This is a genomic window from Aliiglaciecola litoralis, from assembly GCF_039523355.1.
GTDB classification, from domain to species: Bacteria; Pseudomonadota; Gammaproteobacteria; order Enterobacterales; family Alteromonadaceae; genus Aliiglaciecola; species Aliiglaciecola litoralis.
On record NZ_BAAAFD010000001.1, the window covers coordinates 230686 to 288356 of the forward strand.

The window sequence follows — 57671 nt, forward strand, 5'->3', positions numbered from 1 at the left end:
CTAAACGCTCAACAGTCAAATCGCCTACGCGAATATAACCGTCTACTTCTTCAGATAAGTTAACTGTCACGCCTTTAGCGTCTACAGCGGTAATCTTACCAGTAACGATAGCACCTTTCTTGTTATCTGTCAGATACTTATTGAACGGATCTTCTTCAATCTGCTTAACGCCTAGAGAAATACGCTCACGCTCTGGGTCAACTTGTAGTACAACTGCAGAGATTTCGTCGCCTTTCTTGTATTCACGAACAGCGTCTTCGCCAGTCTTATTCCAAGAAATGTCAGACAAGTGAACTAGTCCGTCAATGCCGCCATCCAAGCCGATGAAGATACCGAAGTCAGTGATAGATTTAATCTTACCGCTAACTTTGTCATTCTTCTCGTGGGTCTTAGCAAACTCTTCCCAAGGATTCGCTTTACACTGCTTAAGACCTAGAGAAATACGACGACGTTCTTCGTCAATTTCAAGTACCATTACTTCAACAACATCACCTAGGTTAACAACCTTAGACGGGTGGATGTTTTTGTTAGTCCAATCCATTTCTGAAACGTGAACCAAACCTTCAACGCCATCTTCGATTTCTACGAAACAACCGTAGTCAGTCAAATTGGTAACCGCACCAGAAAGCTTAGAACCTTCAGGGTAACGCTCTGCAATTTCTTGCCAAGGATCGCTGCCCATTTGCTTCATACCAAGAGATACGCGAGATTTCTCTTTGTCGAACTTCAATACTTTAACGTTGATTTCATCACCAACATTGACAATTTCACTTGGGTGCTTAACGCGTTTCCAAGCCATGTCTGTGATGTGAAGTAGACCGTCTACGCCGCCAAGATCAACGAATGCGCCGTAATCAGTAAGGTTCTTAACGATACCTTTAACTTCATGACCTTCTTCAAGGTTAGCTAAGATTTGATCGCGCTCTGCACTGCTTTCTGCTTCGATAACAGCACGACGTGAAACAACTACGTTGTTACGTTTAGCGTCAAGTTTAATAACCTTGAATTCTAATTCTTTACCTTCCAAGTGCGTTGTGTCGCGTACTGGACGTACGTCAACTAATGAACCAGGCAAGAAAGCACGCACTGTATTCACTTCAACTGTAAAGCCACCTTTCACTTTACCGTTGATCACACCAATAATGGTTTCTTTTTCTTCGTAAGCTTTTTCTAGTTCAACCCAAGCTTCGTGACGCTTAGCTTTCTCTCTAGAAAGGATAGTCTCACCAAAACCGTCTTCTACTGCGTCTAGTGCTACGTCAACCGTATCACCAATTGCCACTTCAAGTACGCCTTCAGCATTCTTGAACTGTTCAACAGGAATTGCGCTTTCAGATTTAAGACCTGCATCAACCAAAACGATGTCTTTGTCGATTGATACAATAGTACCTTTAACGATGGCACCAGGACGTGTTTCGAGTTCTTTTAAACTCTCTTCAAATAGATCAGCAAAATTTTCAATCATAGCTTACTTTAATTAATTCTTTTGTTTGTATCCACGTAAAATCCGGTTAGCGTGGGGTTATTGTTCAAAACCAGAAAGTTCCATTTCCTGGACAGTCTTACAGTGTTGCTAACAAGCCCAAAACAATTAAATTTCGACCTTGCCTTTCATAAATTCTTTAACCTTTTCAACCACTTGATTAATATTTAATTCAGTAGAATCTAGGACTAATGCATCTTCTGCTGGGACTAAAGGAGCCACCGTTCTATTGGCGTCACGCTCATCTCTGGCTTGGATGTCGGTTAAAAGGCGCGCAATGTTAACATCATGGCCCTTCTCTTTCAACTGCTTATAACGCCGCTGCGCGCGTTCTTCAGCACTAGCGGTTAGGAATATTTTGACCTCAGCATTAGGAAAAACGACCGTTCCCATATCTCTGCCGTCGGCAACCAGTCCAGGTGCTTCACGAAAGCCCCTTTGTCTGCGCAATAAGGCTTCTCGGATCCTAGGCAATGAAGCAATTTGAGAAGCGATACTACCGACCTCTTCAGTACGAATTGAATAGGTTACGTCCTCACCTTCAAGGACGATTTTGCTACCTGACTCAGTTGTTTGAAAACTGACATCAAGGTTGCTCGCCAAAGGTAACAGCGCACTTTCATCGTCTGCATCTATCTGGTGATGCATGGAAGCGATTGCGAGTACGCGATAAATTGCGCCACTGTCTAAAAAGTTCCAACCTAGCTCTGTGGCTAACTGAGTGCTTACGGTTCCTTTACCAGCACCGCTCGGTCCGTCTATGGTAATGACCGGAGATGATTGCATGCGCTCTCCTGAGCTTGTCTTGAAAAATCGGCGGGAATTATACTCGTTAAGGCATCAGAAGCAATGCAATCCATCTAATTAGACGTTAGTTATTTGTTTAAGGTAGTAATTTAGGAAGAATTTTTTAGTAAAAAACCAAGGGCTATTGAGTAATAGCCCTGTTCATCGGCAATGTTTAGTTGTTAGAGACACAAATGCTTTTAAAGCGCTGAAAAAAGTCGGGGAAGGTTTTTGCTGTGCAATCGGGATCATTGATAACCACGGCTGTATCACTCAGTGCCACCAACGCAAAACACATTGCTATGCGGTGATCATTATAGGTATCAATTTGAGCTTCTTGTAGCGACTCAGGAGCGGTTACTTCAATAAAATCATGGCCTTCAATTACCCGCGCCCCTAATTTTTTCAACTCTGTTGCCATGGCGGCAAGTCGATCGGTTTCTTTCACGCGCCAATTATATATATTGGTCATTTTAGTGGTGCCTTGGGCAAACAAGGCGGTAGTGGCGATGGTCATGGCCGCATCAGGGATATGGTTCATGTCCATATTAATGGCCGTTAACGGCGCCCCTGTCACTTCGATGAAATCGTTACCCCAAGTGATCTTGGCTCCCATGTTTTCCAGTACGTCAGCAAAGCGGATATCACCTTGAATACTCTCTGATCCAACGCCTGTCACTCTCACTGTGCCACCTTTGATAGCACCAGCCGCTAAAAAGTAGGAAGCGGATGAAGCATCACCTTCGACCAAGAATGTACCGGGAGAGCGGTATGTTTGACGACCTTTTATATTGAAGTGTTGATAATTACCATTCTCTACTGTCACGCCGAAACGTGCCATGGTATCCAAGGTAATATCAATATAAGGTTTAGAAACCAACTCACCAATAATACTAATAGTGCTGTCAGTGGTGAACAAAGGCGCGGCCATCAATATCGCGGTTAAAAACTGGCTGGACACACTGCCATCCACCTCAATTTTACCACCAGATAAGGCGGCACCGTGGATCTTAAGCGGTGGATAATCGGTATTTTTCTGATACTCGATTTGTGCGCCCACTTGGCGAAGCGCATCCACCAAAGCACCGATGGGGCGTTCTTCCATACGCGGCTCACCGGTTAATATAAAATCGCCCTGTGACACCGCTAGAGCAGCGCATAGCGGACGCATTGCCGTGCCAGCGTTACCTAAAAACAAATTCACTGGCTGTGCACAGGAAAAAGCCCCACCATTGCCTTTGACCAGACACTGGGTTTTATCCTCATTCAATTGATATTGAATGCCTAGTTTTTGCAAAGCATCAAGCATGTGACGTATATCATCACTGTCTAATAAGTTGGTTAACAGGGTGTCACCTTCAGCAAGAGCGGCTAACAGCAAGGCTCGATTTGATAGACTTTTGGAACCTGGCACATTAACCGTGCCCTGAACTTTATCGATAGGTTCTAGTCGCAGTTGTTGCATGTTCTAACCGTTCCTTTTAGCAAAATCATTCATAAAATCCACCAATGCAGTCACGCCCTCAATAGGCATGGCATTATAAATACTCGCGCGCATACCGCCGACGATGCGATGACCTTTTAATGCTTTTAATCCGGCGTGTTCCGCTTGTTGCAGAAATAACGAGTCTAAATTCGGATCGGCTAGTTGAAAAGGCACATTCATACGCGAGCGATATTGTGGATCGATACGATTGGCATAAAAATCATTATTGTCGATAGCACGGTATAGCAATTGTGCTTTTTGTTGGTTGCGCTGTTCAATTGCCTCTACACCACCTTGCGCTACCAACCACTCAAAGACTAAACCGGCAAGATACCAAGCAAAGGTAGGTGGCGTATTGTACATTGAGTCGTTCTTAGCAATCAGGTCATATTGCAATATAGACGGTGTTTCTACTCTGGCGCGATTAAGCAATGAGTCATGCACAATAACCACGGATAAGCCGGATGGGCCAATATTCTTTTGCGCGCCGGCGTAAATCACACCGTATTGCCTGACATCAATTTTACGCGACAATATAGTCGATGACATATCGGCCACCACAGGCACGCCCTCTGTTTGCGGCACCCAGTCAATCTCAAAACCATCAACCGTTTCATTCGGACAATAATGGAAATAGGCGGCTTTTGAATTCATTGTCCAAGTATCACGGCTAGGTAAGGTGATAAGCCCATTTTCTTCTATGGTGGTAGCAACTACATCGGCATTAAGGTAGTTATTGGCTTCACTTACCGCACCTTTTGACCATGAACCGGTAACTAAGTGATCGGCGCGATCGTCCTTAACTGAGAGATTGAGCGGCACAGCAGAGAACTGACCTCGCCCTCCACCGTGGGTAAATAGCACATGATAATCATCGGGCACAGCCAACAGGGCTCTCAAGTTCGCTGTCGCTTTTTGCGCAAGTTCGATAAAAGGCTTGCTGCGATGGCTCATTTCCATCACCGAACACCCCTGCCCTTGCCAGTCAATAAACTCGCTTTGAGCTTGTAGCATCACTTCTTTTGGCAGCATTGCAGGACCTGCACTAAAATTGAAGACCTCGTTTTGCATTACTTTCCTTCTCCAAAAAAAAACGAGCGGATAAACCGCTCGTTGCTCACAGAACTTACTGTGTTTTGACGTGCGTCAGTGTTTATTCAGTTGGATCTGAATCCGAATCTGATTGTGTGTCTGAAACACCTTCTTCTGCCGTTTCTACGGTTTCAACCGCAGCTTCAATTGGATTGCCATCTTCATCTAACTCAATCTCGTCAGACTCGATTTCATCAATTCGTTGTAAACCTACGACTCGCTCATCAGCACCGGTGCGTATTAAGCGCACACCTTGGGTATTACGGCCAACGGTGGAAACTTCGTCGACGCGAGTACGAACCAATGTGCCTTGGTCACTGATCAGCATGATCTCTTGACCTTCAACCACTTGCACAGCGCCAACCACAAGACCGTTTCTATCAGACACTTTGATAGAGACAACACCTTGTGTCGCACGACTCTTAGCTGGGTAGTCAGCTAGCGGCGTGCGTTTACCAAAGCCATTTTCTGTGGCCGTTAAAATAGCACCGTCATCTTTAGGTACAATCAGTGACACCACTTTTTGACCGTCTTTCAAACGAATACCACGAACACCGGTTGCGGTACGACCCATCGGTCTCAACGCTAACAGTTCTTCACCTGTTTCTGGGTCAATTTTCACTTCGCCTGTGTCTGCGTCACGTTGTTTTTCATTGAAACGAACCACTTTACCCGCATCTGAGAACAACATGATATCGCTTTGGCCGTCAGTAATATCAACACCAATCAACTCATCACCATCATTCAGATTAACCGCAATGATACCGTTGGCACGTGGACGAGAATATTGCGTTAACGCCGTTTTCTTAACCGTACCGTTGGCCGTCGCCATTAACACATACTTACCTTCTTCAAACTCTTGAATGGGTAATATAGCGGTAATACGTTCGTTCTCTTCCAAAGGTAAAATATTTACGATTGGACGACCACGGGCATTACGGCTGGCAAAAGGTAATTGATAAGTTTTAAGCCAATAGAGTCGACCGCGAGTTGAGAAGCACAATAGATGATCATGTGTGTTGGCAACGAGCAGTTTTTCGATGAAGTCTTCATTTTTCATCTTAGTTGCTGACTTACCTTTACCGCCGCGGCGTTGGGCTTCGTAATCAGACAACTTCTGATACTTAACGTAACCTTCGCGCGACAATGTCACCACTACATCTTCACGTTCGATCAAATCTTCCATATCGATATCATGGGTAGCCGCAGTGATTTCAGTACGTCTTTCATCGCCATACTCATCACGCACTTTTTCAAGCTCTTCGCGGATAACTTCCATCAATCGCGCTGGATTAGCGAGGATGTATAGCAACTCAGCAATAAAGTCTAATAGCTCTTTATATTCCGCTAAGATTTTATCGTGCTCTAAACCGGTTAGTTTATGTAAACGTAAATCAAGGATCGCTTGCGCTTGTTGCTCTGTCAGGAAGTATTCACCACTGTGGATACCAAACTGCGGCTCTAACCAATCTGGACGTGCGGCATCATCACCGGCGCGTGACAACATCTCTGCCACATCACCTAATGCCCAACCACGTGCAACCAAGGACGCTTTAGCATCACTTGGGCTTTGCGACGCTTTAATCAGCTCGATGATTTCATCGATATTAACTAATGCAATCGCCAAGCCTTCTAATATATGCGCTCTATCACGCGCTTTCTTCAACTCGTAAACCGTGCGTCGTGTAACCACTTCGCGGCGATGCAGAATGAAGGCTTCTAGCGCTTGTTTTAAATTGAAAATCTTAGGTTGGTTTTTATCCAACGCCACCATGTTAATACCAAACACGGTTTGCAATTGTGTTTGTGCATAAAGGTGGTTAAGTAAAACTTCACCTGATTCATTACGTTTAACTTCAATAACAATGCGCATACCGTCTTTATCAGACTCGTCACGCAATGCCGAAATGCCTTCTATTTTCTTTTCTTTAACCAACTCGGCGATTTTTTCAATCAATCGCGCTTTGTTCACTTGATATGGAATTTCGTGAACGATAATGGTTTCTTTACCGTTATCTTCGGTTTCAATTTCTGCGCGAGCGCGCATGTATATTTTGCCACGGCCAGTTCGGTAGGCGTCATCGATTCCTTTACGACCACTAATCAGTGCTGCCGTTGGGAAGTCTGGGCCTGGAATATGTTCCATTATCTCTTCAATGGTCATATCTGGATTGTCGATAAGCGCGATACAGCCGTTAACGACTTCCGTTAGGTTATGAGGAGGAATGTTGGTTGCCATCCCCACCGCAATACCAGATGAGCCATTCACTAATAAATTAGGGATTTTGGTCGGCAATACATCAGGAATATGCTCTGTGCCGTCATAGTTAGGTACAAAGTCGACTGTCTCTTTTTCAAGATCGGCCAATAATTCATGCGCAATCTTTGCCATTCTGACTTCGGTATAACGCATTGCAGCAGCTGAATCACCATCAACAGAACCAAAGTTCCCTTGACCATCAACCAGCATGTAACGCAATGAAAATGGCTGAGCCATACGTACAATAGTGTCGTACACAGCCGAGTCGCCGTGTGGATGGTATTTACCAATCACATCACCAACAACACGTGCAGATTTTTTATAAGGTTTATTGAAGTCGTTTTTTAACTCGTTCATCGCGAACAATACGCGGCGATGCACAGGTTTAAGTCCATCACGAACGTCTGGAAGAGCACGTCCAACAATTACACTCATAGCGTAATCGAGATAAGAGTTTTTAAGCTCTTCCTCTATATTGATGGGGAGAATTTCATTGGCATGGTCAGTCATATACAGCCTTGTCCCTAAATTATTATCTGAATCTACTTATTGACTGGCAAAATTGCACGTTCAATAGGGTTCAATTCACTTTTAATGGGTTCTTTAAATCGACTCTGGATTCTATCATCGGGAAAACAAAATGAATAGCCGTGTTCAGCTCATATAGTGTGCAATTAATCATTTTTTTAGCATATGTAGCAAAAAATGTAACAGCAACAGGGTTATAAATGTCTGGTTATCAAAAATCCATTGAGCCTATAATAAATAGAATAGGTATAAAGGAGTACAACGTGGTTGATCAAAACGTAGATAATATTGAAATAGAGAAATTTGCCGCCTTGGCGTCTCGTTGGTGGGATACTGACGGAGAATTCAAACCATTGCACGAGATCAATCCCCTACGTGCCGACTTCATCATGCAACACGCCAATGGCGTTTTTGATAAAACCCTTATTGATATTGGCTGCGGTGGCGGCATTTTAGCAGAGTATATGGCCAGACAAGGTGCCAAAGTGACCGGTATCGACATGGCCGAGGCGTCACTTGAGGTGGCTAAACTGCACGGTTTGGAAACCGGCGTTAAGGTTGACTATCAAAAAATAACCGCAGAAAGTATGGCTAACAAACATCCTCAACAATTTGATATCGTAACCTGCTTAGAGATGCTCGAGCATGTACCGGACCCCGCCGCCATAGTTCGTGCCTGCGCGGCGCTGGTTAAACCTGGTGGACATGTGTTCTTTTCAACCTTAAATCGCAATTTAAAATCCTATTTGATGGCGATTGTAGGTGCTGAGCACGTGCTTAAATTGGTGCCAAAGGGAACACATGAATACAACAAGTTTATTCAACCTTCAGAGCTGTTAAGTTGGGTTGATGACACGCCATTATTGGTAAAACACATGACCGGCTTGCATTTAAACCCGATCAGTCAGCAATATTATTTGTCTGAGCAAAATGTGGATGTGAATTATTTAGTGCACTGCCAAGCACAAGACTAATAAATTAAGGAAGTAGTAATGCTCAATTTTGACGGTGTGTTGTTCGACCTCGATGGCACCTTATTGGATACCGCCCCTGACCTAGGCAATGCCCTAAATCATGTGCTGCGCCAGCACGGGGTGAATGAATGTAGTTACGACTTATACCGACCGGTTGCCTCTAACGGCGCCAAAGGCTTACTTGAGTTGGGGTTTGGTGACCAATTCCAACACATCAACTACGACACAGCAAGGCAGTCTTTACTCGACTACTACCATCTAAATATTTGTACTGACACCCAACCATTTGATGGCGTTGCAGATTACTTAGCAAAACTCAATTCCGCATCGATACCTTGGGGAATAGTGACCAATAAGCCAGGTTGGTTGACTGACAAACTACTCCAACACTTTCCCATAATGAGCAAGTGCCAATGCGTTGTTAGTGGCGATACCTATGAAAATAGTAAGCCTCACCCACAGCCGTTATTGGAGGCAGCTAAAGCACTCAACCTTTCGCCTGAGAATACTTTATACGTGGGTGATGCCAAGCGCGATATCCAAGCCGCGCACGCGGCAAACATGCGCAGCGTTGCGGCATTATATGGCTACCTAACACACCCACAAGAAGCTCAAGATTGGCAGGCAGAATATGCTATCCAGCATATTTCTGAACTGAGTGCTTTAAATAAGTTGTGAGTTGCTTATTTTTGTATTTTCTAAAGGGTCAGAGTACTTGAATTTTCTGCAGGGTCAGCGTGTTTTTTAACCTCTAGGCCAATATCAAAAAGCCGTTTACTAGTTTTTCAATATTTGGTTGACTAAACAAGGTATACTAAATCACTGCCTAGTTAACCTTTTCGCCTTGCTGGAAGCCAATGAAAAAGACGTTTGAACTCACTCACCCCAAAATTAAAATCCCTCGTATGCTTGATGCGATAAAGTTTGAAATCAAAAAATATGTCAAACGAGAGCGCAGAAAAGCGTTGCCAGAAGAAGCGACTCATTGGGACTTTGATTGTCGTTTTGGCGTTACCGAAGATGAAGCTAGTGAGGTTCAGTTATCACAGTTAAATAAAAAAATGGACGAAGCAACCGCAATTGGCTGCACTTCATTTTACGTAGAGATACTCGCCAAACCAGTTACCCGCGATTAATTCGAATATGTCACTCAATACCATTGAGCAAAATAGAACCCGTCAGTCTTTAACCGACTATGACGAGATTTGGTTGTTCGGTTATGGCTCATTAATTTACAAAGTCGACTTTCCCTTTATTGAAAAAGTCTCAGCCAGCATTAAAGGTTGGCAACGTCGCCTGTGGCAAGGCAGCCACGATCATCGTGGCACACCAGATAATCCCGGCAGAGTCGCCACTTTGATTCCCGCTGGAAAAGCTACTTGTGTGGGTATTGCGTTTAGGGTCACCCACGAGGTATTTGATCATCTAGACCATCGAGAAAAAAATGGTTATTTACGTCACGAAGTCGACATATTTTTTAATGGCAGTAGTTTAGTTAAAAAAGGCTTAGTCTATATTGCTTCACAAGACAACAAAGCCTTTTTAGGTCATCTCCATGATAAAGAACTTGCCGAACACATACATCGAAGTTCAGGCCCCAGTGGCGAAAATCGCGACTATGTGTTTCAACTCGCGGATGCGCTTCGCGCCATGAATGTGGTAGACGAGCATGTGTTTGCGATCGAACAACAGCTTAAGAATATGTAGCCCAATACTGGGGAACAATCCTATTGCATATTATCCCCTAAACGCACTACCTCTGCTAATAAGTTGGAGCACGATTCTCGCTAAGCTGAACCATGTGGTGCATAAAAATGGACCATCCAACGGCTAACTGGCCTGCCCTACAGATTGAGATTTATTCCGCTGCGATGACGTCAGCCTGAGGCTGGACTAAACTTTTTTAAATATCAATTTAAGGAGCACACTCATGCCTTATTGTGGAACAGCGATTAAGCTCGAAGCGCCGATAACAGCGCGTGAAATACTTTCGATGTTTGCCAAAGAGCAGTGCAACGCGAATCAAGCGCACCCGTTAGATGAGCGCCAATTTAACATTGATGGTGGCTTGAATGACGTAAGAGCAATCCAGCAAGATGATGCACGAATCTATGGATTCTTTTGCCGCTACGACATTGACGTCTCTCGAACAGAAGCTAAAATTCACGCCTTTGCCAGAGACCATGCTTTTGAGTGCAAATTGGTTGATATTGAAGAGGTTAGAAAGGTCAGTTAAGGGACAAATTACTGCGGATTGGAGCTGGCTGAATTAATTAATTCTTAGGCGTAGCCGCCGAGGGTCATGCCTTCCAGATAAGCAATGACAGCGTCAAAATGCCCCTCATCCACAGCTTGTTTGGCAGTGCAACCCAAAGCACTGATGTGAGTATTTTCGTACCAATCAGTAGCTTGCGCAGTGCAATTTTACGAGTGCCTGTCCACGGTATTGTATTTCTGCTTTGACAGCAAAAAGCCCCGTTGGGGCTTGGGGAGTAAACTTAACTGTGTGTGTTCAAACATCATTTGACTAATGATTCATTATTCAGACTTCCAGTATGGGCCTGTAATCATTATTGTGCTGTCACTAGGTTCAAAAGATTCTTCGGTAAAGGATACTCTCGGATATGAGATAGTTCCTTTTATAATTTGATCGACAATAGATTTTGTTGTTTCAATTTTAGCGTCACAATTTTCGGTATATTGCAAAAAGATGAATTCTCGGTCACTTCCTTGAACTGAAGTGCTTGGCGGCGGCAACTCTGAATCTGCTTCGGATGTATATTGTTTAATAAAATCATCCATAAACGCACTGATAATAGTCGCCTTATCTCTTCCGGACTCATCCCCCCAATGAAACTGAATTCTGGTGATACAATCTGACGCTGTATATTTCTCCGCTGCATTACACCCTGAAAAAGCAATAATAGAAAACAAAATTAATTTATTCATAAATAAACTCACTTACTTTTATCCCGCCATTCCCACAATTATCACATGATGCTGCTGAGCGTTTAGTCTCAATGTTCCATCTAAACTTTTCACCAACCTCACCATATATCTCATATATTACTCCCATCGGTAACATTTTCATTACTGAACCGTGCTTTTTAAATGAGAATGTAGGGATAGGCTTACCGTTTTCATCTAACGCCGTGAAGCTAACAGTAAAATACATACCATTTGTTAACGCAATTCCTTGCTCATCTAAATAATTGATTTTAATTTTGTGAGCGCCAGTGAAATTTCCGGTATTTCCCTTACCGTATATTCGCCCGATTTCCTGCCAATAACCTTTGCTTGCTCTAGGGTGATTCAAGGGCCGGGAGGGTTTTCGTATCTCCTTTTTATCTTCTTTGGGTGACACACCAGTTTTTATCCAAACAGGTGTTCCATCGGACTTATAGTAGTCAGGAGAATTATCGCCAGTTACTCTATGTATTATCAATGTATCATTTTGCTCAGACGAATCATTTTCATTATCTTCAACCGATGCTTCTGTGGGTGTTGTTGAATTTCCATGACTTTGAAGCTCAGTGGTTGGTATATTCTCGTTTGATTTTGAAGTTGAATTTTCAGCCCCATTATCTGATTTAGTTGCCTTTGACTTTTTAGAGTTATCCCAATAACCAAAAGCTTTCCCGCCAAAGGTACTGCCACTAATACCTCTTCCCTTGATTCTGGAGTATCCAGAAGGGTCAGTACCCCACAACGGATTGTTCAGTATATAGCTATATGGATTAATCGACTGAGAGTTCCATGCCTCTTGGATGAAAGGGTCAACCCCCATAAACCGCCCAACGTTATAGTCATACACCCGCCCGTTCATATGAACGGCGTATAGCTATAACTTCGACCTATATGCCTGTCTACGCCGCACAAAAAGGCTCTTCGCACACAATGATAGTAATGCGTATCGGTTAAGCTGATTTGTTCCTATCAGGGGGGATTAAATCAGCCCCTGCTTTCCTTAACTAATAATTCCTTTAGCTAAAAAATAGCCGCGCCCAAAAAAGACCTAATAAGAAAAGTGGGTGTCCTATTTAGTCTTAATGAAGGTCAATCTAGAAGTGTCCGAAGCAAATTACGTCCTAAGTTTTTTCCAGTTTTAGCATAATATAAAAATAAGATTCCAAATCCTACTGACGAGAAAACTTCCAATGTAAAAGTTATCCAATTGTCCAAAAATGCTAGACTTAATATAGGACCAATGAGCAGGAAAGCTAGCCCCAAAAACATTGCCAAGAGTCTCATAAGTTTGTTATTCATCATTTTCTCCCCAACATTCAACCGAACAATATGCTCTTGCACCCCATACATAACCTTTAGCACCGACCCCTGCTACAGCCAAGGCACCAGACGCAAACTTAGCTTGTTTGAGTGTTCGCACCATTCTCAAACCTGGTTTAAATTTTCTAGTTCGACTATTGCCATAGAGATTTCTGTTTGCTTGACCAGACAACTTTTCCTCATAATATTCAAATGACTGCTTAGCGGCAAACCCTGGGAGACCCTGCTCGCCAACGAATTCGGCCAAATAATAAGAATCACCGTAATATCTGTCAATACATGCCATCCGACACTGTTTGGCATTTCTACTTAAAATATTCGTCTGTAATGTCTCAGGTAAATATTGCATCCAAGATGAGTTATCAGCAATTAAACCTTCTCCGCTCTCTACACTAGCTAAATCTTCTAGACGTTCTTTTTCTAAATACTTATTTTCCCTCGCATTCCATTCTGCACTTCCTTCTGAATAACTGCCTTGAACAGATGCGCCATATGAAGTTGACGCAATCTCATTAGACGAATTTATATCAGCTGACATATTAGATATGAAGTTATCAACGCCTTCTAATTTTTTCGCTCCATTTGACAAAGCTCCAGTAACAGCTTTCTTATCCGATGAACTTCCTCCTTTAACATCGAAACTCACATTGCCATCACCGTCGGTACTTGCAGAAATTGTTACATTACGAGTTTTATTTATTCTAGATCCAGTTTTAGCCTTGGATTTTACTTTAACCTTTTTAGTTTCCTCTGCACTGTATCCAGAAGGATCAGTAAAGCTCAATGGATTATTCATAACATATGAATAAGGATTTATTCCCTGACTATTCCCACTCCCCTGAATAAACGGATCCACACTCATAAACCTACCAAGGTTATAATCGTACACCCGCCCGTTCATATGAATTAAAACGCTTTATGTCTTGTAGAACTATTTGTTAAAGAGCGACTGTGCGGTCTAAGTCCTGATATCGTATTAGGCTAAAATTTAATAAGTTCTCAGGTAGTTATTAATTTATTTCTTCTGGCATTGAGTATTTCAGTAAAGTGCCAAATTTTTCAGCGTTTCAGGACTAATCTCTGGAAATTAATCATGCCGAAATTAATCATGCCTGTCCATGTAGTTTCTTGTCCTAAGGGGCTTTGATGTCAAAGGTGGGTATCTATGAATTAAATTGGCAAGCAAGCCTCGTATCTGGATACTTTTCGCGAAGATATTTAATAATCTGCTTTTTAACCTTCAGTTTTTCTTCATCATTAAAAACTCTCTTTTCGCAAATTAGTTCTTCAAAAGACAACCCATCGCTCAGCCCTGATTTAGGAAAAGCACCATTTTCTAGCAGTTGTAAAACCAAATTATATTTTTTGAGTGTAAGTGCAGTGTAAACAGAAGTTCCATAAGCTTCATGAACGATACTATGATCGGCTCCATTGTTAATTAACAAATTTACGATGTCGCCATTCCCGGAAATCACGGCCCTATGCAGTAATGACAATTCTCCTCTGAAGTCATGTGTTTTTGTATCGCCTCCATTTGAAAGTAATGAACGAAGAACTTCAAGGTGTTGATAAGTAACCGCTAAGCTCATTGCGGATGTGCTTTTTGAGTTTTTTAGATTTGGCTCGGCACCTCCATTTAACAACTTATTTACAGCTACGACATCGCCATTTTTGGAAGCATGCATTAATGGTGTCAATTCATCGCTTGACTCACTTTTGCTTTCATTGGCATATAACTCGTTCTGTTTTTCGCAACCTAATAAGACAATTAATAGTAAATATATACAAATCTTTAGCTTTATCAATTGTTACCTCGATTTTCCAGAGCTGATTTTACATCTCCAATGCCGTGCATTCCCATCCTTGAAGAGGCATTCATTCCTGTAACAATAGCATAACCTGCTGCCCCAAAATAATAAGGCACATTTCGGATCGTTCTTGTACTTGGCAATTCAATTAAATTTCCGACTTTGGCCGAGAATCGACCAAATGTTGGTTCGGTTTGCATTGTATGTAGCCATTCGCCTTTAACATAGTATGCGTTAACCTTAGAAGCATTGCGCATACCACCATGTTTTTTGATGGTGTTTTTATGCAATCCAGCAGCATTAAACGTATTACTTTTTACTCCAGTAACCAGTGTTGCAAGACTCGTCAGCCCTCCTCCAAGAGAGTGGCCTGTCAGGGAAAGGTTTCCTGCTCCAACTTTCGAAATTATCGTTTCGGTGTTAAGGACGGCTAAGTCATGTTGAAAGCTGAACCGTCCAATCCCCTCTTCAGCATTGGTTGCCAAATCGCCAGTTAAATTCTTAGGGTCAGTTCCAGCAAAAGCGTAAATGTAACTTCCTGCATTCTCGTCAATATAGTGCGCAGATTTGAATCCACTACCAGAATCTTCAAATTCAACACCATTCAATTTGAGTTCGGATAATTCTTCTGGAGTAACTAATCTTACGCCTTCTGGCAACTCTCCTCCTTTACCGTATACGTGCTCACTAATAGCTGCATCACGTTTAGCTTTTTCTTCCTCACTCATTATATCAGAAGTTTTTTCACGTCCCGATTGGCCTCCCTGTGCACCATTATTTTTGTTGTCTGATGTTACAGCCTGATGTTTAGAACCAAAACCAAAGGCACTTCCGCAATACTTGGTAATCCGCATGCAAAATGAAACGATTTCTTACTTAGCTTGAACCTTGTCTTATTTAACTTGAAAGTTTCCTATTTAAACTGAAAAAACCATGCCTAGAAATTCAATGGGGAAATGTTCTCAATTTCGTTGGAAAGGAAAAAAAATGATTCAATTAATAAGCCCCGCTAGGGGGCTTTGAGGTCGTAGTGTGTTGAATTAGAGGTGCCTGTCCATGTTAGTTCCCAAGAAGTCGTTAACCTTTTCTAAATTCCCTGCGTTCAAATTTCGTTGAGGTATTCTCCATTCGATTATCTCAACAAAAAGTGTCGGATCTTTATCTTGATTATGACGACGCTCTTCGCAGCCAACACTAGATGCAACTAGTGAAAGTACAAAAGCTATTCTTAAAAACATAATTTATACTTCTGAAATTAATATCTGCAGGGTAAGAGCACTTTATTTTGAATCAAGTGCTCTATCTATCCTCACTTCACTAACCTTACAACATAAGTAATAACCCAGTCGTCGTTTAGCAATTTATAATTGCAATAACCATTTTGTGGGGGTTCATCACAAGTGCTAACTGTTTTAATATGCATATCTGTATTTGCTCTAGTTAGAAAAATTGTAAATCGTTTGGCAGCGCTTTCATTTAAAGGAACAATTTTCGAGGTCAATCGAAATACGACAAAATTGTTATTTTTGGAAATTGTCGCTGCCTCCACGCCTAAATCATATAGATTTTGGAATTCTTGATAATTACTCAAATAGTGGTCAGGATTACTTTCAAACACCATTTGGTCGAAAAAAATATTGTTATTTCCCAATATTATTTTTTCTACTTTCACAAACGCATCTATATTACTGAGAGTTTTTTTAGATATCTCGTCTACGCTAGCTGCAATATTGTTAATGTCTTCTTGGTCTACTTTAGCATTTTGAACATCACAACCCGATATAAAAATAAAACCAATTAATAAAAGAATAAATTTATTCATTAAACTCTCCTACTGGGTTCCAACGCATGGGACAAGCTCTTTTTCAAAACGGTAAACATTGCTACTTCTGCCGTTTGAGTGAAACCTGCAGAGTCTGAGCATTTGATTTTCTATCATGCAATTCATAGCGAAAATATTCATTGAAAAAATTTGAATTACCCGCTTAAGGTTTTTAACGCGTAGTGCGGATCTGCATCTAAAATTTTTAATAGGGCTTTGGCTGGCCCAGTTGGATGACGACGGCCTTGCTCCCAATTCTCTAAAGTTCGTTTACTGACTCCAATAACATTGGCGAAACGAACTTGACTTAAGCCTGTTTTGGCTCTGATCGCCTTAACTTCTGGTTCAGCGAACGTCTTTGTTCGAGAAGCTTTTAATTTTCCCTGAATAATACCATCCGCTTGTTTGACACTTTCTAGTAACGAATCAAATATTTCGTCATTCACTGTAACCACCTCTTAACAATTTGACTCAATGCTTTGGTCTGCGCATCGGTTAAATTCTCTTGTATATTTTTAGGATAGGCAAACAGCATAAAAAGCTGCTCATCTTGCGACATCCAATAATAAATAATCCTTATTCCTGCACTTTTACCTCGCCCACCTAATGCCCATCGAACCTTTCGCAAGCCACCAGTATTTTTGATCAACATTCCCATATCGGGTTTTATAACCAAAGCTTCTTGCAAATCTTTATATTCATCATCACTCATTAATCGAATAATATGCTTGGTAAAAATTGGGGTTTCAATGATAACCATGTGCAAAGCCATTATACGCCAATGGCGTAGTGCGTCTATTCTTTTTGAAGCCTGCGCAATCTATACTTAAAACTAAGTAATGTCTTTCTATAGAGGAAAGTGAGTATTGAGCGAAGAAATACACAATCTGGCAACACAATAAAGTGTTTACATTGATTTGATGTTTCAGGGATATTCTCATATATAACCATCCATTGGTTTTGAATCCTAAATCAAAGCTAATTGCTAGGAACGTTTTTATGGACTTACTTGTTCATACATTTAGTTTAACGTTTTACCAGGCTACACAAGTCCAGTTCTGTCGCTTTGTTGCTTAGACTTAGCGATCCACAGTTTACAATTGCTGCGTTTACTTTACCTTTGCCTTAGTGTTGTGATAAGCATAAAAGATACCAGATATAGTGCCGTGTTAAAAAATAGACACTATATATCGTGATATTCTAAAAACCTCTATCATCCAATTAAAATATTTTAACCACGTAAATATATTAAAAATTAACTTGCATTCACTCTAACTCAATGAGGAATAACCATAAAAAGTTAGCTAACACTAACCTACCATTTGGTCTAGGTCTAAGTGAACATTTAACCACCAGATATTGGGTTGCAATGATAGATAAACACCTCTATCTTGTGTCTGTCTCACGAAAACAAACTATAAAAAGAAAAACTGGTAGAAAAAACGAAAAAGCGTTTGTAAAGCCAGCAAGTGAGCGAGTTTTCAGGTTTTAAAAACTAATTATAAAAACGAATGTGTTCAACTAAGTTCTGCTTAGTCTGAGCCTTGGCGCTAATTATCTAAACGGCTAATAAAATGAATAATAATCTTTTGGTCACCAAACGCGACGGTGTGCGCGAAGTCCTTGATCTCGACAAAATCCACAAAGTGATAACTTGGGCAGCTAAGGGGCTTAAAAATGTCTCTGTGTCTCAAGTAGAAATTAAGGCTCATATTCAGTTTTATGATGGTATTAAAACCGAAGACATTCATGAAACATTAATTAAGTCTGCCGCTGATCTTATCTCTACTGATTCTCCAGATTATCAATATTTGGCTGCACGATTAGCCGTTTTCCATCTGCGCAAAAAGGCCTATGGACAATTTGAGCCGCCGGCCTTGGTCGATCATGTTAAAGCACTGATCGCCAAAGGTAAGTACGACAAGCACATCATGGAAGATTATAGCGAAGATGAACTTAACGAATTGGATAGCTACCTAGATCACTGGCGTGATATGGACTTCAGTTATGCCGCGGTTAAGCAATTGGAAGGTAAGTACCTGGTGCAAAATCGCGTTACAGGTGAAATCTATGAGAGTGCACAATTCTTGTATATTTTGGTCGCCGCTTGTTTGTTTGCTAATTACCCTAAAGAAACGCGATTAAATTACATCAAGCGTTTTTATGATGCGGTTTCTAAGTTCAAAATATCGTTGCCCACACCTATTATGTCGGGAGTGCGTACCCCTACTCGTCAATTTAGCTCTTGTGTGTTGATCGAAACTGGCGACAGCTTAGACTCAATTAATGCCACCGCCAGTGCCATTGTAAAATATGTCAGCCAGCGCGCTGGGATCGGTGTTAACGCGGGTCGTATTCGTGCATTAGGAAGTGAAATCCGTGGTGGTGAGGCGTATCACACAGGCTGTATTCCGTTTTATAAGTACTTCCAAACTGCTGTTAAAAGCTGCTCTCAAGGCGGTGTACGTGGCGGTGCTGCCACCCTATTTTATCCGGTTTGGCATTTAGAAGTAGAATCGTTACTAGTGCTTAAAAACAACCGCGGTGTTGAAGAAAACCGTGTAAGACACCTTGATTATGGCGTGCAATTTAACAAATTGATGTACACCCGCATGATCAAAGACCAGCACATCACGTTATTCAGTCCATCTGATGTTCCTGGGCTTTATGACGCATTTTTCGCTGATCAGGAAAAATTCGAAGCGCTTTATGTCAAATACGAGCAAGACGACAATATTCGTAAGAAGAAAATCAAAGCTGTCGAATTGTTTAGTTTATTCATGCAAGAGCGTGCCAGTACTGGTCGTATTTACTTGCAGAATGTCGATCACTGTAATACTCACAGTCCGTTTGATCCTAAAGTGGCACCGGTTAGACAAAGCAACCTGTGTCTTGAGATTGCCTTGCCTACTAAACCACTAGAGCATGTGAACGACGAAAATGGTGAGATCGCACTGTGTACATTATCGGCATTTAACCTAGGTGCGATTGAAAGTCTCGATGATTTTGAAGAGATGGCCGATTTAGCCGTTCGCGCGCTTGATAGTTTATTGGATTACCAAGACTATCCAGTACCCGCAGCTCACAATGCCTCTATTGGTCGACGTACCTTGGGTATAGGCGTGATCAACTTCGCTTATTACTTAGCTAAAAACGGCAAAAAGTACTCCGACGGCAGTGGTAATGCATTGATCCACAGAACCTTTGAAGCTATGCAATATTATTTGTTAAAAGCCTCAAATAATTTAGCCAAAGAGAAAGGAGCTTGTCCTAAGTTTAACGAGACTACTTACTCTCAAGGTGTGTTACCCATCGACACCTACAAGAAAGATTTGGACAAAGTCTGTAATGAACCACTTCATTACGACTGGGAAACCTTACGTAAGGATATTGTTGAACATGGTTTGCGTAACAGTACTCTGTCCGCATTGATGCCGTCTGAAACTTCATCGCAAATTTCAAATGCGACCAATGGTATTGAACCACCACGCGGTCATATTAGTATCAAGTCTTCTAAAGATGGCGTATTGAAACAAGTAGTTCCTGACTATGAGAACCTAAAAGAGCAATATGAATTGCTTTGGGACCTCAAGTCTAACGACGGTTATCTAGAATTATGCGCGATTATGCAGAAGTTTATTGACCAAACTATTTCGGCCAACACCAGCTACGATCCGGGTAAATACGAAGGCGGCAAGGTGCCTATGAAGTTGTTGTTAAAAGATTTGTTAACAACTTACAAGCTAGGCATCAAAACCTTGTATTACCACAACACCCGAGACGGTGCGTCTGACAGCTCTAATGTGGAACTCAAAAAAGAGCAATCCAAACCATTGGCGCAAGCGGTAGTGCTAGAAGAAGATGACGATTGTGCTGGCGGCGCTTGTAAAATATAACGTAGAAAATGTGGCGGGTTTCCTACCCGCCATCAATTCACACTTAAGAGCATTATAACTACATGAAATACACAACATTTAATCAGACACGTACCAACCCACTTCTGGAGCCGATGTTTTTTGGTAATCCGGTCAACGTGGCGCGTTATGATCAACAAAAGCACAGTATTTTTGAAAAGTTAATCGAAAAGCAGATCTCTTTTTTCTGGCGTCCTGAAGAAGTAGATGTCAGTAAAGACCGAGTCGATTTTCAATCCTTGAGTGACTCTGAAAAACATATCTTTATTTCTAATTTAAAGTACCAAACACTGCTCGATTCGGTACAAGGCAGAAGCCCAAACATTGCGTTTTTACCGATCATTTCGCTTCCAGAGCTAGAGACTTGGACAGAAACCTGGTCCTTTTTTGAAACCATACATTCTCGTTCTTACACGCATATATTGCGAAACTTGTTTACCGATCCCAGTGCCATATTTGATGACATTGTGGTTAACGAACACATTAAAACGCGCGCCGGTGATATCTCCAAATACTATGACGACTTGATTTTCTATACCCAGCTTTGGCAAACCCAAGGGGAAGGTGTACATACCGTCGATGGTCAAGTGCACAACGTCACTATGCGCGAGTTGAAAAAGAAACTGTATCTTTGCATGAACTCGGTGAATGCATTGGAAGCGATCCGTTTCTACGTTTCTTTCGCCTGTACCTTTGCATTTGCCGAGCGTGAGTTAATGGAAGGTAATTCAAAGATTATTCGTCTTATTGCCCGAGATGAAAATTTACACCTGACTTCTACTCAGCACATCATTAACCTATGGCAAAAAGGTAAAGACGATCCTGAAATGGCTGAGATTGCTGAAGAGTTGAAAGACGAAGCCAAAGCCATTTTCATGCAAGCGGTTGAACAAGAAAAGCAGTGGGCGGGATATTTGTTTGCGCAAGGCTCAATGATTGGGCTAAATGAAGAGATCTTGTGTCAATATGTTGAATATATAGCGAATCACAGAATGTCGGCCATTGGTATGGGACAACCTTTTGATATCACAAGTAATCCCCTGCCTTGGATGAACAACTATTTGAACTCAGATAACGTTCAAGTTGCGCCTCAAGAATCAGAGATCAGCTCATATTTAGTGGGCCAGATTGACTCTGAAGTAAACGCCGGCGACTTCGGTGACTTTGATCTTTAATGACTGAAACCGCTAACTCCTTCGTGATCACTGTCGGTGATCACGAAGATATTGTTTTTACCGATCAAAAAAATATTCTTTCCTGTCTAGAGCAGCATAATATTGAAAGCCATTACCACTGCAGAGAGGGGTTTTGTGGTGCCTGTCGTACTAAATTACTAAGCGGTCAAGTCAATTATACAACGGATCCCCTCGCCTATATTGATGACGATGAGTTCTTGCCCTGTTGTAGCGTTCCAAATTCGAATATTAGTATTAAGGTCGAGTATTAAAGGACTCGAAAATGGCGCTGCTGTTGAGCTTCGCCCATCATGATGTAAGGCGATTTAACCTACAGTTAAGGTTACTTAGGTCTTAACATCTCAAATTTATTCGTTTCATTAATGCTGTAGTAGTCCCCTGCACCACCACCGCGAAGAATGGGTTGGCCTTTTACGGTTTGATATACGCCATTTTCGATCAATGATTTATCGATATGTACGCCCACAACTTCGCCTATCACCAACCAACTGTCACACAATTCACCTTTTGCCGATTGCAGTTGAATAATCTGTGATGTTTTACACTCCATCACCACCGGACTTTCAGCAACCTGAGGGGGGTTAATAATCTTAGACGTACGTTTAGTCAAACCGGCTAATTCGAATTCGTCCTGGCCGGTATCTTTACTGGTTAGATTCATAGCCTGAGCCAACTCAACGGTCGCTAAATTCCAGCAAAACTCGCCAGTTCGGCGCGCATTGTTGAGGGTGTCTTTGTCACCTACACTGGCAAAACCAATGAGTGGAGGCTGGTAATTAAAGGCATTAAAAAAGCTATAGGGTGCTAAATTTGCTTGGCCCTTGTTGGCCAAGGTAGAGATCCAGCCAATGGGCCTAGGCGCGATGATGGCATTAAAGGGATCATGACTTAAGTTGTGACCTAGTTTGGGCTCATAAAAGTGCGTAGTATCAGGCATAGGTTTTCCTTGAGTCAGTACTAGCTAAAATTAGCCATTATATAGGTAGTGTAAATATGCACATATATCAACATTTCCTCGCAAATAATCAACATATTCAGGAAGTTAATGAATCTCGTAGAGTTCTGCTGCGGGCTATTTAGTGACTTCTTTAGTCATTGGTTGTTGAATCTTAGATACTTTATAAACAATTTAACCGTGTAATATTCCTGTCACATTTGCGTCACTTACTCGTCATATTGCAATCCTATACTGTCTGGGATTTCAATTATGACCACTAGGACGTTACCATGAACAAGTCTATATATATCGCTGCATTTACACTCACTTCAAGTCTGACTATGAATGTTGCTCACGCGGCACGTGACTATATTAATGTTGTCGGCTCTTCAACTGTCTACCCTTTTTCGACCGTAGTAGCAGAGCGCTTTGGTAAATCTACACAATTCAAAACACCAAAAGTTGAATCGACCGGCTCAGGTGGCGGTTTAAAGTTGTTCTGTCAAGGCGTGGGTGTACAGTCGCCAGATATCACTAACGCCTCTCGTCGTATGAAAGCATCAGAAGTCGAATTGTGTGCTGAAAATGGTGTTACTGAGATTGTTGAAGTACTGATCGGCTATGACGGCATAGTGCTGGGTAACTCTAATAAAATCGCCAGAATGGAACTCACTCGGAAAGATTTATTTTTAGCTTTGGCAAAAGAAGTTCCAAACCCAGATGGCTCAAATACACTGATAGAGAACCCTTATCAAAACTGGAACCAAGTCAATCCTAAGCTACCAAATCGTAAAATTGAAGTGTTAGGTCCTCCGCCGACTTCTGGCACGCGCGATGCGTTTTCAGAGTTAGCTTTGGAAGGTGGTTGTAAAAAAATAGATTGGATAGCTGATCTTAAAAAACAATCAAAAGCAGCGAGCAAAGCCGGTGATAGTAAATTATCGTCACAACTTAAGAATCAGTATAAAACCATTTGTCACACAGTACGTGAAGACGGTGCCTTTATCGAGGCTGGCGAAAATGACAATCTAATCGTGCAAAAACTTAATGCTAATTCAAATGCCCTTGGCATCTTTGGTTTCAGTTTCTTGGATCAAAACGCTGACCAAATTCAAGGCGCTTCGATTGACGGTTTTGAACCGACGTTTGAATCGATAGCTGATGGCACCTATCCAGTCTCTCGCCCACTTTATTTCTACGTTAAAAAAGCCCATGTTGGCGTCATTCCAGGTATCGCAGAATACCTAGCAGAATTCACCAGCGAAAAAGCTTCTGGCGAAGAAGGTTACTTAACTGAAAAAGGCATGATCCCCTTGGATGAAGAGCGTCGCGACGCTGTAAAGCAAGATGTGAAAATGCTTACCCCCTTAGTTTTATAGTTACCAAAGTAAGGCTAATTCAGGTTAATAAAGTGGGTCTTGGATGATAAACATCAAAAAGACCCACTTGTTAGCCACTATTCATTCAATAAAGTTTGAGGCTCTATGGATACATCGTTGTTATTTTTAGTTGCACTGCTGTTATTTGTTGCGACCTTTTACATGGGAAAAAAGCGCGCATTAACGTTGGCTGGCGGGCAATCTAACGTTCGGAGTCTCAATTCTCTGCCTTCGTACTACGGTACGATTACCGCATTGTGGTGTGCAATCCCCTGCATTCTGTTACTGGCTGTATGGACGATATTCGATGACTATATTATTCAACAAATAATCGTCCAAGAATTCCCAATCGATATTCAGCAAATGTCAAAATCTGATATTGGTTTATTACTTAATACCGTGAGTAACCTTGCTACCAGTAGTTCCGCAGATCCTAATGTTGAAGCCTATATAATTGTGGCAGCGCAGCGTTTTAATAATCTGCAGTGGCTTAGTCAAATGGCGTTGAATCTAGTTTTTGTGTGTGTGGCAATATTATTTGTCTCCTATGCCAGATTGCGCATCAATGTAAAACTGCATGCCAGAGTAGAAGTTGAGACCGTGTTTAAGTGGTTTTTACTAATGTGCGCCAGCTTAGCTATTTTCACCACTGCTGGGATCATCTTATCGGTGTTATTTGAATCCATAAAATTCTTTCAATCTGTGCCTATAACTGAGTTTCTGTTTGGGTTGGATTGGAGTCCGCAAATGGCCATTCGCGAAGACCAGGTTGGTGGCTCAGGGGCTTTTGGCGCAGTTCCGCTGTTTGCAGGAACTATGTTGATATCATTAATTGCCATGACCATTGCGGTGCCCGCAGGCTTAATGGCAGCGATTTATTTATCTGAATATGCCTCTCCAAAAGTACGCACCGTAGTGAAACCTATGTTGGAAGTTCTGGCCGGTGTACCCACAGTGGTTTACGGTTTTTTTGCGGCGTTAACTGTCGCTCCTTTCATTCGTGAATCTGGTGGCTTGTTTGGTTTAAGTGTGTCCTCGGAAAGTGCCCTTGCCGCAGGTTTAGTAATGGGAGTGATGATCATCCCTTTTATCTCTTCATTATCAGATGATGTGATCAATGCCGTGCCTCAATCTCTACGTGATGGTTCTTTTGGCTTGGGTGCAACACAATCAGAAACAATCAAGCAGGTAGTTATTCCTGCCGCCCTACCTGGCATTGTCGGCGGTGTTTTACTGGCCGTCTCCAGAGCAATCGGTGAAACCATGATCGTTGTTATGGCAGCAGGTCTGGCTGCCAATCTGACCGCCAATCCATTGGAATCTGTGACAACCATAACAGTGCAAATTGTCACTTTGTTAGTAGGTGATCAGGAATTCAATAGTCCCAAGACGTTGTCAGCATTTGCGCTTGGTCTGATGTTATTTGTTGTCACATTGATATTTAACTATATCGCTTTGATTGTAGTAAAAAAATACCGTGAGCAGTACGAGTAATTTATGAATAGAAACAACGTATCGACAATAGATTTGGTTAATAAAAGCTTGCAGAAGCGCTACCGGGCAGAGAAACGATTTCGTGCGTACGGTATTGCAGCAATCTTGTTCGGCTTAGCCTGCTTATCAGTCTTATTTACCGACATAATCAGTAAAGGTCACAGTGCTTTTTTGCAGACTTACGTGTATATGGATGTCAAATTTGATGCCCAACAACTGCAAATTATTGATCCCACTGATGAAAATCAGTTGGCGATGGCCGATTACCAAGGTTTAATAAAAAAATCACTAAGAACTCAATTTAGCGATGTAACTGGACGCAGGGACAAGCGCGATCTGTACTCCATCGTCAGCAATGGGGCTGGATTCACCTTGCGTTCGATGTTGGAGGACGATCCTTCGTTGCTTAATCAAACAGTCGGTGTTTGGTTGTTAGTTGATGACGATATTGATACCTATGTTAAAAGTCGAAATTCAGATGGATCAGACGCCTTTACCGCACGGATGAAAGATAAACAGATTGTGTGGGTGGAAAGCCTGATCAGCGAAGGGCATATTAAAAAGCGTTTTAACACCACGTTTTTTACTAGCGGAGACTCGCGCGAACCGGAGCAAGCTGGTATTGCTGGCGCTATAGCAGGGTCACTATTTACCTTGTTGGTGACAATTGCTTTGTCTTTTCCAATTGGTGTCGCAGCCGCCATCTATCTAGAGGAATATGCACCGACTAATCGGTTTACTGACTTTATTGAAGTTAATATAAATAACTTAGCTGCAGTACCATCCATCATATTTGGCTTATTGGGGTTGGCGATCTTCATCGGATTTTTTGAAATGCACCGCTCCATTCCCCTAGTTGGTGGATTAGTGCTGACCTTGATGACATTACCCACCATTATTATTTCAAGTCGTGCGGCAATTAAGTCGGTCCCTCCCTCAATCAAAGATGCCGCATTGGGCCTAGGTGCTTCGAAAATGCAAGTGACAATCCATCATGTTTTGCCCTTAGCGATGCCCGGAATGTTAACCGGTGCCATTATTGGCTTTGCCCAAGCACTGGGTGAAACGGCACCCTTGTTAATGATTGGCATGGTTGCTTTCATTGTAGATATTCCAGGCGGCGTTACTGATCCTGCAACTGCGTTGCCGGTACAGATATTTCTCTGGTCAGATAGTCCAGAAAGAGCCTTTGTAGAGCGTACTTCAGCCGCCATTATGGTGTTGTTGGCGTTTTTAATCACTATGAATACTTTGGCAATATGGTTGCGTAAGCGCTTAGAACGTCGTTGGTAATTTATGCGCTAGTACTGCGTAAAAGCGGAGAATAAAACATGCAAGCACAAATGAAAGACACCATGTTGAACACATGCGAATTGAAGAGTAAATCAATAGATATGAAGAATAAAAATGATATTGAACAGGACATATCTAGTGTGCAAACCGTAGGTAAGCCCTTTTCAAATAAAGCCAAAATGTCGATGCGTAATGTGGATGTTTTCTATGCCGATAAACAAGCGATTTTTGACGTCAGTTTGGATATTGGAAAAAACGAAGTGGTTGCCATGATAGGTCCATCAGGTTGCGGAAAATCGACCTTTCTGCGCTGTTTGAATCGTATGAATGACACCATAGATAGCTGTAAAATCAGTGGCGATCTCAAATTAGAGGGTGAAAATATTTATGCGCCAGAACAAGACGTTGTGCCACTGCGAGCTCGGGTCGGCATGGTCTTTCAAAAACCCAATCCGTTCCCCAAATCGATTTACGATAACGTTGCTTACGGACCCAAAGTTCACGGTTTAGCCACAAGCCGTTCTGAACTGGATGAAATTGTTGAAACCAGTTTACGTAAGGCAAGTTTATGGGAAGAGGTAAAAGATCGCCTACTCTCACCAGGTACCGGGCTATCAGGAGGTCAACAGCAACGTCTGTGTATTGCTCGCACTATCGCGGTCAGTCCGGAAGTCATCCTGATGGATGAACCCTGTTCAGCGCTTGACCCGATCGCCACTGCAAAAATAGAAGAGTTGATGGCTGAGTTGAGTGAAAATTATACTATCGCAATTGTGACTCACTCCATGCAACAAGCGGCACGCGTATCACATCGCACTGCCTATTTTCATATGGGCAAACTGATTGAGGTTAATGACACCAAACGGGTTTTCACTAACCCCGAACACGATCTCACTGAAGCCTACATTACGGGTCGTTTTGGCTAACGGAAACTACAGGAGTAAACCATGGAAAATTTACATCTAGATAAGCATATTTCACAACGCTTTGATTCTGATCTTGAAGCGTTAAAAAGCCAAGTGTTGGTGATGGGCGGCTTGGTTGAACGGCAAATAATAAACGCACTTACGGCCTTGGAAACTGCTGACAGTATAATTGCCTGTAATGTCATCGAAGTGGAAGATGATATAGACATGCACGAAGTTAAACTAGATGAGCAATGCACTATGGTTCTGGCTTGCCGACAACCAGCGGCGTCAGACCTGCGCATGGTATTGACCGTGATAAAAATGATCCGGGATCTTGAACGCATGGGCGATGAAGCGCAAAAAATTGCTAAAATGGCGATTGAATTGAGCGACAGTGGCGCCGCGCCAGGTGGCTATGATGAAGTTAGACACATGGGGGCGTTGGTCCAAGACATGGTCCATTCAGTGCTTGATGCATTTGCCCGATTTGACGTAGACCAGGCCTTGCAAGTCGCTAAAGCTGACAAAAAAGTGGACCGTGAATATGCTTCTGCGATGCGAGAAATAGTTACTTATATGATGGAAGATCCTCGCTGCATAACGCGAGTTATGAAAATCATTTGGGCATTACGCGCATTGGAACGTATTGGCGATCATTCTCGTAATATAGCCGAGCATATTATATTTCTGGTTAGGGGTTTAGATGTGCGCCATACCAGTGTCAATGAGATCGAGAAAAAGCTAAATAGGATTTAGTAATGTAACTCTAATTGTGGATTAGTTAGGTCTCTGGATAGCGCAATTTCCCTTAAAAAATTTGCTTTTGAGTCATCTAAAATGACAGGGGAAAAGAACGATTGTAATAATCCTAATATTTAAATTTTGTAATATACCTGTAATCAAGCTGCCTTATATTGCACACAAACCAATTGACTACTTTACTATTTGAGAGCTGAACACATGAAACTTGTATATAAATTATCCTTGTCCCTCCTTGCAGCGTCAGTTTCAATGGCCAGTTTTGCTGATCCCATCACGGTTTACGGCAAAGCAAATGTGTCTGCCCAAGCAGCCGATGAAGGAGAAGGAAGCTTCACTGAACTAAAAAGTAATGCCTCTCGTTTTGGTATCAAAGGTGACTTACAAGTAGATGACGACCTTGAAGTTGTATATACCCTTGAATGGCAAGTTGATCTAGCGGATGAATCCGGTTCCGATAATATTGCTGCGCGAAACCAATATTTAGGTTTAAAAGGTAATTTCGGTACCGTTTTGTTAGGCCGCAACGACACAATGTTAAAACAGTCCCAAGGTAAAATTGATCAATTCAATGATTACGAAGCGGACATCAAGGGCTTATGGAAAGGCGAAAATCGTATGGGCGATTCGGTTACTTACATCTCTCCCACAATCAATGGTTTCAGCGCAGGACTGACGTACATCGCAGAAGATGATGTAGCTGGCGATGATGCCCAGTCGCTATCTGTCAGTTATGGCGACAAAAATTTGAAACAGAGTAACTGGTATGCCTCTATTGCCACTGATTTTAATGTAAAAGGCTATGACTCTCAGCGTATCTCGGTACAGGGAAAGTTTGACGCGTTAAAACTAGGGGCCATTTTACATCGTCAAGAACTGGCTGAAAACGGAGATTCTAAGGACGGTGTGCTGGTCAGTGCAGCCTATACCCTTGGTAAAATTGTACTTAAAGGTCAAGTGCAAACCCTTGAAGATGATAAAAGCCTGAGCGTAGGCGCTGACTATAAATTGGGAAAATCAACCAAGGCTTATATTTGGTATACAGATCGAGGCTTAGACGTGAGTGAAGACAAATCGTGGTTAGCCCTAGGTCTAGAGCATAAGTTTTAGTAAATTTTTGGTATCACAATCATTGGAAAATGATTAGGGCCTATTGATACCCAGCAATAAGTTACAGGCTTAAAATAGACAAAAGCTGTTAGGGTGAGCCTAACAGCTTTTTTTAATTGGTAGTTTACAGCGCAATTTTCAAACAACTGGATTGGCGGCGCCACTACAACTAATTTTTTTATAATTAACGGCTTAACCTCACCTAGCAGATAACGATCAACTGGTCGTTATTAATTGATATTGTTGCGCCAACACATCAATGATTTCTTGCCTTGGATTATCGGCCATCTTTAGCGGCTTTCCGGTAATACGCCCTGCAATTCCAGTATAGGTTGAAGATATATCCATTAACGCCTGTACCGGCAAGGCATTATTTTGAGCTAATGCAAAGCGCTCAGCCATGCGATTTTTATTCAATAAGATATCGGGATCAGGAAAGTAATTTAATAGGTATTGCCTAAAACCCTCTTTGGAGTTTTCAACAATCTGTTGTTGGCGATAAGCTTGACCATCCCAAATACGTGACGAATCAGGTGTCCCAACTTCATCCATATAAATAAGTTTATCTGTGCCTTGACGATCTTTTACGTAGCCAAACTCAAACTTAGTATCAACAAAAATCTGATCGATTTGCTGTAACGCATTAGCAATCACATCAAAGCCTTGTTTTAGCAACTTTTCATACAAGGCAACATCTTCTCGCTTTTTGAAACCAAACGCAGAATAATTATCGATTATTGATTGACGACTGATATTGGCATCATCCGCTTCTTGGACGCCGGGGATACCTTTTAGAACGCCTTTAGTAGAGGGGGTAATAAGAAGCTCGTCTAGTTTGCTGTCTTTTTGCAGTCCTTCAGGTAACTGAATACCACAAAACTCACGCTCTCCGGCAGCATAAGCGCGCCACATAGAGCCGGTGATGTAGTTTCGGCCAATCGCTTCAATCATCACCGGTTGTGCTTTTTGCACTATCCAGACAAACGGATGAGGCACATCCAAAATGTGACTGTCGGCCAACCCCGATTGTTTGAATAGTGAAAACCAATGATTAGAAATCGCATTTAACGCCGCCCCCTTACCAGGGACACCGTTTAAACCACCTTGGGCATGCCAAACACAATCAAATGCAGAGATGCGATCACTGATAATCATTACCGCCAAGGGCGTATCATCAGGCACGTCATAGCCTTTTAGCGCAATCAACCTACGGCTGTCTTGCTCAGTTAACCAGTAGACTGAGCGAACTTTACCGCTATGTACTTTTGCACCAGTACGGATAGGTAAATCATCGTTAACCGCCAGAACAGAGTGAGACAAACTCATTATCAAGTCCTAATCAAAATACAGTGCTAAATATCCAAATTATCAGATGCCATGACTTTAGCGAACTCGGGATAAATTTCCGTCACTTTGTTCAAATCAAGAGCAACACTTTCATTATTTAATAAAGTCACAACGGTTTTACTGCCTAACTTTTTGGTTTGTATACGATAGTCGGTCTTGTCCAATTTCAGTTGTGTATCATCTTTGGAAAACCATCCTTTCCACCACGAACTTTCTTGCCCACCATAATTAACAAATAGCAATCCATTGGATTTATCGAGATCTTTAACGTTGAATCCCAACTTTCGTAAAACGAGCAATAAGCGCGGCCAAACCACATCGTATTCGCCATCGACAATATAGGCAGGTTCACCTTTACTGTTGGTACCCATTTCCATGGCATAACCACTTCGGATCTGACGAATGCGCTGAATATCGGTCATTCTGACTTGTTTCTCATAATGACTGATTACTTGATTGAGAATCTCTACTTCATTTCTGCGCGCCAATTCAGGATTGATATCAGCAATGACTTTTTCACCAACAGTTTCAAGATAGTCGCGCAAGGTCGTTGTTAACTTAGCGGTGCGACCATGAGGTTTTAACTGTAACGAGAATTCAAAACGCTTGCCCACAGAGCGCTCTGTTTTGGTCCACGTAAACCAGCTTTCACCTTCATTTTCTTCGATGATCATCCAGTCAGTGATTAATTTTTGTTGTTCTTTGTCAAAACTCACAACACCGATGTCTCGCTCTTCTAAAAAGCTTAGGAGCGAATTCCAAATAGTGGTATCCAGTGGTTGAGAGTCATCTATCTGATCAAACCATACTGTTGCTTCTTTGAGGCCTTCTTCAACATGGGAACCTGTCACTAAAGGGAGCACCAATGAGGGGGAAATGACGGTTACTTTTGGTCCAACTAAGTCACGCGGAGCATTACTACCAATCTCCGGGATCTCATAATCACTCTTAACTTCAGGTTTATCCACTCCTTCTGGAACTTTAAACGGCTCTTGCTGCTCTTTTTCAACGTATTCGTAATTACCATTGGCTCGTTGACGTTCTTCTGTTGTTGTACAACCTGACACCCATATAAGGGATAGACTAAGGACCAGTACTGCCTTGCGGATCATGCTCATTTCCTCTAATTTTCCTTTCGACATCATAAAACGCCTGTTTCGCGCATGATCTGTTCGATTTCATTTTGACTTGCAAGTTCCGGCGACACCAATGGTAATCGTAACTGTGCAGAATTTATCATGGCCATTTTAAACAACGCCCATTTAGGTATAACGGGATTCGATTCAATAAATAGCGCGGTATGCAAGGATGATATGCCATCATTAATTTGCTTGGCTTGCTCAAAATTACCCGCCAGCGCAGCTTCACACAGTTGTGCCATTTGTTTAGGGACTATATTTGCGGTTACGGAAATCACGCCCTGCCCGCCTTCACATAAAAAGTCGCACGAAGTGGGATCATCGCCACTAAAAAATAAAAAGTCACTGCTGACTAACGATTGCGTCTGTTTTAAGCGAGCAATATCGCCTGTGGCGTCTTTTAGACCAATAATATTTTGATGTTTCGCTAGTTCAGCGACGGTTTCAGGTAACATGTCAGCAACCGTTCGACCAGGCACATTGTACAACATTACCGGTAAATCAGTGGCATCAGCGATAGCGTTAAAATGAGCAATCATGCCTTTTTGCTGAGGTTTATTGTAATAAGGTACAACACTCAAAAAGCCGGCAACGCCGGTTCCTGATAGTTGTTCACTTAAAAAGATCGCCTCAGCAGTAGAATTTGCGCCGCTCCCAGCAATAATGGGTATAGCACCTTGGGCAAACTCAACCGTTTTTTTAACAACTTGAATATGTTCATCAAAAGGCAGAGTGGCAGACTCTCCCGTTGTACCAACCGATACAATACCGTGAGTGCCATTGTCGATGTGAAAAGCAACTAATTTTTCCAGACTCGTATAATCAATTTCGCCCTGGTCGTCCATGGGTGTCACCAGCGCAACATAACTACCTTTAAACATGCTTTCTCCACAAAAATGAGCGCCTAATGGTAATGATCAAGCTCAATAAAAACAAGCCTTGAATAGATTATCACGTGATGTTTCTTACTAGCTGTAGACGCCATTGCCTATTAAGCGACCGTTGGCTTTCACACTTTGTACTAATTCATTGCATAAGCAATTGTTTTACCGCCTCTCTTTTCAGCTTTTTGTTAAATATGTTAATCTTGCCGCTGGTTTGTGAAAATGATTACGGGTGTATGAATCAACAACTCATTGTGACGATTTTGGGTAGCAATAATGTCGGTATCCTTAGTGAAATTGCCAACACTGTCAGCGATGCAGGTTGCAATATATTGGACAGCCGCCAAGCCATTTATGGTGAGGATTTTTCTCTTACGATGATCCTCGAAGGCAATCAAGTTGCTATTACCAAAGCAGAAATAAAAATTCCACAGACCTGTCAGCGTCATGATCTGTTATCAATGCTCAAGCGTACTAAACGCCATTGCAAACAGAATCTTGAACACCTGATCGACGTTGAAATTAGCGGTAACGACACACCTGGCGCAATCCATAAGGTGTCTACCTTGTTGGCCAAATATGATGCCGCAATCAGTGCCTTGAGACAAAAGACCTTTACCGATCAAGACTCTCAACAAGAACTGATGAAAATTAAATTTGTTGCCAGTGTGCCGCTTGTCGCAAACATCCAAGATCTGAGGCAGAACTTCAGTCAACTTCTAGACTCTCTAGGCTTAGACGGCAAAATCAGTGAGAATCATTGAGCTCTGCGTCTGTATAAATTTAGCCAATAATGAATAGGAAAAACCATGAACAGATTAACTGCTGGCGATACTGCGCCAAACTTTACGCTTCAAGATCAAAATGACCAAGCTGTGTCTCTGTCAGATTTTTCGGGCAAAAAAGTACTAGTTTACTTTTATCCAAAAGCAATGACCCCAGGATGTACTGTTCAAGCGCAGGGTCTTAGAGACAGCAAAACGTTGTTAGATGATAAAAACTTGGTGGTGCTAGGGATAAGTCCTGATCCGCAAAAACGTTTGCCCAAATTTGCTGACAAAGAGCAATTAAACTTCACTCTTCTTTCTGATGAAGATCATCAGGTTGCCGACCAGTTCGGTGTGTGGGGACCAAAGAAATTTATGGGCAAGGAGTATGATGGTATTCATCGAATTTCATTTTTAATCGATGAATCAGGCAAGGTTGAGCATGTTTTTGATAAATTTAAAACCAAAGACCATCATCAAGTGGTACTAGATTACTTAAATGGCTAAAACAAAGCGTATCGATACTTAAAGGGGCTTTCACAGCCCCTTTTTAGTTTTAAATTTCGGTGTTCTCACTTGGTTCTGTTGGTGGTGGCGACCATGCATTGATCACGGCTTTTACCAGTGTAGCCAGTGGAATTGCAAAAAACACTCCCCAGAAGCCCCAAAGGCCACCAAAGAACAACACTGCAACTATGATGTAGATAGGATGCAAACTAACGGCTTCGGAAAAAAGTACCGGTACCAATAGGTTGCCATCGAGAGCTTGAATGATGAAATAAGCCACCATCAAATACCAAAAATCCGGTGTCACGCCCCATTGAAACAGCGCGACAATCGCCACTGGAATGGTCACAACCGCTGCGCCAATGTAGGGTATTAATACCGAAAACCCAACCAAGACTCCCAATAACACGGCATAACGCAGATCCATGAAAGCAAAGGTAGCGGCAGACACGGCACCAACAATCACGATTTCGATGACTTTACCGCGTATATAATTGGCGATTTGCAAATTCATCTCACTGCCTACCTGTTTAATAAGACGCCGTTCGTTAGGCAAGAATTTGGCTATATTATCAATCAGTAACTGTTTATCTTTAAGCATAAAGAACACCATCAACGGCACCAAAATCAAATAAATTAGTAACGCGCCTAGATCAGCCAGGGAGCTAAACGAAGCAGAAATGAGTTTTTCCCCTACTTCGACTATTTTTTGATTTAAGCCATGTAGTCCTTTTTGTATATGGTCAACTTGAACAAAGTTTGGATACAATTCTGGCAACGTCAGTAGCCATTGTTGGCCTTCCTTCCATATTTGCGGCGTTTCTTGAATAAGATTAACGCTTTGCTGTGACACAACAGGCACGACTACTACAAAGATTAATATTGAAATAGCGATAAACAGAGTGAGTACCAGGCTCGACGCATAGGTTCGCGAAAAACCGGTTTTAATCAATTGAACCACCGGCCAATCGAGCAAATAAGCAATGATCGCAGCGACGATTACAGGCATGAGAATACCGCCCCAAACAGCAAGCAATAAAGACACCGTGACCAAAAGCATAAGCAACATTAACGAATCTGGATCTGAAAACTTGCGCTTATACCAACGATCAAAAAACTCTAGCATGGGTACTCCTGACGAAACGATATAGGTGATCTTACAAAAAGTTGGATGAAAATCCTGTAGAGCAATAATTTACACCAAAAAATGGTTCAGTTTGACAACTATTTCGTATAAACCAGTAACAAAACGTAACACTTAGATTTATCTTCATCCCTATTTAATGCATTTGGGCTTAAAATTTATGCAAATACACGTTTTAATTACGATTTAACTGAACTTAATTTTAATTAGCTGTTTCAAAGAGACACAATCGCCCTTACATTTATACAGGAAGCACACACGTTTGAGAGTTGGTAGTTTGATAAATTGGATTTCAAAGAAGGGGTTCATCGTTTTTGGTGCGCTAAGCTATAGCCTATTTAGTAGCCTAACATGGGCGCAACTCGCCGATGATCGGAAACGCAATGCGTTACCAGAAATAGGAGTGGTGGCATCTGAAGCCATTAGTATCGATAAAGAAGTTCTTATTGGTGATATATTGATGCGCCAGTTGCGTGGTCAAGCACCATTAATTAATGACCCCTTGCTCGATGAGTATCTTCAGGATCTTGGCAATCGACTTGTTGCCAATGCGGAGAACGTAAAGTTTCCGTTTAAGTTTTTCCTTATCAACAGTGCCGATATAAACGCTTTTGCATTTTTCGGCGGTCATGTTGGCATTCATACTGGGCTAATTTTCAGCGCTGATAATGAAAGTGAATTAGCGTCTGTGCTTGCCCACGAAATTGCCCACGTGACCCAGCGTCACATCGCACGCAAAATTCAAGCACAACAAAAAGCCTCACCTTTGCAACTTGCCTCACTGTTTGGTGGACTGTTATTAGCCATCGCCAATCCTGAAGCAGGTATTGCAGCAGTCAGTGCTACTAATGCAGCTTCTCAACAAGCATCGATAAATTATACTCGCAGCAATGAAAAAGAAGCAGATAGAATTGGAATTGATGTACTGGCACAAAGTGGCTACGACCCAGATGCCGCAGCGTCATTCTTTGGCAAACTAGCAGAAAAATATCGACTACGCTCGACACCTTTCGCGTACTTAATGACTCACCCATTACCACAGTCTCGAATCGCTGATGCACGCAGCAGAGCGGCTTCATACAATGTACGTCAGGTTTCCGAACGGCTAAGCTTTCACCTTGCCAAAGCCCGAATTATTGCCCGTTACTACGGCAACCCCAAGGACAACATTACCCAATTCGAGTTTGCTCTGGATAAAAAACGCTATGTGTTTGAGCAAGCTGCAGCCTATGGGTTAGCGTTGTCGTATCTCGGTGCCGAGCAATATAGCAAAGCACAAGAAATCATTGATAGGCTACGTGAAAAAGATCCTGAAAACCTGTTCTATATTGATACCGCTACCGACATCGCGCTTGCAGAAAAACGCTTCGACGACGCTATTACCATGTTAAAAGAAGAGGCCAAAAGAGCGCCTCGCAATCGGGTGATCACGCTTAATTTAGCCAATGCACTGTTAGAAAAAGGCGATGTGGAGGCCTCGATACTCATTCTCAAGGACTACTTGTTGGTTAACCCAAACAACATGTTAGCGCTTCAGTTACTTTCTGATGCTTATGCCAAAAGTCGGCAGATGCTTGAGATGCATCAAAGCAAAGCGGAAATCTATGCGCTGGTCGCGGCCTACCCTAGAGCCATAGATGAGTTGCATACAGCCTACAACTTTGCCAATGAGCGACCGCTTGAAAAGCAACGCATTAAAGCCAGAATAGACCAGTTTAGAAGCGAAATTGACCGCTTAAAGAGCTTGTAATTTTTGTAGGGTCAATACAATGTTTTGTAATTGTGCATCGGTTTGCTCGCCATTCAACTGCTTTATCAAGGTACCGTCTGACCCAATAATAAACGTAGCGGGTAACGACTTTGGCATAGCAAATGGCGCGTTTTTCGGTAAGCCAGACACCATTGCAAATTCCATAGAATACTTATCTCTTAATTTGCTTAGCTCTTGGTCAGATAAATTATCAAAATTAACCGCAAAAATTGAAACACCATCGTTTTGTTGAGCAAACTGTGCAAATTTATTCAACTCCGGTACTTCTTTTAAACAAGGAGCACACCACTCAGCAAAATAATTCACCACCACTATCTGGTCTTTTAATGACTGCCATGAATATTGTTTACCGTCTAAAGTCGAAAAATCAGCACGCAAAGACAGAGAAAACCAAAAACCCGCAACAGCTGCCACTGCCAGTAGCAGCGCAAAACCGATTTTTTTAAGCACCGTTATGTTGCTCCTCAATAATTTTATGAAATGACCAAAATACTGTGAAACTTTGGGCTATCACCCGCCCGTAATTCCCTTTAGAATAGAATAACGTTTTCATAAAATAATGTAACTAGTTATGCAAAATCTCCATATCTATCATAATCCAAGATGTAGCAAGAGCCGACAAACCCTTGCCCTACTCGTCGATCGTAACCTGCAACCAGACATTATTGAGTATCTTAAAACGCCTCCTTCAGTCGAACAGCTTAAACAGCTAATGGACCAACTTGGCATTACCGACCCAAGAGCAATGATGCGTAAAAAAGAAGCTGAATATATTGAGAATAATCTAAGTGATCCATCGTTGACCGACAATCAACTGCTCAAAGCAATGGAACAGATGCCAAAGTTGTTGGAACGCCCTATCGTCGTCAACGGCGATAAAGCACGTATTGGTCGTCCTCCTGAGTCGGTATTGGAGATTATTTAGTGGGGCCAATTCTGATCCTGTATTATAGCGTTCACGGTAGTACCAAACAGCTCGCCAATAAAATTGCCCAAGGTGTTCAATCCCAAGGGCTTGATGCGATGGTACGTACGGTTCCTAGAGTGTCAGATGGTTTCGAACAGATCCAAGCTAAAGTGCCAAGTTCAGGAGATCCTTATGTTAGCGTTGCGGATCTTAAACAATGCGGTGGCTTGGCTTTAGGTAGTCCAACGCGTTTTGGCAATATGTCTAGCGCAATGAAGTATTTTTGGGATAGTACGGCTGCTCAATGGTTGGCCGGTGATTTGATTGGCAAACCCGCCTGTGTATTTACCTCAAGTGGCAGTCTCCATGGTGGTCAGGAGTCGACACTGTTGACCATGATGTTGCCTTTGTTGCACCACGGCATGGTTGTAACTGGGATCCCGTATTCTGAACCCGAATTAAAGGCAACGCGCACTGGCGGTACTCCCTATGGTGCAACTCATGTAAGTTTTGCTGACTCGTCTGAACTAAGTGAAGATGAGAGTGCCTTATGTTTAGCACAGGGCAAACATTTAGCCACATTAGCGATTAAACTAGGAAAACAATGAAATTATCCACTCCCTTTTATCGCAAACTTGCATTGAGCTGTTTGCTATTACTCATTATCTGGATGCCAGTTTGGCACCTTTTACTAGCCGAACCAACAGGTCGCAGTGTCGAATTTGAATGGTTCTTAGCGGCAGTATGGACGCTCCCGTTGCTGTTGCCATTACCTGGAATGATAAAAGGTAAACCCTACACCTTTGCGTGGGCGAATTTTATTGTCATGTTTTACATGATCCACGGTCTTACAAGTATCTATGCGATTGAAAACGAACGATGGCTTGCGGCAATTGAATTGCTGTTATGTAGCGGTTTATTTGTCGGTTGTATTTTGTATGCTCGTTTAAGAGGCAAAGAGTTGGGCTTAGGGATCCCTAAATTGAAAGCTGACATGGCCAAAGAAAAGGCGCATTTTGAGAACCAGTAATAAGTAAAGTACAAAGAGGTAGCTACGATGAACAAACGAGCGTTACTGTTTGGCTTATCGGTTGGGTTAAGTGGCTGTGGAGGGTCAAATAATAGCAGTTCGCCCTCACCTACCCCTCAGCAACCTGTTCCTCCCCCCGTTACCGTTGATACGCCTGAACCTATTGCAGATACGACTTTTTTTGCTGTTTATGGTCAAACCGAAGCACGTACAGGAGAAGCGGTCGGCTTAGCGCTTAGGGCAAACCCCGGACAACGGGTTAAGCAAATTGCATGGCAGCAAACCGCGGGTCCTTCTGTAACCATAATGGCCCCACACATGCAGGTTATCGGTTTTGATACACTCGATGCAGGTGACTATAGTTTTCTGGTCACGGGGACTATGTCTAATGGTCAAGACTTTGAACAAGCCATTGCGCTAAGTGTAATACAACACCACGCTGACATTGCCAATATAAGACTAGATCATGCCGCTTCCGAGCAAGCCAATGTTTCCCTTCGTATTGATTCTCCCTCGAGCAAATCTATAAGCGCTTGGCGCTGGGAACAAATTGCAGGGACGGTCAATGTGACACTTGATCCCCAGCAAAGCCAAGTGTTTTTTGATGCCCCTAGTGTCAACAAAGATGAAATTGTTGTTATTCAAGGCACGATCGAATTTGAAGATGGCACTACCGCAACCGACATCAGCCACATTGTGATCAAAGATGTTGAAATAAATGCAGATGGCTTTTTTCCGCGCTACAGCGAACAAGTGGTCAGTACAGACCTGTTCTCTTATCGGAAAGACAGCCCATATGCCAATGCTTTAGAACGTTGTGTGTACAACAATACTATCGACAACTCCTGTTCATTCAATCAATTACCCCTGATTGGACAAGATAATTTAGCTCCGAGCACCGCAGATATTATGCAGCGCGTATTGGTGTCGCATCCGTGGATGGGAGAACGATTTGAACAGTTTTTACAACGCTCTACCACTGGCGAAGACATGCGTAAATTACTGCGCGCGACTACGGCTATCGTTATTTCTTACGATATACGCCCTTCGTTTTACTGGAGTGCGACTGGCGCTATATATTTAGATGCCGCTAATTTTTGGGTAACACCACAAGAGCGAGATACACTCAATTCTGCCCCAGATTACCGTGCTGACTTTGGTAATGATCTGCAATTCTCTATTCCATGGCGATATATCAAAGACAATGACTACTACATTAAAAGCAGTAAATATCCCAAAAGCGACCGTCTAACCAAGTCATTTGAAGATATGGAAGCCAGTGTAAGTTGGTTGATGTACCACGAACTGGCCCACGCCAATGATTTTTATCCGCAACGCAGTTGGGCAAACGTGTCTGGCACAGATACGCCCTTAAGTTATGCTAACAACAATGAGCCAAGTTCAACTGCGTTCTCTCAAAGCTATCCGTTAACCTCACAAGTGATGCAGCGCCTAGCGCGCGTCAGCTTTTTAGGGGATAGCGCGAGTGAATTACAAAAGTCATACACTGCCCAACAAGTAGTAGACTTTTTTGAACCTGATAAGGCCCCCGCCTATTACAGTTATTCTACGATAAGAGAAGATTATGCCACTTTGTTTGAGCGTTTTATGATGTTGTATCGCCTCGACGCTTTGGCTGATACTGCCATTATTGAACGTGACCAAGATAATATCTATCCGGTGGCATGGGGACAACGTAATCGAGTTAACCACCCCAGTATTCAATTAAGAACACAGGCGGTAATTGAGCAAATATTGCCTGAGATTGACGTGCAAACTGAACAACAAAGACTACCTGGCGTGCAATTATTTGAACCTGGTGTCGGTTATTTCGAACAACTCAACCTAGATCCACAAGGTTCGGCGCAACGCATGCAGAAAAAACCAATGCTCACTGAGCGCTCAATTGAACAAGATCTGCGTCATCACCATATTGGCAGACCTATCACACCTCAACACTAAAAAAGGCGGATTGAATCAACATTCAACCCGCCCTCGTAAGTTTTTTACTTGCTATTATTCCACTATGTCCATCTCTTCAATTAGATTAGTTGCACCATCAATGTGCTCCATGACCCACAGCATGTACTTGACGTCTACATGAATAGAACGGTTTAGTTTTGGATCATAATCCCAATCACCAATGATGCTTTCATAAACACCATCAAAAACTAACCCAACGAACTCAGCTTTACTGTTTAAGGTCGGAGAGCCGGAATTACCACCGGTGATGTCTAGCGTCCCCAAGAAGTTAACCGGCACAGAACCAAGTGCTTTGCTGGCATATTCGCCATAATGTTTTTCGCTAATTAATGAAAGTTGCTTTTTAGGCGCATCAAATGGGCTTTCTCCGGTATCTTTGGCAAGGATCCCTTCTAAGGTGGTAAAGGGGGTTGCCAGTAGACCATCTTGCGGTGAATAACCTTTAACATTGCCATAAGTGACGCGCAGCGTGCTATTAGCATCAGCATATACCGGCAAGTTTTGCGCGCTAAAATAGGCAATGATTGCGGCCATATATTTAGGTCTATAGGCCTGGATATTGCCGGATAGCTCTTCGCTTGCTTGTTCGATTTCTTTGCGTTCAGCAAAGGTGCTTACCGCCAATTGTATAAAGGGGTCGTCACTGTTACGAAACGCATCAGGGCTTTTATTCATCCAGGCTAAACGCGCGTCTAGTTCACCCAACTTAGTTGCTTGATACATTTTCGCAAGCTTGTCTTTCAACTGCTGCTGGTTAAACCCCTTATCCAGCCCGAAGAATTTATCCAGTGACGTTAGGCGCTGATTTGGTGGTAGCTGCACGTAATGCTTAAACATCGCTAGCAGGATATTTTTGTCCATTTGCGCATCAAAACGTCGATTAACCGCTTTCATACTTTGTTCAAATTTCGCCATATCGCGTTCTTGATAACCGCGTTTACGTTCAATATTTGGTTTTTGCTTTTCAAGCGATAGACGATAGAGGGATTCTGCAGTGCTGAGCATTTTGCTGTATCCCATATAGCCTAAGATCAGGTCCCTTGCTTGGGTTTGCTGATCTTGTTGAATTAAGCGATTTAAACCAGCTAATGCATCGCCATATTTTTGTTGGCGCTGTGGTTGGGCATTAATCCATTGTTTTAATTGGATTTCCAATGCCTTCTTACGAGCAAGGGTTGTGCCCTTGTTGTAGCTTTCTATCATACTGCCATAATTTTTAGCGTAATTGGCTAGTCCGGCTAAGGTGCTTTCGTACTTAATACGCACATCACTGCCCGGTGCCGAATTGGCGTGAATAATATCGATGAGCTCTTCTCTATATGCTTTTGCTTGGGGATAGGTCCAAGTGAATTGATTCTCAACTTCCAAGGCGGTGCGGTAACGATTAGTGGTTCCAGGATAACCTAACACCATGATGTAATCGTTTTCTTCAACACTACTTTTATTCACTTTTAAATAATGCTTTGGCTCATAGGGCACGTTATCTTCATGGTAATCCGCAGGTTGGCCGTCTTTGCCAACATAGGCACGATAAAATCCATAGTCACCGGTGTGTCTAGGCCACATCCAATTGTCGATGTCACCGCCGTATTTGCCAATACTACTTGCAGGTGCATGCACTAATCTTACGTCGCGGATCATCAGTTGTTTAAACAAGTAATATTCTAATCCACCATGAAAATTAACTACGCGACAACGGTATTTGCTGTCGCTTTCGCATTCGGCAATCAACGATTTAGAGGTGAGGTCAATACTATTGTAGCGATCTGCCCCTGTCATATCTGACGTTAACGCGGCTTGAATAACCTCTGTGACTGAAGTGATTTCTTCTGTGACATAAATTCGGCTACCTGGTGTTGCCGGAAGCTCCTCATTATAGGACTTGGCTAGAAATCCGTTTTTGAGTAAGTTATTTTGCTCTGTGGAGTTGTATTGCACAGATCCATATACGCAGTGGTGGTTGGAGGCAACCAACCCTTTGTCCGATACGAATGAGGCGGTACACCCGCCTAAACTAACGATAGCCCCCATCGGGAACCCCGTCAGATCGGTGAGTGAATTGGGGTTCAATTCCAGACCAGCATCAACGAGTTTGTTGGCAATGTTAGGAAGTTGGTGTGGCTGCCACATCCCCTCATCAGCGAGGGTTGCGGTTGATGCTAAAGCAAAACACAGTGAAGCAAATTTTTTCATTTAATTTTTTCTCTATAGTTAACGATCCATGCTAGCTGCAGTGTCTTAGATCAGCAGTGATTAGTCAAAATCTGAGCTTATTATCGTTCTAAATCAAAGCAAACAATTAGTTACATACCAATCATCTTTAGAATGAAATTACTTCGCTGCAAAATAGTGTCACTAATACGCTATAAAACGAACAAGTTTACTCAGCGGAACGAATCTATTAGGCCACCGTATTCTAAGTTTTTTGGGTTAGAACCATCGAGGTGTGGACTGTGCATAGCGAGTATATTGCTCACCAAACAGGTTGCTTAAATGATTTTCTTCGAGCATGACTTGGATCCGCAATGAGAGAACGCCAACCGCTAGGCAAACTAGCGTAAAAATACTCGGCAAGACCATAAAAAATCCGAGCTGGGCTAATATTACTCCGCTGAACGCCGGGTTCCGCGAAATTCGATAAACGCCTGATTTAACCAACGTTTTAGGTTTATCTAGGTAGATGCCAGAACGCCAATTATGTTGCAAATCTCTGCCACTCACCCCAGCAAGTGAGAAGCCAATCAACATAAAGACCATGCCGACTATTTGTAATAAGGGGATGAATAGCAGGTCAAACTTACCAAGAACAACATCGACTTCGGGATAAGCGATACGTACTACACATAGCCCCCAAATCAGCACTCTAAATAGATGAAAAGTGGCGTGATTCCACCAATGCAGGGAGAACGGCGTGCCCATAGTTGCTAAAGAGGCCTGTTTAAAGCGACGCTTTTTAAGCGTGATGTTGATGGTATAAAAAACAGCGACGAAACTAAAAAACAATGCGAGAAACCATTCGCTGAATTGATAAACTGACATTAAGTGATCATATGAACGAAAACGGGCTTAAAGACTAAGCGAGATAGCAACAATTCACAACCCAAACACTCCATTAAAACCTTGAATGTGATGTTATGACTAAGCAATCTGAACATCAAAAACGCATTCAATAGTTAAAGAAATGCTTTGTTAAGAAGGTTAAGCACGTTTAAAAATCAAACGTCTGTTTGATAAAGGGAATACTGATTTTACGTTTCTGTTGAAGGCTCTTTTGCTGAAGGACTTCAAGTGACTGAGTTAAACTGTGCATATCCCTGCGACTATGGGTCACCAAGTAGCTCAACGATTCTGGCGCGATCACCAAGCCTCGATGGCGGGCTTTAACCTCTAATGCATGCTCAGCTTCTTTTTCACCTAAAGGAACCAAATTAAAACTTACTCCCCAACTGAGGCGCGATTTGAGATCCGCTAAATCAAAGTTGAGTGATAAAGGTCCTTGATTTGCACTGACGACTAACTTACAGCCTTGGGTCTCGTTGATCCGGTTAATTAAATCAAACAAAGCACGTTGCCAATCTGGCAGACTTTCAAGTAAATGAATATTGTCGATACACAGTAAATCGAGGTTTTCCATCGAATTGAGCATATCCGCCGGATAGGGGGAACTTTCACTTAAGCAAAGATAGAAATGCGAAAGTTGGCGCTCGGCTGCTTGATGACACATAGCCACTAGTAAATGGCTTTTGCCACTGGCTGAAGCACCCGAAATATAAGTAACAAAGGGCGTATTTTCACTATTTGGTGACAGTAACAGTGACTGGCAATGAGCTACCACAAGGGTATTTTCACCTTCAACTAAGGTATCAAACGTCTGTTCGTCCGGTAGATCTACATCTAACACGATTTGTTGTGGTGTATTTACTGACACAACTAAGGCTTCCAGCGCAGTGGTGCTTGCAACATCGGCTGTCCAAAATTATCTGAAGGCCTTTGCAGTCGATTTTCAAGACTAAATGCGTGTTCCAAATTTTCACGGGCACCAAACAAGTGCAACTCAAAGGTAGATAAATCGCCTTGTTGTTCAATTAAGGTCACATCGACAACCATGGACAGACTCTTGAGAAAACGCATCACATCGGCATAGGCCGTTAATGAACTAATATTGGCAATTTGTATTTGAGTGGTATTTTCACTGTTATCACCTTGTAATGCTCTAATCGCGTATTTACTTGCTAACGTATCCGCCAAGGTTTCAATTAAATTATCTATTGCTGTGTCTTTCAACAAAGCGGTAATTTCACCAGAATCAAATACCCCCTGGCGCGTTAGCATCCACTCAATGACCCAGACATTGCCTATCACAGGGCTTGCACCTTCAATCAACTGGGCTTGCTGACGATCCGCCATTGCTTCACTGCGATAGTACATTCGGGCCGACATCATATACTCAGTAGCGTACCTTTCACTGGCAGCCAACAGGTTTTGCGAATAACTAGACCAGACATCATAGACGCTCACTTGCTGTATATCAGTAAGATCTAAAATTGGAAAATGAATCGAGATCCCTCGGGTGAATGCGGTTTTTCTAGCTTTTTGCACGATTTCGGCAGCGGTTGTATCCGACACCAGTGTTCTTTTGCGGCTAACTTGATCTTCGATCGCGAACCAAATAAGTGTTTGCGGACGGTGTTTTCCCCATAATGGGTATTGCGTTGAGCGGATTACCTCCTCTACTTTATTGACATCGAAATACGCGTTATAAAACAAATCAGTGTCAGAGCGCTCGAATTGGTAAGACAATAATAAATCTTCGGCACGGTTAAGCACATCTTTAATCGCCTTATCTTCAAGCAATTGGCGATTACCACTGATTTTCACCAACACCTGTGAAAGCGCTTGCTTGGCTGCTTTTTTTTGATGATTAAACGTTTGTCCTTCAATTTTAACGGACGCCTGATACAAGCCATCCACAATAGCAGCGTTGGCCTTTCCGCATAAAAATAAGCTAGGTAAGAATAAAAACAGATATACCGTCAAACGCATCAAATTTGAATGTCCCTAAACTAAAAACGCTATTGTCATGTATCTGATTGTAAATTTCATCATTTGTTTACACTAGATGATGTGTATCAATGCATAAAATAGCGAGATTTACTGTACCTTTTCCTCTGTCATACTGCTAAAATCCGCAAAATTTTGTTACTGAGGCATATCGTGAGCAACTCAAAACATTCTCTTAGTTATAAAGACGCCGGTGTTGATATAGATGCAGGAAACCAATTGGTTGAGCGTATTAAATCAGTAACCAAGAAGACTCATCGTCCAGAAGTTAAGGGCGGCCTAGGTGGTTTTGGTGCGCTGTGTGCGATACCTCAAAAATATAAATCGCCACTGTTGGTGTCAGGAACCGATGGCGTGGGGACTAAATTACGCTTGGCGATGGATTTAGAACGCCATTTTGGTATTGGTATTGATTTGGTGGCCATGTGTGTCAACGATCTTATCGTGCAAGGTGCTGAGCCGCTTTTTTTCCTAGACTATTACGCCACAGGCAAATTAGATGTAGATGTCGCAACGGAAGTGGTCAGTGGCATTGGCGCTGGATGCGAAATGTCTGGTTGCGCTCTGATAGGTGGTGAAACCGCTGAAATGCCTGGTATGTATCACGGTAATGATTACGACGTCGCGGGTTTTTGTGTTGGTGTGGTGGAAGCTGAAGACGTTATCGACGGGCAAAAAGTACAGCAAGGCGATGCCATCATTGCATTAGCTTCATCAGGTCCACATTCCAATGGATACTCCTTAATACGCAAAGTACTTGAGGTTAGTGGACAGGATCCAATGCAAGAGTTTGCGGGCAAAACCTTAGCCGATCATTTACTCGAGCCCACTCGTATTTACGTTAAATCAATATTGTCGCTGCTTGAAACCACTCAAGTTCACGCAATTTCGCATATTACTGGCGGTGGATTCTGGGAAAACATTCCAAGAGTACTCCCTGAAAATGCCAAAGCCGTTATCGATGGCAGCAGTTGGCAACGCCCCGACATTTTTGACTGGTTACAAGAAAACGGCAATATTACCGACCATGAAATGTTCCGAACTTTTAATTGCGGCGTGGGTCTGATAGTGGTGTTACCAGAAAACCAAGCGCAAGATGCAATCAGTAAACTGAATGAGTTGGGTGAGAATGCATGGCACCTTGGAGTAATTGAAGACCGTGTTGGCGATGAAAACCAAGTAGAGATTAAATAAGTGACTGTCTCCCCTTGTTCCATCGTGGTGTTAATTTCGGGTAATGGTTCGAATTTACAAGCAATTATCGATCACTTTAGCAATAAAACGGACTCGGTAAAGATTGCTGCTGTTATCTCGAATGAACCAGAAGCCTATGGATTACAAAGGGCAAAGCAAGCGGGTATTGAAGCGGTTTGCGTTGAGCATAGAAACTTTAATAGCCGCGATGCCTATGATCGCGAATTGCTACAGACAATCGAACAATATTCGCCTGATTTAGTCGTATTGGCCGGTTTTATGCGTATTTTAACGACAGAGTTTGTGACTGCCTTTGAAGGACGGATGCTTAATATCCACCCGTCATTGTTACCTAAATATAAAGGCTTGAATACGCATCAAAAAGCAATTGATGCTGGCGATGAAGAACATGGTGCTTCAGTCCACTTTGTTACACCAGAGCTAGATGGTGGACCTGTGGTAGTGCAATCGAAAGTCCCCATTTTTGAAGGTGACACTGCCTCGGAGCTGGCCCAAAGGGTGCAGCAACAAGAGCGAAATATATATCCACTTGTTGTAGACTGGTTTAGCAAGAAGCGACTTTTGATGATAAACAATAAGGCAGTTTTAGATGGAAAAGAACTTCCACCGTCAGGTTATGCAGCTGACTAGCGTGTGTAAAAGCTTCATATTAGCGGTTTTGCTGATATGGTCAGGCGTTATGCAAGCGACAACACTAGAAGCTTTTAATGCGCAATATAAAGCTTTTCAGTATGGCAAAGAGTTAGGTACGGCTTCGTTAGAGTTAGAGTCGCTTGGCAGAAATCGCTATCGATTATCCTACCAATCTAAAGTGTCGATGTTTTTTTTGTCAGATAAACGCAAAGAAGTCAGTCTATTTTCCTATCAGGATAATCAAATCATACCGTTCAAGTACACTTACGAACGCACTGGCTTTGGCTCAGATAAGGAACTGGTTGCAGAATTTGATCGTCAAAAAAACACCATTCGCATTAACAATGAAACCTCACTGGAATGGCAACAAGAGTTTGACAATCAGCTCTATCGTCTAGACATTCAATTGCAATTAGCATCTGATAAAAAATCGTTTTCGTATGATTTAATCAATAGTCGTGGTGAACTGAGACATTACGACATGCTAGTGATTGGTAAAGAGCAACTTAACTTGCCCTATGGCATGCTCGAAGGTATAAAAATTAAGATAATGCGTGAAAATAACAAGCGTGAAACCTATGCTTGGTTCGCTCCATCATTAAATTATCAGCTCGTACGCTTACAGCAATTTAAAGAAGGTGAAGAACAAGGTGATATCCAACTGTCGTCGTTTAAATCATCACGATAACCTTCCAAACCTGCCATATTGTTAAGTCAATTTATTTAAAATGGTGTGAAGTTTTTTGCACCCTCCACTTGAATATCTGCGCAATCAAGCCATGCTTATATACGCCATTAGTTGTTGTAAATAAGTCATCAATGTATCGCTACATAAACGAAACAAAGTCGTGATTAGACTTGATTTTTAACACTAATCAGCATATTTTCACCTTACGTGGTCAGACCTCTATTAGGTAAACAAAGATGAATATTCTTTTATGGTTAGTCACCGTTATCGGTGCAATTGGAATTGTTAGTTTTCTACGATTGAGATTGCTTAATGCGTGTATTTTAGTGGGCGTCGCATTATTCATTGGAACCACATTTGGCTATGTCGGTTTCTTCACTTGGTTGATTTTTTTAGCCATTGCTATCCCGCTTAATATTGACTCAATGCGTCAACAATATCTAACGAAGCCGATCTTACGAACCTATCGCAAGATAATGCCGGAAATGTCCAGTACAGAACAAGAAGCAATTGATGCCGGCACGGTATGGTGGGATGGTGAAATATTCAGTGGTAACCCAAACTGGCGTAACCTGCATAGTATTGCGCAGCCAAAACTTAGCCCAGAGGAACAAGCCTTTTTAGATGGGCCGGTAGAAGAAGTCTGTCGTATGAATGACGATTGGGAAGTCCATCACAAACGGGCCGATCTCTCACCTGAAACTTGGCAGTTTCTTAAAGACAATAAGTTTTTTGCCATGATCATTAAAAAGAAATACGGTGGCTTAGAGTTTTCTGCCTACGCTCAGTCAAGAGTCTTGCAAAAGCTATCAGGCGTTAATGCCGTGTTGTCCACAACAGTGGGGGTACCAAACTCATTAGGTCCAGGTGAGTTATTACAACATTATGGGACTAAAGAACAACAGGATTATTATTTGCCTCGCTTAGCTGAAGGTAAAGAAATCCCTTGCTTTGCGTTAACCGGTCGTGAAGCGGGATCTGACGCTGGCGCCATTCCTGATATCGGTGTGGTGTGTAAAGGTGAATGGGAAGGAAAAGAAATCGTAGGAATGCGATTGACCTTTGACAAACGCTATATCACGCTGGCGCCTGTCGCGACTGTGGTTGGTCTTGCGTTCAAATTAGTTGATCCTGATGGCTTACTTGGTGCAGAAAAAGAACTTGGCATAACCTGTGCGCTTATACCTCGGGACACCAAGGGTTTAGAGATTGGTAATCGCCATTTTCCACTGAACGTACCTTTCCAGAATGGCCCACTTAAAGGAACTGATATTTTTGTTCCTATCGATTACATCATCGGTGGCGAGAAAATGGCTGGGCAAGGTTGGAAAATGTTGGTTGAATGTTTATCCGTAGGGCGCTGTATCACCCTACCCTCAACTTCAGCTGGTGGCGCCAAAACCATGGCATTGGCCACAGGTGCATATGCTCGAATTCGACGACAATTCAGAATGCCGGTGGGCAAAATGGAAGGCATTGAAGAGATGCTTGGTCGAATTGGCGGTAACGCCTATTTGATGGACGCTGTCACCTCTTTATCAACCAAAGGCGTCGACCTTGGCGAAAAGCCCTCGGTCATCTCTGCGATCTGTAAATATCATCTTACCGAAAGAATGCGTTCAGTGGTTAACGACTCAATGGACGTCCACGGCGGTAAAGGGATCATGTTAGGGCCAAATAATTACCTTGGACGTGCTTACCAAGGGGCACCGATCGCAATCACCGTAGAAGGAGCCAACATACTCACTCGTAATATGATGATTTACGGGCAAGGCGCGATCCGCTGTCATCCTTTTGTACTCAAAGAAATGTACGCGGCGTCTAATCAAGATCGCAGTCAAGGATTGGAAGAGTTTGACCAAGCGATCTTTGGTCACATTGGTTTTGCAATGAGTAACTTTTTCCGTAGTTTGTGGTTTGGTCTTACCGGTGCCATCACGGCAGACGCGCCCTTTAGCGATCAAACCAGCGGCTACTACCGCTCAATGAAACGTTACAGCGCAAACTTAGCGTTACTGTCTGACATGGCTATGGGTGTGTTAGGCGGAGAGTTAAAGCGTCGGGAGCGATTGTCGGCCAGATTAGGCGATTTACTCAGTTATTTATATCTGGGGTCGGCAGTCCTTAAGCGCTTTGACGATCAAGGCAGACTTAAAGAAGATCTGCCACTGATGCATTGGGCTATGCAAGACTGCTTGTCATCGCTTGAAACATCGATGGATGAGTTGTTACGGAATTTCCCAAACAAACCGCTAAGCTTGTTTTTACGTCTGGTCATTATGCCCTACGGTAAAACATACGCTCGCCCTTCAGATGATATTGATCATCAGATTGCGACCCTCTTACAAACGCCCAGCGAAGCAAGAACTCGTTTGGCTCAGGGTCAATATCTTGGCAGAGATGAAGGTAATCCAATGGGCGCCTTGGAACAAATATTAGATGATATTTTAGCCAGCGAACCCTTGTATGAAAAAGTCTGCTTGGCAGCAGGTGAGAAATATCCGTTTACTGATTTAGATGAGATTGGCAAAAAAGGTCTCGAACTAGGCGTGTTAACCAAAGAAGAGGCGGCATTGATGAAACGTGCTGAGCAAGGGCGTTTAGATACCATTAATGTAGATGATTTTGAAAACGAAGAGTTAATCGCGGATAAATCATTGCTAAAACCTAAACGTAAGCCACGCAGTAAAAAAGCAGCTTAGCCGTTGACGAGACTATAACCGATTAAAAAGCCTCTTACTAAAGAGGCTTTTTGTTATCAAATATGGCTTGTTTGTCAATGTCGCTTAAAAAAGCCGCCGCGACTCCATTGCGCTGAACTTGCTGAAGTACAGATGGAGATAATCCCAAAGTAGTATGAGCAAGGTTATATTCATGCGCTATATCAATGTTGGACACTGCCGGATCATCTGTTGCCAGTGTCACGATAATATCATGCTTTAAAAATATCGGCATAGGATGCTTTCTCAGATCTTTGACCGTGGCAGTTTGATAATTTGAAGTCGGGCAAGATTCTATCGCAATATTATTTTGCGCCATATATTGCATTAACTTCTCATCTTCACTGGCAGCGACAGCATGACCTATTCGTGTTGCCCCGAGTTTGTATATCGCGTTCCAAATACTTTGCGGACCATCAGCCTCTCCGGCATGCACCGTTATTTGCCAATTGGCATCTCGCGCCAACTGAAAATGATTAACAAATAACTCGGCTGGGTAGCCAAGTTCATCACCGGCGAGATCCAAAGCAGTGATATCGTCTTTATGTTGTAACAAAGCGTTGAGCTCATCCATACAAGTTTCAGCGCCAAATGTGCGGCTTAAGATCCCAATCAAATTTGCTTTTACGCCAAACTCCTTTTCACCCGCTCTCACCCCGTCAATAATCGCTGCAATTAATTGCACCATATCAAGGTTATGGGATTTTGCCATGTAGTAAGGAGAAAATCGCAATTCTACATAATCGAGACGACTTTGTTGTGCATCGCGCATATTTTCATAGGCCACTGTGTAGCACGCGTCATAATCAGCCAGCACCGAAACCCCAACATCAAGCTTTTCAAGAAAAGCCATTAAATCACTGGTCTTGTCATGGATCTGGGTAAGCTGCTCGATATCTTGCAAGGTGTTTGCTGGTAATTTAAGACTGTGCTTTTGTGCTAATTGCCAAATTGTTTGCGGCTTTATATTGCCATCCAAATGACGATGTAAATCGACCAACGGAAGTGAGTAATCTATCATTAACGCGCCTTTTTATCGTTTTATATCAATAAGCTGAATAACAGTGTTACATATCAGAATGTAATTTTTCTACCAATAACACAGCTTGTGTTCGAGTATTTACTGACAGCTTTTTAAATATGACACTGATATGCGCTTTTACGGTTGCTTCTGTGACCTGCATTTCTTCAGCAATTTGTTTGTTTAATTTGCCCGCTTGCAAACAGGTTAAGACTTCAAATTGTTTTGGAGTGAGTGCAGCCACTTTTGCGGAAATCTCTTTTTGCTCTTGGCAAACCCCTTCATATTGATCCTGTAACTCTGACGGTATCCAAGTATCACCAGCTAAAACCGCTTGAATCGCCTTTACGACAGTATCGATTGCAGCCACTTTGGATACAAATGCGTTGGCCCCGTAACCCATTGCTTTAGCTACTGTTTGCGGGGAATCACTTGCAGAGATCACCATGACTGGAAGATTAGGAAAGCGTTGGCGAACTTGTATCAGGCCATTAAAATCTTCGCACTCTGGCATATTTAAATCTAGCAATACGAGTTCTATCCCCGTATGACTTTGAATGGCTGCCAATGTACTGCTTAAATTATCAGACTCAACAAACTGAGCGCCCTCAAATCTTGATTGAAGCGCCGCTTTGAGTGCTTCTCTAAACAGTGGGTGATCGTCCGCGATGAGAAAATAGGCCATCAAACTTCCTAATTGATAAATTCCTTATTAATGTCGCTAAGTCTAACCAGTTCGCTTATAAAGCCAACTATTTTTTGATTTATTGTCGTTAATATACGTTGAATTTAGATGATATTTGCCTGCAGTGGAACTGGCGGGTAGAATCACGCTAATTTTCTACGAGTAAATTTAAATGAATCACCGAGACGCCATTTATTCACAGCCTAAAGCACAGATAAAAGACTTTTGCTTTGACGACTCGGTCGCGCAAGTTTTCCCTGACATGATCCAACGGTCGGTGCCTGGTTACAGCACCATTATTGATAACATTGGTCAAATTGCCAGCCGCTTCGCGCAACAAAACTCGGCTATCTATGATCTCGGTTGTTCTTTAGGCGCTGCCACACTGGCAATGCGCCGTATGGTTAAAAAAGCAGATTGCCAGATTATTGCGGTAGATAATTCAACTGCCATGGTGGAGAAATGTAAGCTGCATCTCAATGCGTTTAAGTCGGATATACCGGTTGAGATCAGATGTGAAGATATTCTAGATACACAGATACGCAATGCCAGTGTCGTGGTACTCAACTTTACCTTACAATTTATCGCCCCGGAACATCGTAACAGCTTGATTCAGCATATATATGATAATTTGCTGCCCGGTGGGGTGTTGGTGCTATCTGAAAAATTACGAGATAAGCATCAACCAATGGACGAACTAATGATTGAATTGCACCATGAATTTAAACGCAGCAACGGCTACAGCGAATTAGAGATAAGTCAAAAGCGTTCGGCTTTGGAAAATGTCATGTTATTAGATACCCAACAAGATCATGAAAACCGACTTAGAACGGCCGGGTTTGCTGAGATAGCGACTTGGTTTCGCTGTTTTAATTTTATGTCTATGGTTGCGGTGAAATAACCTATGGCAATTTCCTGGTTCAACCAATTCTACAAGTACATAGCAGATACTGAACTAAGCCCTTGGCTTGAGGTGCTACCTGCTCAACTGGCTCATTGGGAAAAAGCGCAACTGCATGGCGATTTTGCCAAATGGCGAAAACTAATCAGTAAGCTCCCCGCGACCAAAGTCACTCATCTAGAGTTAAAAAATGCCGTAGAGATGGGCACTTCAGATGACATTGATGATTATACTCAACGCCAAATAACCGGCTTACTACAGCAATTTAAACCGTGGCGCAAAGGTCCGTTTAACGTCCACGGGATCCACATTGACACCGAATGGCGCTCAGACTGGAAATGGCAACGGGTGCTACCTCACCTTGCTCCATTAGCGGGAAAAACCGTATTAGATGTAGGCTGTGGTAGTGGTTATCATCTGTGGCGTATGCGTGGTGAACAAGCCAAAACAGTTATTGGCATTGATCCTTCTCAGCTATTTTTAATGCAATTTCAGGCAATCAAGCATTTCAACCCAGATCCTAATGTCCATCTGCTTCCCATCGGCGTTGAGGATCTCATCCCATTAAAGGCCTTTGATACGGTTTTTTCTATGGGGGTGTTGTATCACAGACGCAGTCCGATCGACTTTCTCACCCAATTAAAATCACAGCTTCGAGCGGGTGGACAACTTGTACTAGAAACCTTGGTTGTCGAAGGCGATGAAAACACCGTGTTAATGGCAGGAGATCGCTACGCGCAAATGCGCAACGTCTGGTTTTTACCCAGCACTGCAGCACTAACAGTCTGGCTTTCCCGATTAGGCTTTAAAAATATCAAAGTGGTTGATGTGGCAGCAACAACCACTGACGAGCAACGCCGCACTGATTGGATGGACAGTTTATCGTTGGCAGATTTTCTCGATCCCAAGGATCCCACTAAAACGATTGAGGGCTATCCCGCTCCTATTCGGGCAATTCTGACTGCGGAATTGTAGCTTTGGATTCCCAACGTTGCCGAGCTTGCGTATCTGAATCCTTTGCCTGTACCCATGTAGCGGAATCTCCCGAGTATTCTTTTTTCCAAAAAGGTGCTTGGGTTTTCAGATAGTCCATTATAAATTCGCAGCCTTGAAATGCAGCGTGACGATGAGCGGCACTGACACCAACGAAGACGATTTGATCGTTAAGCGCTAACTGACCAATCCGATGTACTATTCGAACGCCTCCTAAGGGCCACCTTGCCATTGCTTGCCGGGCTATCTCAGCTAAACTTTTCTCGGTCATACCGGGAAAATGCTCAAGAAACAATCCGGTCACATCTTTACCTAAATGATTGTCTCGTACTAAGCCAACAAAGGTTACTATGGCACCTTGTGAACAGTGATTTTGCCTTAGCGCTTGATATTCGTATTGCTGATCAAAATCAGCTACCTGCACACTGATGTTGATCTTTGACGACTTGTTAGTTTGCTCTGACATTGCCCCTACCCCCCCGTTACTGGAGGAAAAAAGGCAACCTCATCGGTGCTTGTGATCTCCTGTTTGTCATCACACAGCGTTTGATTAACCGCAACCAACAGGTCACGTTGATGTAACACCTCAAACCAAACCTCGCCACGTTCAGCGAGCTCCTGACGCAACAGTAAAATATTTTGGGGTGGCGAAGTAACGCTTATTTGTTGTGTTGCTAAGCGCTCTCTGACTTGGCCAAAAAACAAAACCTTCATGACGCTCCTACTCTGATCCTTTGATATTTACTCATCACCATGCTGCCAATCAGCACTTTTACCACCTTGTTTATTCATGACTTTTATCTCACCAATGACCATATTAGGATCAACCGCTTTACACATATCAAATAAGGTAAGCGCGGCCACTGAAACAGCCGTTAAGGCTTCCATCTCAACCCCAGTTTGACCAGACAACTTGCACACCGAGGTAATTAATACGCGGTTATTAACCTCATCGATAGCAAAATCAACTTGCACTTTTGACAACATGAGCGGGTGACATAAGGGTATTAAATCTGCGCATTTTTTAGCGCCCTGAATACCGGCAATACGAGCCACTGAAAACACATCACCTTTGGCATGTTCGGCATTCGCAATCATCTTCAAGGTGTCTGCTTTCATTGCAACATAGCCGGTAGCGCAGGCTTGCCGGTAAGTTACCTGTTTATTTGATACATCGACCATATTCGCCTGACCAGACTCATTAATATGGGTTAACGTTGCACGTTGAGTTTCTTTCTCAGTCATATTAGCCTCTCGAATCACACGCTTTGGCGTGGGCTGTGGTTAAATGCACCACAAAGTTACAGGGGCGATGCGTACTATCTAATTGCTCACGTAAAATGCCATTCCAAGCGGTTTTGCATGCGCCAGTAGAGCCAGGCAGACAACAAATAAGCGTGCCGTTGGCCATACCTGCGATAGCCCTAGATTGCACGGTAGAAGTGCCAATTTCTTGATATGATATATGCCGAAATAACTCGCCAAAACCGTCGACTTGTTTGTCGAATAAGCAAGCTATCGCCTCTGGAGTACTATCGCGTTCAGTAAAGCCGGTTCCCCCAGTACAGACTACAACTTGTACTTGATCACTGACAATCCAATTACTGACGATTGCGCGAAGCTGGTATTTATCGTCTTTGACAATCGCTTTTTCATACACATGATGTCCAGCCTGCTCGATTGCCTGACAAAGAAATCGCCCTGATGTATCCGTTTCCTCATCACGGGTATCAGACACGGTGAGTACGGCAATATTAAGTGGGATAAATTGTGAATGTGCTGGCATTAAGTCTCCTGAGAAGTTGATCGCTTCATGAAAAACGTCGCTGTGCCGACTGTTTAAATGTGAGCCACTGTTCGGGCGTATTTATATTGTAAAACGGCGACAATTGCGCATTTTGATTGCTCGATGGTTGAAGCGCAAGTTGCTTAAACTGAAGTTTTGCCAAAAGTAATTTAAAGGCGTAACAGCGACTCGAGAGTTGTTCTTCAATAAATTGACTGAGTTGTTGGGTAAAGGGTATATAGGCAGGCAGATAGCTTTGCTGGTAACAACAAGTCGTTTCGTGTGACTGCCCATATTGTCTTAACAGACGTAACTGTTCACTGTCTATCAATGGCATATCAACAGGTAAAACAACCATCCCTTGATAGTGTGCCGCAATTGGCTCGTGGACAATCGAATGGATTGCCGATAAAGGACCACAATTAGCCACTTTATCTGCCAAAGCAGATTCAATATGATTGGAACTCACCACGACGTTATCAACGCCTGATTTGATTAATACATCACAGGCGAGCGAAACCAAATCCCGCTCACCTATGCAAAGTTGTCCTTTGTCTTGTCCCATTCGAGAGGATTTGCCACCGGCTAATACAAAGCCTAATGTATCGGAAGACGCGAGGTCTTCGGTGCGGCTGTCACAGTGCTTATTAGTCACCCTGATTACCCACCAAGCATCGCCAAATGTTGAGTTGCGCCAGTCATCCCTTGATCCAACCAATGACTGGCTTCTTTGTCACCTAACAGTTCAACCAACTGTTGCTCAAAAGCACTATCAGAGTCCATGCTTAAGTAAGGCCTGATATCCAGTCCTTGTTCGGCAAATAAACACAAGTGCAATTTACCTGTAGCACTGATACGCAAACGATTACAAGTAGCACAGAAATCTTTGCCATAAGGCATGATCAAGCCTATCTCGCCTTGGTAGTCAGGGTGTTGAAACTCTTGCGCTGGCCCTGCGGTTAACGCTCTTTGC

The 57671-nt window shown here is 42.6% G+C and carries 57 protein-coding genes and 2 pseudogenes (2 of these 59 only partly in view); 27 read left to right on the forward strand and 32 right to left on the reverse strand.

Features of this window, described 5'->3' with window-relative positions; genetic code table 11:
* The 5 genes from rpsA to gyrA all read right to left on the reverse strand — a co-directional run.
* Window positions 1-1465, reverse strand: the 5' portion of a protein-coding gene (rpsA, locus tag ABD036_RS01045) for a 30S ribosomal protein S1 (RefSeq protein ID WP_343855737.1). Its footprint begins 209 nt before the window's first position; only the first 1465 of its 1674 coding nucleotides appear in the window; the start codon lies at window positions 1463-1465; its stop codon lies beyond the left edge, outside the window.
* Between the two features lie 126 nt (window positions 1466-1591).
* Window positions 1592-2269: a (d)CMP kinase gene (gene cmk / locus ABD036_RS01050; protein WP_343855738.1), complete on the reverse strand. Its 678-nt coding sequence runs from the start codon at window positions 2267-2269 to the stop codon at window positions 1592-1594.
* Between the two features lie 175 nt (window positions 2270-2444).
* The gene (gene aroA, locus ABD036_RS01055) at window positions 2445-3734 is read right to left on the reverse strand and encodes a 3-phosphoshikimate 1-carboxyvinyltransferase (RefSeq protein WP_343855740.1); all 1290 of its coding nucleotides are present in this window, start codon (window positions 3732-3734) and stop codon (window positions 2445-2447) included.
* 3 nt (window positions 3735-3737) lie between these two features.
* Complete coding sequence (gene serC, locus ABD036_RS01060; RefSeq protein ID WP_343855741.1) at window positions 3738-4826, reverse strand: 3-phosphoserine/phosphohydroxythreonine transaminase; 1089 nt, start codon at window positions 4824-4826, stop codon at window positions 3738-3740.
* Window positions 4827-4908: 82 nt separating this feature from the next.
* The gene (gene gyrA / locus ABD036_RS01065) at window positions 4909-7617 is read right to left on the reverse strand and encodes a DNA topoisomerase (ATP-hydrolyzing) subunit A (protein WP_343855743.1); all 2709 of its coding nucleotides are present in this window, start codon (window positions 7615-7617) and stop codon (window positions 4909-4911) included.
* 281 nt (window positions 7618-7898) lie between these two features.
* Here gyrA and ubiG point away from each other — a divergent pair, with 281 nt between their 5' ends.
* The 5 genes from ubiG (at window position 7899) to ABD036_RS01090 (ending at window position 10845) form a co-directional block, all read left to right on the forward strand.
* Window positions 7899-8609 carry a bifunctional 2-polyprenyl-6-hydroxyphenol methylase/3-demethylubiquinol 3-O-methyltransferase UbiG gene (ubiG, locus tag ABD036_RS01070; protein ID WP_343855745.1) on the forward strand — a complete coding sequence of 237 codons (711 nt, stop codon included), beginning with the start codon at window positions 7899-7901 and terminating at the stop codon, window positions 8607-8609.
* Between the two features lie 18 nt (window positions 8610-8627).
* Window positions 8628-9287, forward strand: a complete 660-nt coding sequence (locus tag ABD036_RS01075) for an HAD family hydrolase (RefSeq protein ID WP_343855746.1) — start codon at window positions 8628-8630, stop codon at window positions 9285-9287.
* 179 nt (window positions 9288-9466) lie between these two features.
* Window positions 9467-9745, forward strand: a complete 279-nt coding sequence (locus ABD036_RS01080; RefSeq protein WP_343855749.1) for a DUF6172 family protein — start codon at window positions 9467-9469, stop codon at window positions 9743-9745.
* A gap of 7 nt (window positions 9746-9752) precedes the next feature.
* The gene (locus ABD036_RS01085; protein WP_343855752.1) at window positions 9753-10316 is read left to right on the forward strand and encodes a gamma-glutamylcyclotransferase; all 564 of its coding nucleotides are present in this window, start codon (window positions 9753-9755) and stop codon (window positions 10314-10316) included.
* Between the two features lie 223 nt (window positions 10317-10539).
* Complete coding sequence (locus ABD036_RS01090; protein ID WP_343855753.1) at window positions 10540-10845, forward strand: hypothetical protein; 306 nt, start codon at window positions 10540-10542, stop codon at window positions 10843-10845.
* A gap of 302 nt (window positions 10846-11147) precedes the next feature.
* Here the strand turns inward: ABD036_RS01090 and ABD036_RS01095 are convergent, their stop codons facing one another.
* The 9 genes and pseudogenes from ABD036_RS01095 to ABD036_RS01135 form a co-directional block, all read right to left on the reverse strand.
* Window positions 11148-11558 carry a hypothetical protein gene (locus tag ABD036_RS01095; protein ID WP_343855754.1) on the reverse strand — a complete coding sequence of 137 codons (411 nt, stop codon included), beginning with the start codon at window positions 11556-11558 and terminating at the stop codon, window positions 11148-11150.
* 732 nt (window positions 11559-12290) lie between these two features.
* Window positions 12291-12441: pseudogene (locus tag ABD036_RS19170) on the reverse strand (RHS repeat-associated core domain-containing protein); the annotation flags it as partial.
* A 5-nt stretch (window positions 12442-12446) separates the two neighbouring features.
* Window positions 12447-12536 (reverse strand): annotated as a pseudogene (locus ABD036_RS01105) (Type I secretion system protein TolC); the annotation flags it as partial.
* Window positions 12537-12867: 331 nt separating this feature from the next.
* Complete coding sequence (locus ABD036_RS01110) at window positions 12868-13758, reverse strand: RHS repeat-associated core domain-containing protein (protein ID WP_425542531.1); 891 nt, start codon at window positions 13756-13758, stop codon at window positions 12868-12870.
* Between the two features lie 301 nt (window positions 13759-14059).
* On the reverse strand, window positions 14060-14701 hold the full coding sequence (locus ABD036_RS01115) for an ankyrin repeat domain-containing protein (protein WP_343855759.1): 642 nt from the start codon (window positions 14699-14701) through the stop codon (window positions 14060-14062).
* Window positions 14698-15558 (reverse strand): Tle-like phospholipase domain-containing protein, encoded by an 861-nt coding sequence (locus ABD036_RS01120; RefSeq protein ID WP_343855762.1) that lies wholly within the window; start codon window positions 15556-15558, stop codon window positions 14698-14700. Before ABD036_RS01120 ends, ABD036_RS01115 begins: the two co-directional genes overlap by 4 nt.
* Window positions 15559-16013: 455 nt before the next feature.
* The gene (locus tag ABD036_RS01125; RefSeq protein ID WP_343855763.1) at window positions 16014-16526 is read right to left on the reverse strand and encodes a hypothetical protein; all 513 of its coding nucleotides are present in this window, start codon (window positions 16524-16526) and stop codon (window positions 16014-16016) included.
* Between the two features lie 155 nt (window positions 16527-16681).
* A complete protein-coding gene (locus ABD036_RS01130) occupies window positions 16682-16972 on the reverse strand; it encodes a helix-turn-helix domain-containing protein (RefSeq protein ID WP_343855765.1) in 291 nt (96 codons plus the stop codon).
* Complete coding sequence (locus ABD036_RS01135; protein ID WP_343855766.1) at window positions 16969-17286, reverse strand: type II toxin-antitoxin system RelE/ParE family toxin; 318 nt, start codon at window positions 17284-17286, stop codon at window positions 16969-16971. The genes ABD036_RS01130 and ABD036_RS01135 overlap by 4 nt, the downstream gene beginning before the upstream one ends.
* Window positions 17287-18100: 814 nt before the next feature.
* Here ABD036_RS01135 and nrdA point away from each other — a divergent pair.
* From nrdA to yfaE, 3 genes are all read left to right on the forward strand, one after another.
* Complete coding sequence (gene nrdA, locus ABD036_RS01140; RefSeq protein WP_343855768.1) at window positions 18101-20422, forward strand: class 1a ribonucleoside-diphosphate reductase subunit alpha; 2322 nt, start codon at window positions 18101-18103, stop codon at window positions 20420-20422.
* 62 nt (window positions 20423-20484) lie between these two features.
* Window positions 20485-21615, forward strand: coding sequence for a class Ia ribonucleoside-diphosphate reductase subunit beta (nrdB, locus tag ABD036_RS01145; RefSeq protein WP_343855771.1), 1131 nt, complete (start codon window positions 20485-20487; stop codon window positions 21613-21615).
* Complete coding sequence (gene yfaE / locus ABD036_RS01150) at window positions 21615-21887, forward strand: class I ribonucleotide reductase maintenance protein YfaE (protein WP_343855774.1); 273 nt, start codon at window positions 21615-21617, stop codon at window positions 21885-21887. The genes nrdB and yfaE overlap by 1 nt, the downstream gene beginning before the upstream one ends.
* 71 nt (window positions 21888-21958) lie before the next feature.
* On the opposite strand, the gene ABD036_RS01155 is transcribed toward yfaE, so the two are convergent.
* Complete coding sequence (locus ABD036_RS01155; RefSeq protein ID WP_343855775.1) at window positions 21959-22573, reverse strand: flavin reductase family protein; 615 nt, start codon at window positions 22571-22573, stop codon at window positions 21959-21961.
* Window positions 22574-22863: 290 nt separating this feature from the next.
* On the opposite strand from ABD036_RS01155, the gene ABD036_RS01160 reads away from it, so the two are divergent.
* The 6 genes from ABD036_RS01160 (at window position 22864) to ABD036_RS01185 (ending at window position 29516) form a co-directional block, all read left to right on the forward strand.
* On the forward strand, window positions 22864-23952 hold the full coding sequence (locus ABD036_RS01160) for a PstS family phosphate ABC transporter substrate-binding protein (protein WP_425542532.1): 1089 nt from the start codon (window positions 22864-22866) through the stop codon (window positions 23950-23952).
* A 105-nt stretch (window positions 23953-24057) separates the two neighbouring features.
* Entirely contained in the window at window positions 24058-25446 is a 1389-nt protein-coding gene (pstC, locus tag ABD036_RS01165; RefSeq protein ID WP_343855777.1) for a phosphate ABC transporter permease subunit PstC, read from the forward strand.
* Window positions 25447-25449: 3 nt separating this feature from the next.
* Window positions 25450-26739 (forward strand): phosphate ABC transporter permease PstA, encoded by a 1290-nt coding sequence (gene pstA / locus ABD036_RS01170; protein ID WP_343855779.1) that lies wholly within the window; start codon window positions 25450-25452, stop codon window positions 26737-26739.
* Between the two features lie 101 nt (window positions 26740-26840).
* Window positions 26841-27665 (forward strand): phosphate ABC transporter ATP-binding protein PstB, encoded by an 825-nt coding sequence (gene pstB / locus ABD036_RS01175; protein ID WP_343856537.1) that lies wholly within the window; start codon window positions 26841-26843, stop codon window positions 27663-27665.
* A 21-nt stretch (window positions 27666-27686) separates the two neighbouring features.
* On the forward strand, window positions 27687-28403 hold the full coding sequence (phoU, locus tag ABD036_RS01180; RefSeq protein WP_343855780.1) for a phosphate signaling complex protein PhoU: 717 nt from the start codon (window positions 27687-27689) through the stop codon (window positions 28401-28403).
* Between the two features lie 204 nt (window positions 28404-28607).
* Window positions 28608-29516, forward strand: coding sequence for a porin (locus ABD036_RS01185; RefSeq protein ID WP_343855782.1), 909 nt, complete (start codon window positions 28608-28610; stop codon window positions 29514-29516).
* Window positions 29517-29732: 216 nt separating this feature from the next.
* Here ABD036_RS01185 and ABD036_RS01190 read toward each other — a convergent pair whose 3' ends face one another.
* Genes ABD036_RS01190 through dapA form a run of 3 tightly spaced genes read right to left on the reverse strand, consistent with a single transcriptional unit; the run spans window position 29733 to window position 32883 of the window.
* The gene (locus ABD036_RS01190; RefSeq protein WP_343855783.1) at window positions 29733-30842 is read right to left on the reverse strand and encodes a phosphoribosylaminoimidazolesuccinocarboxamide synthase; all 1110 of its coding nucleotides are present in this window, start codon (window positions 30840-30842) and stop codon (window positions 29733-29735) included.
* Between the two features lie 26 nt (window positions 30843-30868).
* Window positions 30869-31975 carry an NlpB/DapX family lipoprotein gene (gene bamC / locus ABD036_RS01195; protein ID WP_343856538.1) on the reverse strand — a complete coding sequence of 369 codons (1107 nt, stop codon included), beginning with the start codon at window positions 31973-31975 and terminating at the stop codon, window positions 30869-30871.
* A 29-nt stretch (window positions 31976-32004) separates the two neighbouring features.
* Window positions 32005-32883, reverse strand: a complete 879-nt coding sequence (dapA, locus tag ABD036_RS01200) for a 4-hydroxy-tetrahydrodipicolinate synthase (RefSeq protein ID WP_343855784.1) — start codon at window positions 32881-32883, stop codon at window positions 32005-32007.
* Window positions 32884-33122: 239 nt separating this feature from the next.
* Between dapA and ABD036_RS01205 the strand changes: the two genes are divergently transcribed.
* Window positions 33123-33650 carry a glycine cleavage system transcriptional repressor gene (locus ABD036_RS01205; protein ID WP_343855786.1) on the forward strand — a complete coding sequence of 176 codons (528 nt, stop codon included), beginning with the start codon at window positions 33123-33125 and terminating at the stop codon, window positions 33648-33650.
* Window positions 33651-33695: 45 nt separating this feature from the next.
* A complete protein-coding gene (gene bcp / locus ABD036_RS01210) occupies window positions 33696-34160 on the forward strand; it encodes a thioredoxin-dependent thiol peroxidase (protein ID WP_343855788.1) in 465 nt (154 codons plus the stop codon).
* A 49-nt stretch (window positions 34161-34209) separates the two neighbouring features.
* Here the strand turns inward: bcp and ABD036_RS01215 are convergent, their stop codons facing one another.
* Window positions 34210-35286, reverse strand: coding sequence for an AI-2E family transporter (locus ABD036_RS01215; protein WP_343855790.1), 1077 nt, complete (start codon window positions 35284-35286; stop codon window positions 34210-34212).
* A 307-nt stretch (window positions 35287-35593) separates the two neighbouring features.
* On the opposite strand from ABD036_RS01215, the gene bepA reads away from it, so the two are divergent.
* Complete coding sequence (bepA, locus tag ABD036_RS01220) at window positions 35594-37054, forward strand: beta-barrel assembly-enhancing protease (protein ID WP_425542540.1); 1461 nt, start codon at window positions 35594-35596, stop codon at window positions 37052-37054.
* Here bepA and ABD036_RS01225 read toward each other — a convergent pair.
* On the reverse strand, window positions 37040-37525 hold the full coding sequence (locus tag ABD036_RS01225) for a TlpA family protein disulfide reductase (RefSeq protein ID WP_343855795.1): 486 nt from the start codon (window positions 37523-37525) through the stop codon (window positions 37040-37042). The genes bepA and ABD036_RS01225 overlap by 15 nt on opposite strands.
* A gap of 121 nt (window positions 37526-37646) precedes the next feature.
* Between ABD036_RS01225 and arsC the strand changes: the two genes are divergently transcribed.
* The 4 genes from arsC to ABD036_RS01245 are packed head-to-tail and all read left to right on the forward strand — an operon-like array spanning window position 37647 to window position 40974.
* Complete coding sequence (gene arsC, locus ABD036_RS01230) at window positions 37647-38000, forward strand: arsenate reductase (glutaredoxin) (protein WP_343855797.1); 354 nt, start codon at window positions 37647-37649, stop codon at window positions 37998-38000.
* On the forward strand, window positions 38000-38590 hold the full coding sequence (gene wrbA / locus ABD036_RS01235; RefSeq protein ID WP_343855800.1) for an NAD(P)H:quinone oxidoreductase: 591 nt from the start codon (window positions 38000-38002) through the stop codon (window positions 38588-38590). Before arsC ends, wrbA begins: the two co-directional genes overlap by 1 nt.
* A complete protein-coding gene (locus ABD036_RS01240) occupies window positions 38587-39012 on the forward strand; it encodes a DUF2069 domain-containing protein (RefSeq protein WP_343855802.1) in 426 nt (141 codons plus the stop codon). Before wrbA ends, ABD036_RS01240 begins: the two co-directional genes overlap by 4 nt.
* Window positions 39013-39039: 27 nt before the next feature.
* Entirely contained in the window at window positions 39040-40974 is a 1935-nt protein-coding gene (locus ABD036_RS01245; protein ID WP_343855803.1) for a hypothetical protein, read from the forward strand.
* A 54-nt stretch (window positions 40975-41028) separates the two neighbouring features.
* Here ABD036_RS01245 and ABD036_RS01250 read toward each other — a convergent pair whose 3' ends face one another.
* The 4 genes from ABD036_RS01250 to ABD036_RS01265 form a co-directional block, all read right to left on the reverse strand.
* Complete coding sequence (locus tag ABD036_RS01250; protein ID WP_343855805.1) at window positions 41029-43188, reverse strand: S46 family peptidase; 2160 nt, start codon at window positions 43186-43188, stop codon at window positions 41029-41031.
* 237 nt (window positions 43189-43425) lie between these two features.
* A complete protein-coding gene (locus ABD036_RS01255; RefSeq protein ID WP_343855806.1) occupies window positions 43426-44034 on the reverse strand; it encodes a methyltransferase family protein in 609 nt (202 codons plus the stop codon).
* Between the two features lie 169 nt (window positions 44035-44203).
* Complete coding sequence (gene hda / locus ABD036_RS01260) at window positions 44204-44923, reverse strand: DnaA regulatory inactivator Hda (protein ID WP_343855807.1); 720 nt, start codon at window positions 44921-44923, stop codon at window positions 44204-44206.
* A 2-nt stretch (window positions 44924-44925) separates the two neighbouring features.
* Window positions 44926-46038 carry a DUF2066 domain-containing protein gene (locus ABD036_RS01265; protein ID WP_343855809.1) on the reverse strand — a complete coding sequence of 371 codons (1113 nt, stop codon included), beginning with the start codon at window positions 46036-46038 and terminating at the stop codon, window positions 44926-44928.
* 171 nt (window positions 46039-46209) lie between these two features.
* Here ABD036_RS01265 and purM point away from each other — a divergent pair, with 171 nt between their 5' ends.
* The 4 genes from purM to fadE all read left to right on the forward strand — a co-directional run bounded on the left by purM (window position 46210) and on the right by fadE (window position 51294).
* Entirely contained in the window at window positions 46210-47250 is a 1041-nt protein-coding gene (gene purM, locus ABD036_RS01270; RefSeq protein ID WP_343855810.1) for a phosphoribosylformylglycinamidine cyclo-ligase, read from the forward strand.
* Window positions 47251-47901: a phosphoribosylglycinamide formyltransferase gene (gene purN / locus ABD036_RS01275; RefSeq protein ID WP_343855812.1), complete on the forward strand. Its 651-nt coding sequence runs from the start codon at window positions 47251-47253 to the stop codon at window positions 47899-47901. It begins immediately after the preceding gene.
* Window positions 47861-48592: a DUF3108 domain-containing protein gene (locus ABD036_RS01280; protein WP_343855813.1), complete on the forward strand. Its 732-nt coding sequence runs from the start codon at window positions 47861-47863 to the stop codon at window positions 48590-48592. The genes purN and ABD036_RS01280 overlap by 41 nt, the downstream gene beginning before the upstream one ends.
* A 236-nt stretch (window positions 48593-48828) precedes the next feature.
* The gene (gene fadE / locus ABD036_RS01285) at window positions 48829-51294 is read left to right on the forward strand and encodes an acyl-CoA dehydrogenase FadE (protein WP_343855814.1); all 2466 of its coding nucleotides are present in this window, start codon (window positions 48829-48831) and stop codon (window positions 51292-51294) included.
* Between the two features lie 37 nt (window positions 51295-51331).
* Here fadE and add read toward each other — a convergent pair whose 3' ends face one another.
* Both add and ABD036_RS01295 read right to left on the reverse strand, forming a co-directional pair.
* Entirely contained in the window at window positions 51332-52333 is a 1002-nt protein-coding gene (gene add / locus ABD036_RS01290; protein ID WP_343855816.1) for an adenosine deaminase, read from the reverse strand.
* A gap of 46 nt (window positions 52334-52379) precedes the next feature.
* Complete coding sequence (locus ABD036_RS01295; RefSeq protein WP_343855818.1) at window positions 52380-53018, reverse strand: response regulator; 639 nt, start codon at window positions 53016-53018, stop codon at window positions 52380-52382.
* Between the two features lie 172 nt (window positions 53019-53190).
* Here ABD036_RS01295 and cmoA point away from each other — a divergent pair, with 172 nt between their 5' ends.
* Window positions 53191-53919: a carboxy-S-adenosyl-L-methionine synthase CmoA gene (gene cmoA, locus ABD036_RS01300; protein WP_343855819.1), complete on the forward strand. Its 729-nt coding sequence runs from the start codon at window positions 53191-53193 to the stop codon at window positions 53917-53919.
* A gap of 3 nt (window positions 53920-53922) precedes the next feature.
* Window positions 53923-54894, forward strand: coding sequence for a tRNA 5-methoxyuridine(34)/uridine 5-oxyacetic acid(34) synthase CmoB (gene cmoB / locus ABD036_RS01305; RefSeq protein WP_343855821.1), 972 nt, complete (start codon window positions 53923-53925; stop codon window positions 54892-54894).
* On the opposite strand, the gene moaE is transcribed toward cmoB, so the two are convergent.
* The 6 genes in view from moaE to moaA are tightly spaced (at most 27 nt apart) and all read right to left on the reverse strand, a layout consistent with a single transcriptional unit that may run on beyond the window.
* Window positions 54863-55378 (reverse strand): molybdopterin synthase catalytic subunit MoaE, encoded by a 516-nt coding sequence (gene moaE / locus ABD036_RS01310; protein ID WP_343855822.1) that lies wholly within the window; start codon window positions 55376-55378, stop codon window positions 54863-54865. The genes cmoB and moaE overlap by 32 nt on opposite strands.
* A 5-nt stretch (window positions 55379-55383) precedes the next feature.
* Window positions 55384-55626: a MoaD/ThiS family protein gene (locus ABD036_RS01315; RefSeq protein WP_343855825.1), complete on the reverse strand. Its 243-nt coding sequence runs from the start codon at window positions 55624-55626 to the stop codon at window positions 55384-55386.
* Window positions 55627-55653: 27 nt separating this feature from the next.
* Window positions 55654-56157, reverse strand: coding sequence for a cyclic pyranopterin monophosphate synthase MoaC (gene moaC / locus ABD036_RS01320; protein WP_343855827.1), 504 nt, complete (start codon window positions 56155-56157; stop codon window positions 55654-55656).
* A gap of 1 nt (window position 56158) precedes the next feature.
* Entirely contained in the window at window positions 56159-56698 is a 540-nt protein-coding gene (moaB, locus tag ABD036_RS01325; protein ID WP_343855829.1) for a molybdenum cofactor biosynthesis protein B, read from the reverse strand.
* Between the two features lie 25 nt (window positions 56699-56723).
* The gene (locus ABD036_RS01330) at window positions 56724-57353 is read right to left on the reverse strand and encodes a molybdenum cofactor guanylyltransferase (protein WP_343855831.1); all 630 of its coding nucleotides are present in this window, start codon (window positions 57351-57353) and stop codon (window positions 56724-56726) included.
* 5 nt (window positions 57354-57358) lie between these two features.
* On the reverse strand, window positions 57359-57671 hold the final stretch of the coding sequence (gene moaA / locus ABD036_RS01335; protein WP_343855833.1) for a GTP 3',8-cyclase MoaA. Its footprint extends 656 nt past the window's final position; 313 of the gene's 969 nt are visible here — the last part of the coding sequence; the start codon falls outside the window, past its right edge; the stop codon is at window positions 57359-57361.

What these genes read in the sequence shown, in the direction of transcription:
- cmk (WP_343855738.1), bottom strand. Translation starts at nt 2,269, where the DNA reads ATGCAATCATCTCCGGTCATTACCATAGACGGACCGAGCGGTGCTGGT.
- aroA (WP_343855740.1), bottom strand. Translation starts at nt 3,734, where the DNA reads ATGCAACAACTGCGACTAGAACCTATCGATAAAGTTCAGGGCACGGTT.
- serC (WP_343855741.1), bottom strand. Translation starts at nt 4,826, where the DNA reads ATGCAAAACGAGGTCTTCAATTTTAGTGCAGGTCCTGCAATGCTGCCA.
- gyrA (WP_343855743.1), bottom strand. Translation starts at nt 7,617, where the DNA reads ATGACTGACCATGCCAATGAAATTCTCCCCATCAATATAGAGGAAGAG.
- ABD036_RS01075 (WP_343855746.1), top strand. Translation starts at nt 8,628, where the DNA reads ATGCTCAATTTTGACGGTGTGTTGTTCGACCTCGATGGCACCTTATTG.
- ABD036_RS01080 (WP_343855749.1), top strand. Translation starts at nt 9,467, where the DNA reads ATGAAAAAGACGTTTGAACTCACTCACCCCAAAATTAAAATCCCTCGT.
- ABD036_RS01085 (WP_343855752.1), top strand. Translation starts at nt 9,753, where the DNA reads ATGTCACTCAATACCATTGAGCAAAATAGAACCCGTCAGTCTTTAACC.
- ABD036_RS01090 (WP_343855753.1), top strand. Translation starts at nt 10,540, where the DNA reads ATGCCTTATTGTGGAACAGCGATTAAGCTCGAAGCGCCGATAACAGCG.
- ABD036_RS01095 (WP_343855754.1), bottom strand. Translation starts at nt 11,558, where the DNA reads ATGAATAAATTAATTTTGTTTTCTATTATTGCTTTTTCAGGGTGTAAT.
- ABD036_RS01110 (WP_425542531.1), bottom strand. Translation starts at nt 13,758, where the DNA reads ATGAGTGTGGATCCGTTTATTCAGGGGAGTGGGAATAGTCAGGGAATA.
- ABD036_RS01120 (WP_343855762.1), bottom strand. Translation starts at nt 15,558, where the DNA reads ATGCGGATTACCAAGTATTGCGGAAGTGCCTTTGGTTTTGGTTCTAAA.
- ABD036_RS01125 (WP_343855763.1), bottom strand. Translation starts at nt 16,526, where the DNA reads ATGAATAAATTTATTCTTTTATTAATTGGTTTTATTTTTATATCGGGT.
- ABD036_RS01135 (WP_343855766.1), bottom strand. Translation starts at nt 17,286, where the DNA reads ATGGTTATCATTGAAACCCCAATTTTTACCAAGCATATTATTCGATTA.
- nrdA (WP_343855768.1), top strand. Translation starts at nt 18,101, where the DNA reads ATGAATAATAATCTTTTGGTCACCAAACGCGACGGTGTGCGCGAAGTC.
- nrdB (WP_343855771.1), top strand. Translation starts at nt 20,485, where the DNA reads ATGAAATACACAACATTTAATCAGACACGTACCAACCCACTTCTGGAG.
- yfaE (WP_343855774.1), top strand. Translation starts at nt 21,615, where the DNA reads ATGACTGAAACCGCTAACTCCTTCGTGATCACTGTCGGTGATCACGAA.
- ABD036_RS01155 (WP_343855775.1), bottom strand. Translation starts at nt 22,573, where the DNA reads ATGCCTGATACTACGCACTTTTATGAGCCCAAACTAGGTCACAACTTA.
- ABD036_RS01160 (WP_425542532.1), top strand. Translation starts at nt 22,864, where the DNA reads ATGAACAAGTCTATATATATCGCTGCATTTACACTCACTTCAAGTCTG.
- pstC (WP_343855777.1), top strand. Translation starts at nt 24,058, where the DNA reads ATGGATACATCGTTGTTATTTTTAGTTGCACTGCTGTTATTTGTTGCG.
- pstA (WP_343855779.1), top strand. Translation starts at nt 25,450, where the DNA reads ATGAATAGAAACAACGTATCGACAATAGATTTGGTTAATAAAAGCTTG.
- pstB (WP_343856537.1), top strand. Translation starts at nt 26,841, where the DNA reads ATGAAGAATAAAAATGATATTGAACAGGACATATCTAGTGTGCAAACC.
- phoU (WP_343855780.1), top strand. Translation starts at nt 27,687, where the DNA reads ATGGAAAATTTACATCTAGATAAGCATATTTCACAACGCTTTGATTCT.
- ABD036_RS01185 (WP_343855782.1), top strand. Translation starts at nt 28,608, where the DNA reads ATGAAACTTGTATATAAATTATCCTTGTCCCTCCTTGCAGCGTCAGTT.
- ABD036_RS01190 (WP_343855783.1), bottom strand. Translation starts at nt 30,842, where the DNA reads ATGAGTTTGTCTCACTCTGTTCTGGCGGTTAACGATGATTTACCTATC.
- bamC (WP_343856538.1), bottom strand. Translation starts at nt 31,975, where the DNA reads ATGATCCGCAAGGCAGTACTGGTCCTTAGTCTATCCCTTATATGGGTG.
- dapA (WP_343855784.1), bottom strand. Translation starts at nt 32,883, where the DNA reads ATGTTTAAAGGTAGTTATGTTGCGCTGGTGACACCCATGGACGACCAG.
- ABD036_RS01205 (WP_343855786.1), top strand. Translation starts at nt 33,123, where the DNA reads ATGAATCAACAACTCATTGTGACGATTTTGGGTAGCAATAATGTCGGT.
- bcp (WP_343855788.1), top strand. Translation starts at nt 33,696, where the DNA reads ATGAACAGATTAACTGCTGGCGATACTGCGCCAAACTTTACGCTTCAA.
- ABD036_RS01215 (WP_343855790.1), bottom strand. Translation starts at nt 35,286, where the DNA reads ATGCTAGAGTTTTTTGATCGTTGGTATAAGCGCAAGTTTTCAGATCCA.
- arsC (WP_343855797.1), top strand. Translation starts at nt 37,647, where the DNA reads ATGCAAAATCTCCATATCTATCATAATCCAAGATGTAGCAAGAGCCGA.
- ABD036_RS01240 (WP_343855802.1), top strand. Translation starts at nt 38,587, where the DNA reads ATGAAATTATCCACTCCCTTTTATCGCAAACTTGCATTGAGCTGTTTG.
- ABD036_RS01245 (WP_343855803.1), top strand. Translation starts at nt 39,040, where the DNA reads ATGAACAAACGAGCGTTACTGTTTGGCTTATCGGTTGGGTTAAGTGGC.
- ABD036_RS01250 (WP_343855805.1), bottom strand. Translation starts at nt 43,188, where the DNA reads ATGAAAAAATTTGCTTCACTGTGTTTTGCTTTAGCATCAACCGCAACC.
- ABD036_RS01255 (WP_343855806.1), bottom strand. Translation starts at nt 44,034, where the DNA reads ATGTCAGTTTATCAATTCAGCGAATGGTTTCTCGCATTGTTTTTTAGT.
- ABD036_RS01265 (WP_343855809.1), bottom strand. Translation starts at nt 46,038, where the DNA reads ATGCGTTTGACGGTATATCTGTTTTTATTCTTACCTAGCTTATTTTTA.
- ABD036_RS01280 (WP_343855813.1), top strand. Translation starts at nt 47,861, where the DNA reads ATGGAAAAGAACTTCCACCGTCAGGTTATGCAGCTGACTAGCGTGTGT.
- fadE (WP_343855814.1), top strand. Translation starts at nt 48,829, where the DNA reads ATGAATATTCTTTTATGGTTAGTCACCGTTATCGGTGCAATTGGAATT.
- add (WP_343855816.1), bottom strand. Translation starts at nt 52,333, where the DNA reads ATGATAGATTACTCACTTCCGTTGGTCGATTTACATCGTCATTTGGAT.
- ABD036_RS01295 (WP_343855818.1), bottom strand. Translation starts at nt 53,018, where the DNA reads ATGGCCTATTTTCTCATCGCGGACGATCACCCACTGTTTAGAGAAGCA.
- cmoA (WP_343855819.1), top strand. Translation starts at nt 53,191, where the DNA reads ATGAATCACCGAGACGCCATTTATTCACAGCCTAAAGCACAGATAAAA.
- cmoB (WP_343855821.1), top strand. Translation starts at nt 53,923, where the DNA reads ATGGCAATTTCCTGGTTCAACCAATTCTACAAGTACATAGCAGATACT.
- moaE (WP_343855822.1), bottom strand. Translation starts at nt 55,378, where the DNA reads ATGTCAGAGCAAACTAACAAGTCGTCAAAGATCAACATCAGTGTGCAG.
- ABD036_RS01315 (WP_343855825.1), bottom strand. Translation starts at nt 55,626, where the DNA reads ATGAAGGTTTTGTTTTTTGGCCAAGTCAGAGAGCGCTTAGCAACACAA.
- moaC (WP_343855827.1), bottom strand. Translation starts at nt 56,157, where the DNA reads ATGACTGAGAAAGAAACTCAACGTGCAACGTTAACCCATATTAATGAG.
- moaB (WP_343855829.1), bottom strand. Translation starts at nt 56,698, where the DNA reads ATGCCAGCACATTCACAATTTATCCCACTTAATATTGCCGTACTCACC.